The organism is Marinobacterium iners (assembly GCF_017310015.1).
In the GTDB taxonomy this organism is placed as follows: Bacteria; Pseudomonadota; Gammaproteobacteria; order Pseudomonadales; family Balneatricaceae; genus Marinobacterium; species Marinobacterium iners.
In genome coordinates this window covers 173,015-230,508 of the sequence record NZ_CP022297.1, presented here as the reverse complement: position 1 = coordinate 230,508, position 57,494 = coordinate 173,015, and the positions used below count along the sequence as shown (strand labels likewise).

54 protein-coding genes and 1 other RNA gene (2 of these 55 running past the window's edge) are annotated in these 57,494 nt (G+C 58.2%); 32 read left to right on the top strand and 23 right to left on the bottom strand.

The genetic code is table 11. From position 1 onward, the window contains the following. From CFI10_RS01070 to CFI10_RS01040, 7 genes are all read right to left on the bottom strand, one after another. Positions 1–692: the 5' portion of a class I SAM-dependent rRNA methyltransferase gene (locus CFI10_RS01070; protein ID WP_206838196.1), read on the bottom strand. Its footprint begins 505 nt before the window's first position; only the first 692 of its 1,197 coding nucleotides appear in the window; it begins with the start codon at positions 690–692; its stop codon lies off the left edge, out of view. 75 nt (positions 693–767) lie between these two features. After that, positions 768–1,160 carry a glycine cleavage system protein GcvH gene (gene gcvH / locus CFI10_RS01065; protein ID WP_091826348.1) on the bottom strand — a complete coding sequence of 131 codons (393 nt, stop codon included), beginning with the start codon at positions 1,158–1,160 and terminating at the stop codon, positions 768–770. A gap of 29 nt (positions 1,161–1,189) precedes the next feature. Next, positions 1,190–2,293 (bottom strand): glycine cleavage system aminomethyltransferase GcvT, encoded by a 1,104-nt coding sequence (gene gcvT / locus CFI10_RS01060; protein WP_206838193.1) that lies wholly within the window; start codon positions 2,291–2,293, stop codon positions 1,190–1,192. 126 nt (positions 2,294–2,419) lie between these two features. Beyond that, entirely contained in the window at positions 2,420–3,685 is a 1,266-nt protein-coding gene (locus CFI10_RS01055; protein WP_206838176.1) for a UbiH/UbiF/VisC/COQ6 family ubiquinone biosynthesis hydroxylase, read from the bottom strand. A 25-nt stretch (positions 3,686–3,710) separates the two neighbouring features. Next, the gene (gene ubiH, locus CFI10_RS01050; RefSeq protein WP_206838173.1) at positions 3,711–4,955 is read right to left on the bottom strand and encodes a 2-octaprenyl-6-methoxyphenyl hydroxylase; all 1,245 of its coding nucleotides are present in this window, start codon (positions 4,953–4,955) and stop codon (positions 3,711–3,713) included. Positions 4,956–4,972: 17 nt separating this feature from the next. Further along, a complete protein-coding gene (gene pepP / locus CFI10_RS01045; protein WP_091826521.1) occupies positions 4,973–6,289 on the bottom strand; it encodes a Xaa-Pro aminopeptidase in 1,317 nt (438 codons plus the stop codon). A gap of 16 nt (positions 6,290–6,305) precedes the next feature. Then, positions 6,306–6,914, bottom strand: a complete 609-nt coding sequence (locus CFI10_RS01040; RefSeq protein ID WP_091826341.1) for a UPF0149 family protein — start codon at positions 6,912–6,914, stop codon at positions 6,306–6,308. 165 nt (positions 6,915–7,079) lie between these two features. Here CFI10_RS01040 and CFI10_RS01035 point away from each other — a divergent pair, with 165 nt between their 5' ends. The 4 genes from CFI10_RS01035 (at position 7,080) to CFI10_RS01020 (ending at position 8,487) form a co-directional block, all read left to right on the top strand. Next, positions 7,080–7,289 carry a TIGR02449 family protein gene (locus tag CFI10_RS01035; protein ID WP_091826339.1) on the top strand — a complete coding sequence of 70 codons (210 nt, stop codon included), beginning with the start codon at positions 7,080–7,082 and terminating at the stop codon, positions 7,287–7,289. After that, a complete protein-coding gene (locus CFI10_RS01030) occupies positions 7,286–7,612 on the top strand; it encodes a cell division protein ZapA (RefSeq protein ID WP_091826337.1) in 327 nt (108 codons plus the stop codon). The genes CFI10_RS01035 and CFI10_RS01030 overlap by 4 nt, the downstream gene beginning before the upstream one ends. A 93-nt stretch (positions 7,613–7,705) precedes the next feature. Continuing rightward, positions 7,706–7,885: non-coding RNA, 6S RNA (gene ssrS, locus CFI10_RS01025), on the top strand. Positions 7,886–7,893: 8 nt separating this feature from the next. Then, positions 7,894–8,487 (top strand): 5-formyltetrahydrofolate cyclo-ligase, encoded by a 594-nt coding sequence (locus CFI10_RS01020; RefSeq protein WP_091826335.1) that lies wholly within the window; start codon positions 7,894–7,896, stop codon positions 8,485–8,487. On the opposite strand, the gene CFI10_RS19315 is transcribed toward CFI10_RS01020, so the two are convergent. Beyond that, positions 8,477–8,602, bottom strand: coding sequence for a hypothetical protein (locus CFI10_RS19315; RefSeq protein WP_277987738.1), 126 nt, complete (start codon positions 8,600–8,602; stop codon positions 8,477–8,479). The genes CFI10_RS01020 and CFI10_RS19315 overlap by 11 nt on opposite strands. Positions 8,603–8,816: 214 nt before the next feature. After that, a complete protein-coding gene (locus CFI10_RS01015) occupies positions 8,817–9,725 on the bottom strand; it encodes an AEC family transporter (RefSeq protein WP_091826333.1) in 909 nt (302 codons plus the stop codon). A gap of 70 nt (positions 9,726–9,795) precedes the next feature. On the opposite strand from CFI10_RS01015, the gene CFI10_RS01010 reads away from it, so the two are divergent. Further along, positions 9,796–10,311 (top strand): glycine cleavage system transcriptional repressor, encoded by a 516-nt coding sequence (locus CFI10_RS01010; protein ID WP_091826331.1) that lies wholly within the window; start codon positions 9,796–9,798, stop codon positions 10,309–10,311. Between the two features lie 57 nt (positions 10,312–10,368). On the opposite strand, the gene argH is transcribed toward CFI10_RS01010, so the two are convergent. Beyond that, on the bottom strand, positions 10,369–11,766 hold the full coding sequence (gene argH, locus CFI10_RS01005) for an argininosuccinate lyase (RefSeq protein ID WP_091826329.1): 1,398 nt from the start codon (positions 11,764–11,766) through the stop codon (positions 10,369–10,371). 251 nt (positions 11,767–12,017) lie between these two features. Between argH and CFI10_RS01000 the strand changes: the two genes are divergently transcribed. The 10 genes from CFI10_RS01000 to CFI10_RS00955 all read left to right on the top strand — a co-directional run bounded on the left by CFI10_RS01000 (position 12,018) and on the right by CFI10_RS00955 (position 23,232). After that, the gene (locus CFI10_RS01000; RefSeq protein WP_091826328.1) at positions 12,018–13,082 is read left to right on the top strand and encodes a TRAP transporter substrate-binding protein; all 1,065 of its coding nucleotides are present in this window, start codon (positions 12,018–12,020) and stop codon (positions 13,080–13,082) included. 77 nt (positions 13,083–13,159) lie between these two features. After that, a complete protein-coding gene (locus CFI10_RS00995; RefSeq protein WP_206838172.1) occupies positions 13,160–13,798 on the top strand; it encodes a TRAP transporter small permease subunit in 639 nt (212 codons plus the stop codon). Beyond that, the gene (locus CFI10_RS00990) at positions 13,788–15,143 is read left to right on the top strand and encodes a TRAP transporter large permease (protein WP_091826326.1); all 1,356 of its coding nucleotides are present in this window, start codon (positions 13,788–13,790) and stop codon (positions 15,141–15,143) included. The genes CFI10_RS00995 and CFI10_RS00990 overlap by 11 nt, the downstream gene beginning before the upstream one ends. Before the next feature lie 18 nt (positions 15,144–15,161). Further along, positions 15,162–16,328: an iron-containing alcohol dehydrogenase gene (locus CFI10_RS00985; protein WP_206838170.1), complete on the top strand. Its 1,167-nt coding sequence runs from the start codon at positions 15,162–15,164 to the stop codon at positions 16,326–16,328. Between the two features lie 37 nt (positions 16,329–16,365). Further along, a complete protein-coding gene (locus CFI10_RS00980; protein WP_206841815.1) occupies positions 16,366–17,868 on the top strand; it encodes a CoA-acylating methylmalonate-semialdehyde dehydrogenase in 1,503 nt (500 codons plus the stop codon). Between the two features lie 219 nt (positions 17,869–18,087). Next, positions 18,088–18,864 (top strand): IclR family transcriptional regulator, encoded by a 777-nt coding sequence (locus tag CFI10_RS00975; RefSeq protein ID WP_206838168.1) that lies wholly within the window; start codon positions 18,088–18,090, stop codon positions 18,862–18,864. A gap of 106 nt (positions 18,865–18,970) precedes the next feature. Continuing rightward, positions 18,971–19,909, top strand: a complete 939-nt coding sequence (gene hemC / locus CFI10_RS00970; RefSeq protein ID WP_091826322.1) for a hydroxymethylbilane synthase — start codon at positions 18,971–18,973, stop codon at positions 19,907–19,909. Next, positions 19,902–20,684, top strand: coding sequence for a uroporphyrinogen-III synthase (locus tag CFI10_RS00965; RefSeq protein ID WP_206838166.1), 783 nt, complete (start codon positions 19,902–19,904; stop codon positions 20,682–20,684). The genes hemC and CFI10_RS00965 overlap by 8 nt, the downstream gene beginning before the upstream one ends. Positions 20,685–20,701: 17 nt before the next feature. Continuing rightward, on the top strand, positions 20,702–21,982 hold the full coding sequence (locus CFI10_RS00960; RefSeq protein ID WP_206838163.1) for a uroporphyrinogen-III C-methyltransferase: 1,281 nt from the start codon (positions 20,702–20,704) through the stop codon (positions 21,980–21,982). Then, positions 21,979–23,232: a heme biosynthesis HemY N-terminal domain-containing protein gene (locus tag CFI10_RS00955; protein WP_206838148.1), complete on the top strand. Its 1,254-nt coding sequence runs from the start codon at positions 21,979–21,981 to the stop codon at positions 23,230–23,232. Before CFI10_RS00960 ends, CFI10_RS00955 begins: the two co-directional genes overlap by 4 nt. A gap of 64 nt (positions 23,233–23,296) precedes the next feature. On the opposite strand, the gene CFI10_RS00950 is transcribed toward CFI10_RS00955, so the two are convergent. The 4 genes from CFI10_RS00950 to trxA form a co-directional block, all read right to left on the bottom strand. Then, positions 23,297–24,034: an NAD(P)H-flavin reductase gene (locus CFI10_RS00950; RefSeq protein ID WP_242530072.1), complete on the bottom strand. Its 738-nt coding sequence runs from the start codon at positions 24,032–24,034 to the stop codon at positions 23,297–23,299. A gap of 43 nt (positions 24,035–24,077) precedes the next feature. Further along, positions 24,078–25,559, bottom strand: a complete 1,482-nt coding sequence (ubiD, locus tag CFI10_RS00945; RefSeq protein WP_206838143.1) for a 4-hydroxy-3-polyprenylbenzoate decarboxylase — start codon at positions 25,557–25,559, stop codon at positions 24,078–24,080. A gap of 113 nt (positions 25,560–25,672) precedes the next feature. Continuing rightward, positions 25,673–26,932, bottom strand: coding sequence for a transcription termination factor Rho (gene rho / locus CFI10_RS00940; RefSeq protein ID WP_091826312.1), 1,260 nt, complete (start codon positions 26,930–26,932; stop codon positions 25,673–25,675). A gap of 217 nt (positions 26,933–27,149) precedes the next feature. Continuing rightward, complete coding sequence (gene trxA / locus CFI10_RS00935; RefSeq protein ID WP_091826310.1) at positions 27,150–27,476, bottom strand: thioredoxin TrxA; 327 nt, start codon at positions 27,474–27,476, stop codon at positions 27,150–27,152. A gap of 187 nt (positions 27,477–27,663) precedes the next feature. Between trxA and ppx the strand changes: the two genes are divergently transcribed. Both ppx and CFI10_RS00925 read left to right on the top strand, forming a co-directional pair. Beyond that, the gene (gene ppx / locus CFI10_RS00930; protein WP_206838130.1) at positions 27,664–29,184 is read left to right on the top strand and encodes an exopolyphosphatase; all 1,521 of its coding nucleotides are present in this window, start codon (positions 27,664–27,666) and stop codon (positions 29,182–29,184) included. Further along, positions 29,184–30,155: a hypothetical protein gene (locus tag CFI10_RS00925; protein ID WP_206838127.1), complete on the top strand. Its 972-nt coding sequence runs from the start codon at positions 29,184–29,186 to the stop codon at positions 30,153–30,155. Before ppx ends, CFI10_RS00925 begins: the two co-directional genes overlap by 1 nt. A 57-nt stretch (positions 30,156–30,212) precedes the next feature. On the opposite strand, the gene CFI10_RS00920 is transcribed toward CFI10_RS00925, so the two are convergent. After that, positions 30,213–31,760 carry a phosphoenolpyruvate carboxykinase gene (locus CFI10_RS00920; RefSeq protein WP_091826304.1) on the bottom strand — a complete coding sequence of 516 codons (1,548 nt, stop codon included), beginning with the start codon at positions 31,758–31,760 and terminating at the stop codon, positions 30,213–30,215. Between the two features lie 196 nt (positions 31,761–31,956). Then, positions 31,957–32,832, bottom strand: a complete 876-nt coding sequence (gene hslO, locus CFI10_RS00915) for an Hsp33 family molecular chaperone HslO (protein WP_206838124.1) — start codon at positions 32,830–32,832, stop codon at positions 31,957–31,959. Between the two features lie 95 nt (positions 32,833–32,927). Between hslO and CFI10_RS00910 the strand changes: the two genes are divergently transcribed. Further along, positions 32,928–33,722, top strand: coding sequence for a phosphatase PAP2 family protein (locus CFI10_RS00910; protein ID WP_206838121.1), 795 nt, complete (start codon positions 32,928–32,930; stop codon positions 33,720–33,722). Here CFI10_RS00910 and hslR read toward each other — a convergent pair whose 3' ends face one another. Next, on the bottom strand, positions 33,723–34,148 hold the full coding sequence (gene hslR / locus CFI10_RS00905; RefSeq protein ID WP_206838104.1) for a ribosome-associated heat shock protein Hsp15: 426 nt from the start codon (positions 34,146–34,148) through the stop codon (positions 33,723–33,725). Then, a complete protein-coding gene (yrfG, locus tag CFI10_RS00900) occupies positions 34,145–34,801 on the bottom strand; it encodes a GMP/IMP nucleotidase (RefSeq protein ID WP_091826513.1) in 657 nt (218 codons plus the stop codon). The genes hslR and yrfG overlap by 4 nt, the downstream gene beginning before the upstream one ends. 46 nt (positions 34,802–34,847) lie before the next feature. Here yrfG and nudE point away from each other — a divergent pair, with 46 nt between their 5' ends. From nudE to CFI10_RS00885, 3 genes are all read left to right on the top strand, one after another. Beyond that, positions 34,848–35,396 carry an ADP compounds hydrolase NudE gene (nudE, locus tag CFI10_RS00895; RefSeq protein WP_091826297.1) on the top strand — a complete coding sequence of 183 codons (549 nt, stop codon included), beginning with the start codon at positions 34,848–34,850 and terminating at the stop codon, positions 35,394–35,396. A 216-nt stretch (positions 35,397–35,612) separates the two neighbouring features. Beyond that, positions 35,613–36,197, top strand: a complete 585-nt coding sequence (locus CFI10_RS00890; RefSeq protein WP_091826295.1) for a Fe-Mn family superoxide dismutase — start codon at positions 35,613–35,615, stop codon at positions 36,195–36,197. Positions 36,198–36,285: 88 nt separating this feature from the next. Further along, complete coding sequence (locus CFI10_RS00885; RefSeq protein WP_206838101.1) at positions 36,286–38,001, top strand: sensor histidine kinase; 1,716 nt, start codon at positions 36,286–36,288, stop codon at positions 37,999–38,001. Here the strand turns inward: CFI10_RS00885 and CFI10_RS00880 are convergent. Next, entirely contained in the window at positions 37,940–38,557 is a 618-nt protein-coding gene (locus tag CFI10_RS00880) for an arylesterase (protein ID WP_091826292.1), read from the bottom strand. The genes CFI10_RS00885 and CFI10_RS00880 overlap by 62 nt on opposite strands. Here CFI10_RS00880 and CFI10_RS00875 point away from each other — a divergent pair. The 4 genes from CFI10_RS00875 (at position 38,556) to CFI10_RS00865 (ending at position 42,438) form a co-directional block, all read left to right on the top strand. Continuing rightward, complete coding sequence (locus tag CFI10_RS00875) at positions 38,556–39,251, top strand: ABC transporter ATP-binding protein (RefSeq protein ID WP_206838086.1); 696 nt, start codon at positions 38,556–38,558, stop codon at positions 39,249–39,251. The two genes, CFI10_RS00880 and CFI10_RS00875, sit on opposite strands and share 2 nt — an antisense overlap. After that, positions 39,248–41,716, top strand: a complete 2,469-nt coding sequence (locus CFI10_RS00870; RefSeq protein ID WP_206838075.1) for an ABC transporter permease — start codon at positions 39,248–39,250, stop codon at positions 41,714–41,716. Before CFI10_RS00875 ends, CFI10_RS00870 begins: the two co-directional genes overlap by 4 nt. Before the next feature lie 130 nt (positions 41,717–41,846). After that, entirely contained in the window at positions 41,847–41,972 is a 126-nt protein-coding gene (locus CFI10_RS19310; RefSeq protein WP_277987737.1) for a hypothetical protein, read from the top strand. A 16-nt stretch (positions 41,973–41,988) separates the two neighbouring features. Then, complete coding sequence (locus CFI10_RS00865) at positions 41,989–42,438, top strand: heavy metal-responsive transcriptional regulator (RefSeq protein WP_091826286.1); 450 nt, start codon at positions 41,989–41,991, stop codon at positions 42,436–42,438. Between the two features lie 2 nt (positions 42,439–42,440). On the opposite strand, the gene rpiA is transcribed toward CFI10_RS00865, so the two are convergent. Continuing rightward, positions 42,441–43,112 carry a ribose-5-phosphate isomerase RpiA gene (gene rpiA / locus CFI10_RS00860; RefSeq protein ID WP_091826512.1) on the bottom strand — a complete coding sequence of 224 codons (672 nt, stop codon included), beginning with the start codon at positions 43,110–43,112 and terminating at the stop codon, positions 42,441–42,443. A 143-nt stretch (positions 43,113–43,255) separates the two neighbouring features. Between rpiA and ilvA the strand changes: the two genes are divergently transcribed. Then, a complete protein-coding gene (gene ilvA, locus CFI10_RS00855) occupies positions 43,256–44,773 on the top strand; it encodes a threonine ammonia-lyase, biosynthetic (protein ID WP_206838074.1) in 1,518 nt (505 codons plus the stop codon). On the opposite strand, the gene CFI10_RS00850 is transcribed toward ilvA, so the two are convergent. Then, positions 44,759–45,310, bottom strand: coding sequence for a hypothetical protein (locus CFI10_RS00850; protein ID WP_091826282.1), 552 nt, complete (start codon positions 45,308–45,310; stop codon positions 44,759–44,761). The two genes, ilvA and CFI10_RS00850, sit on opposite strands and share 15 nt — an antisense overlap. Before the next feature lie 276 nt (positions 45,311–45,586). On the opposite strand from CFI10_RS00850, the gene CFI10_RS00845 reads away from it, so the two are divergent. The 4 genes from CFI10_RS00845 to CFI10_RS00830 all read left to right on the top strand — a co-directional run bounded on the left by CFI10_RS00845 (position 45,587) and on the right by CFI10_RS00830 (position 51,164). Next, positions 45,587–46,039 (top strand): universal stress protein, encoded by a 453-nt coding sequence (locus CFI10_RS00845; RefSeq protein ID WP_091826281.1) that lies wholly within the window; start codon positions 45,587–45,589, stop codon positions 46,037–46,039. Positions 46,040–46,103: 64 nt separating this feature from the next. Next, complete coding sequence (locus CFI10_RS00840; RefSeq protein WP_206838072.1) at positions 46,104–47,087, top strand: TAXI family TRAP transporter solute-binding subunit; 984 nt, start codon at positions 46,104–46,106, stop codon at positions 47,085–47,087. A gap of 82 nt (positions 47,088–47,169) precedes the next feature. Further along, a complete protein-coding gene (locus tag CFI10_RS00835; protein WP_091826277.1) occupies positions 47,170–49,335 on the top strand; it encodes a TRAP transporter fused permease subunit in 2,166 nt (721 codons plus the stop codon). Between the two features lie 221 nt (positions 49,336–49,556). Then, on the top strand, positions 49,557–51,164 hold the full coding sequence (locus CFI10_RS00830) for a methyl-accepting chemotaxis protein (protein ID WP_206838070.1): 1,608 nt from the start codon (positions 49,557–49,559) through the stop codon (positions 51,162–51,164). A gap of 63 nt (positions 51,165–51,227) precedes the next feature. On the opposite strand, the gene CFI10_RS00825 is transcribed toward CFI10_RS00830, so the two are convergent. Both CFI10_RS00825 and CFI10_RS00820 read right to left on the bottom strand, forming a co-directional pair. After that, positions 51,228–52,595: a sigma-54-dependent transcriptional regulator gene (locus CFI10_RS00825; protein ID WP_206838065.1), complete on the bottom strand. Its 1,368-nt coding sequence runs from the start codon at positions 52,593–52,595 to the stop codon at positions 51,228–51,230. Next, a complete protein-coding gene (locus CFI10_RS00820; protein ID WP_242530071.1) occupies positions 52,592–54,466 on the bottom strand; it encodes a sensor histidine kinase in 1,875 nt (624 codons plus the stop codon). Before CFI10_RS00820 ends, CFI10_RS00825 begins: the two co-directional genes overlap by 4 nt. A 134-nt stretch (positions 54,467–54,600) precedes the next feature. On the opposite strand from CFI10_RS00820, the gene pyk reads away from it, so the two are divergent. Continuing rightward, on the top strand, positions 54,601–56,037 hold the full coding sequence (gene pyk / locus CFI10_RS00815; protein ID WP_091826271.1) for a pyruvate kinase: 1,437 nt from the start codon (positions 54,601–54,603) through the stop codon (positions 56,035–56,037). Between the two features lie 18 nt (positions 56,038–56,055). Further along, positions 56,056–57,494: the 5' portion of a Tex family protein gene (locus CFI10_RS00810; RefSeq protein ID WP_206838060.1), read on the top strand. Its footprint extends 826 nt past the window's final position; only the first 1,439 of its 2,265 coding nucleotides appear in the window; its start codon is at positions 56,056–56,058; its stop codon lies off the right edge, out of view.

Here is a 57,494-nt window from a genome sequence, read left to right as displayed (position 1 = left end):
ACGTAACTGAACAGATCCAGCACCCGCTTGCCCTTGACCAGCGTCTGCATGCGCGCCCGGTTCTCACGGTGGTCATAAAACCAACCCGTCTTCTGTCCAGTCAGAATCGGCGCCAGCAGGTTCACCCCGTTTTCCATCAGCGGGGCCAGCTCCGGCACTTCGCCCTGCACCACTTCGACATAGGTCTCCAAGCCTTCGGTTGCACGCATCTTGCCGTCATTGCGGAACACAATCGCCTGCGGCTGGAACACTTTGTTAAGCGCATCCACGATCTCCTGCTGCAGCTGTTCCATGCCGGCACTGGAAATCTGCACCACAAAGATGTCGTAGAAACGGTCCACCACCAGCCCGGGCAAAAGATCGGCATCGCCAAAGATCAACCGGTAGCAGGGCTGATCAAAGCACATTTCACGCAGTGACTGGGCCACCTTGAAGCGATGTACCAGCAGCGAGCGATCCAGCGGATAACGCAGATCCCGGCTCAGCATTCGGCCACAGATCAGTGTATTGGGGTTTACCGAGGCAATACCCAGCGCTTTGCCACGGGCATCCTGTACCACCACCTGCTCACCGGGCTCGAAAGCCTTCAGCGGTGTGGCCTGGTTGTCCACTTCGTTGCTGTAGATCCAGAGGTGGCCAGCCCTAAGGCGGCGGTCTGCATTGTTCTGAAGCTGGAGGGGTCTGAGATTCATCGTATTCACATGCTCTGAAATGACTGTCCCGGCCTGAGCCGGGACAGTGGAATTATGCAGGCCCAACGGCCGGGTTCAGCTTTCGGACTCGCAGTGCGCTGCGTATCCGTCGGCATCCAGCAGATCATCGAGCTCTGCCGGGTCCGTCAGCTTGAGTTTGAAGAACCAGCCATCACCATAGGGATCAGAGTTGACCAGTTCTGGAGAATCTTCAAGTGCTTCATTGATTTCCACGACCTCACCACTGAGAGGAGCATAGACATCGGAAGCGGCCTTGACGGATTCCACCACACCGGCATCATCCCCGGCTGAAACTTCATCACCCACATCCGGCAATTCGACAAACACCACATCACCCAGCAGGTCCTGAGCGTGCTCGGTAATACCGATGGTCACGACACCTTCACCCTCTTCGCGGATCCACTCGTGGCTGGCGACATATTTCAGTTCATTGGGGATGTTGCTCATCTGGGCTTCCTATCGGTCTTGTTCAGGATTCAGGAAAAAACTTTTTCACCATGGCGTACGAACGGCGGTTTCACCACCTGCACGCGCACGCGCTTGCCACGCACTTCGACTTCGGCGTCACTGCCGATACCTGCCGGCACCCGCGCCAGCGCAATGGAGTGTCCCAGGGTCGGTGAGAAGCTGCCGCTGGTAATTTCACCTTCACCCAGCCCATCGACCACCACTTTCTGGTGGGAGCGCAGCACCCCACGTTCAGTCAGGACCAGACCTACCTGGCGTTCGGCAACCCCGTCAGCCTTCTGTGCTTCCAGCGCTGCTCGACCGACAAAGTCACGTTCTGACGGATTCCAGGCGATGGTCCAGCCCATGCCAGCGGCCAGTGGTGATACACTTTCATCCATATCGGAGCCGTACAGGTTCATGCCCGCTTCCAGTCGCAGGGTATCACGAGCGCCCAGACCACAAGGAGCGACACCCGCGTCCAGCAAGTGCTGCCAGAAGTCCACCGCCTCTTCTTCGGGCAGCATGATTTCCAGGCCGTCCTCACCAGTATAGCCGGTACGCGCAATAAACCAGCCTTCCGATTCCTGGCCCACAAAGGGCTTCAGCTCGGAAATCAGGCGGGCACGAGACTCGCTTACCACCTGCTCCACACGCTGACGCGCTTTCGGGCCCTGTACAGCAATCATGGCCAGGTCGGGCTGCTCGGTCAGCGTAACGTCAAAGCGCACGGCCTGATCAGCCATCCAGAGCAGATCCTTGTCACGGGTACCACAGTTGACCACTACCCGATACCATTCACCGGATGAATCCGGTTCGGTCATCAAATAGACGATCAGATCATCGATCACGCCGCCCTTTTCGTTCAACATGCCGCTGTAAAGCGCCTTGCCCTTCTGCCGCAACAGTGCCACATCGTTGGCCAGCAGGTGGCGCAGGTAACTGCGTGCCTGAGCTCCGGAAACATCCACCACTGTCATGTGGGACACATCGAACATGCCTGCGCTCTGGCGCACCTTGTGATGCTCTTCAACCTGAGAACCATAGTGCAGCGGCATTTCCCAGCCACTGAAATCAACCAGCTTGGCGCCCAGCGCATGATGTTGTTCGTAGAGTGCGGTCTTATGTCCCATCGGCAAACTCATCTGCAGCAGTGTTCGGAATTTGCAGCTTCAACAGCCACGTCGCAACCGGTTAACACAAAAAAAGGGAAGACAATGTATCGGCATTTACGCCGCAGTTCAATCTTTAACCGCCCGTCAAATAGTCGGACGCCGCGCCAGCGCCGGTCGCTCACCCGAAAGCCCCATCGCCTGCAGCACCAGGTGTTGTTTAAGCGGCTCCAGCCGGTCGGTCAGATTCATGCCACAGCTGCGTAACAGACGCACAACCGGCGGCCGGGGTGCAAACAGGCGACGAAACCCTTCCATGGCAGCAGCCATGGTCAGATTGGCGCTACGACGCTGACGCTGGAAGCGGCGCAACACCGCTTCATCGGTCCAGCGCTCACCTCGCGTCTTGGCTGCCAGCAGCACTTCAGCCAACGCGGCGGCATCCATAAAACCGAGATTTACGCCCTGCCCGGCCAAGGGGTGGATGGTATGGGCGGCATCACCCACCAGTGCAAGTCCCGTCTCGGCATAGCGGTGTGCGTGGCGCTGGCGCAGCACAATCGAGCGGCGTTCGTCACAGCCCTCGATGCGCCCCAGACGGTGCCCAAAAGCGCGCCCAAGGGCGGTGCAGAAGTCAGCTTCATCCAACGCCATCAAGCTGGCAGCATGCTCGGGTGAAGTCGACCAGACAATTGACAGGGTACGATCATTCTCTGCCGCCAGCGGCAACAGTGCCAGTGGGCCATCTTCGGTAAAGCGCTGCCAGCAGGTATCCGCGTGTGACTGTTCGGTGTGAACAGTGGTGACAATGGCGTGATGACCATAGTCCCACTCAGTGGCACCAATGCCTGACAACTGTCGCGTCAGGGATTCCGCTCCATCAGCCCCTACCAGCAACCGAGTCTCAATGCGACGACCATTACTCAACACCAGCTCGCGGTGACCATCGGTATCAGGAGCCGACAACTGCCTCAGGGAGACATCGCTGATCAATTCCACATTATCAAACCGATTGAGCTGCTCATGCAGCGCCGCCAATATCACACTGTTCTCAACAATATAGCCCAGGCAGTTTTCATGCAGGGCATCGGCACTGAAATGGATACGGCCACTGCCCTCTCCATCCCAAACCTCCATATCGGTATAGGCTGCGGCACGCCTTGCCTGCACACCGCTCCAGGCGGACAAAGAGGTCAGCAGTTGAACAGATGCCAGATTGAGAGCACTGACGCGGGCGTCATGCCTGCCCGGAGTCATGGCTGCGTCGGCTTCTGCCAACCACTGTTGCAACGATCCGGGACGCTGCTCAAGCAGCTGGATCCTGACACCTGAAGGTGCCAGCGCACAGGCCAGTGCGGCGCCCACCATGCCGGCGCCACTGATCACAATATCGGTCATAGAGGATGAGGTCATGTTCAGCTCCGACAGGAAAGGGGGGTCAGCGTAGCCGTGCGGAGGGCTGGTCAAGCCCCATGGCGGCACGGGCAAACAGGGTTTTGGCAGGAGGACAACTTTCAAGCAGCTGCAGCCCGCTGCCACGCAGAGCCCGCAGCAGTGGATTGTGGCTGGTAAACAGTTTCATGGTTCGATCACTGAACTGAATGGTACGAAACTGATCCTGCCGCCGCTGCTCAACAAACTTCTGCAGCGCAGTCAGGTCACCCAGCGCAAGGTCGGCACGCTTGCGCGCGATGATCAAGTCTGCCAGCGCAACAGCGCCGCGCAGGGCAAGATTGTAGCCCTGTCCGGCGATCGGATGCAGGGCGTGCGCGGCGTTACCCAGCACCACCAACCCGGCACGCACCTGCTCTTCTGCCAGCGACAGCTTCAGCGGGTAGTGATAGCGCTCACCCACCGCGGTAAAACGGCCGGCACGGTAACCGAAGCGCTCCTGCAGGCGCGCCAGAAACGCCGCGTCATCCAGCGCCAGAACCCCGTCCAGCTCGTCATCACCCAGAGTCCAGACCAGACCGCAACGGTTGTGGCCGTTGATCGATTCGCCGGGCAGCAGCGCCAGCGGGCCATCCTGAGTGAAGCGCTCATAGGCTATGTTGCGGTGCGGCCGATCCAGTGACACATTGGCAACCAGTGCATGCTGATCATAGGACTGTACGCTGTAGCCGATTCCCAGCTGTTCGCGCAGGGACGAGCGACCACCGTCAGCCATGACCATCAGGTCAGCCTGCAGTCTCTGCTGCTCGCCGTTGACCTGCAGCTGCAGCCTGTTGCCGCCGGCACGCTGCTCCAGCGCAGTCACCTCGACCGGCGCCATCAGAGTCAGCCACGGACCAACATTGCGCTGTAGCTGGCTATTCAACACCTGACCCAGCCAATGGTTTTCCACCACATAGCCCAGCGCCGGGACGGCCTCATCCTCGGCCTGTAGCCGGGTGGTGCCGAAACGCCCGCGCTCGGACACGTGTATGGTATTGATCGGCGTCAGATGAGCCTGCAGCGCCTGCCAAAGCCCCATACGCTCATACAGGGTGCGCACACCCTGAGCCAGCGCCGTTGAGCGATTGTCGTAACTGGGGGTGAAAATCGGCTCATCCGCACCCGGCAAAGGCTGGGCTTCGACCAGTGCCATCCGCAAATTGAGCGCTTTTGCCGTTGGCAGCAGGGCGCAGGCCAGACTCGCCCCGACCATGCCGCCACCAATTATGACCAGATCATACTGCTGCATGCGCGTTCCTCACTGAGTCAGCGGCGAGCCATCAGCTCTTCGATGGCGGCAACGGTTTTGGGTACGGCCGAAGTGAGCACCTCGCAGCCCGCAGGCGTGACCAGCACATCATCTTCTATACGGATACCGATGCCGCGCCAGCGAGGCTCAACACTGTCATCATCCGGTGCGATATACAGCCCCGGCTCCACGGTCATCACCATACCCGGCTCAAGCGGTCGCCACTCGCTCTTCAATTTGTACTGGCCCACATCATGCACATCCATCCCCAGCCAGTGACCGATGCGATGCATGTAGAAACGACGATAGGCACCTTCCTCAATCAACGCATCACGCTCGCCCACAAGCAGACCCAGCTTAATCAGCCCATCGGTCAGACACTCAACCGACAGATCGTGAATCTTGTTCCAGGGGACACCAGGCTTCATCGCCGCGATGCAGGCTTCCTGGGTATCCAGTACCAGCTGATACAGCGCCTTTTGTTCGTCACTGAAGCGGCCATTGACCGGAAAGGTACGGGTAATATCGCTGGCATAGTTGTCCAGCTCACAACCGGCATCGATCAGCACCAGATCACCATCCTGCATCTGAGCGCTGTTTTCGATGTAGTGCAGAATGCAGGCGTTGGCGCCGGCGCCCACAATCGGTGAGTAGGCTTGAAAGCGGGCGCCCTGCTGCATGCAGTAGCCGGTAATCTCGGCCTCCAGCTGGTATTCATGCATCCCGGGGTTTGCTGCGCGCATGGCGCGGCAATGCGCTTCAGCCGAGATTTCGGCGGCACGACGCATCACCTCCTGCTCGGCTTCAGACTTGAACAGGCGCAGCTCATGCAGCAAATTATCCAACAGCACCAGCTCTTCCGGCGCCTGCGCACCCTGACGGGCTCGGCCGCGAATCTCGTTGAGCCAGCCGCGTACCCGACCATCCAGGGCTTCATCGCTGCCCAGTGCATAGTAGAGCCGGCTGGCACCATCCAACAGGCTCGGCACTGTCTGCTCAAGCTCTGTCAGCGAGAACGCCTGGTCCGCGCCAAAATCACGTACACAGCCCTCGGGGCCGGCGCGGTAGCCGGTCCAGATCTCCATCTGCGGGTCGCGCGGCGGACAGAAAAGCACAAACTCACCCTCGACTCGACCGGGAATCAGGAGCAACAAGGCGTCCGGCTCATTAAAACCGGTCAGGTAATAAAAATCGCTGTCCTGGCGAAAACTGTACTCGGCATCGCGGTTGCGCGTTTTCAGATGGGCTGCACAGACCAGCGCCACACTGCCGGCTGGCAACTTTTCCAGCAATCTTTGGCGGCGACGGGCAAATTCAGATTGAGCAATTTTCATGCTGGCTTTCCTCCGGTCAGTGCAGAACAGGCGCTGTTTCGGCTGCAGCATCGCTCGGCTGCCCATCCGGCTCATTGCATTCACTGAACACCAGTAATGCCGCCATGCGTACGTATTCCTGCACTTCCATCAGGTCATTTTCGTCTTCTTCCGCTTCGGCATCGGCAGCCGTTGTGATCTGAACGATCTGAGCCAGGTCTCGCAGGGTTTCCTGGCCTTCGATCGACAACCCCTGGCTACCCTTGCGTTCCTGCAGGCCGAAACCGCTGAGAAAACCGCTGCACCACAAACCCAACGCATCTGCACGCCCCGCCAGTGGCTGGTCATCATCCGGCAGGACCAGTTCAAAGCTGAAGTCCGGGGCCTGCAGCTGCTGCAGCGTGGCCAGATACAGCTGCATGATGCCAGTACGCGTCAGCTCTCGGCTGAACGGCTCCAGATCCAGCAGCTCGCCGATACGGGCAAACAGGGTGACCGGATCAAACCGGGCACCGGCCGCTACCTGGCCGCACAGCAGTCCGTGCAGCTCAGCGGGGGAAAGGGTCAGCAATCCCTCTTCCACCAGCAGGTCAGCCAAAGTGTCAAAATCCGGCAGCTCGATTACGGGGGCCTGTTCATCTGTCATATTGATCTATCCGGTTCGGGTCATGTTTTTACAGAGGGTATCCGGAGAGGGCCGGCACTGCATTGATCTCTATGCTAGCATTTAGCCCTATACAGGGCCATGCGTGTCAGATTGACCCTGTCGCAACGGCTGTTTATAGTCAGCGCATACTGCATGGGGCCTGGCATGACCGAACATTATTTCAACGCACTGGAACACAAGATTGACCTGCTGCTTGCGCGGGTAGAACAGCTTGAGCTTGAAAACAGCACGCTGCGCGAACAGGACACCCGTCTGCGCGAAGAACGTGCTCAATTGATCCAGCTGAATGACCAGACCCGCAGCAAGGTTGAAGGCATGATACAGCGACTCAAGGCACTGGAGCAGAACTCATGAGCGCAGACGCACGCACTGTCACCGTCAAGTTGCTCGACAAGGAATATACCATCAGCTGCCCGGACGGAGCCGAAGCGGAGTTACTGGCCTCTGCCGACTACCTGAACCAGAAAATGCTCGATATACGTCACTCAGGCAAGATCATCGGCCTTGAGCGGATCGCTGTTATGGCCGCATTGAATATGTCGCACGAGCTGATCAAAAGCCGAGAGGAACAGCGTCAGGCAGTAGAGGTCAACCTGCGCCGATTGGGGCAGAAAATTGACCAGAGCCTGGCACGCAACAACACCTCCAAAGCGAATGAAAACTCTTCATCATCCTGAAAACACTTTATTTTCATAATTTTAAGCATCCTTAGCAGAAGCAGAAAGAATTACAAGAGCTGACATTCAGACAAGCACGCGTATAATGAAATCAGGTTCCTGGAGTGTTCGACAGTCGGTCAAGTCCCTCGAGCCGATAAGCAATACCCCGGCAGCGCTCAACTGGTATTGTGAGCATGTCCGCTTGACGGAAAGCCTGATATATCAGTAAGCGCTTCCACTCTGAACCTTAGGGTTCAGGGCCACGACCGACACCGGCACTCCGGGAAGCCTTTTACATCATGCAGGATCGCAAAACACTCCGCCGCGAAATGCGGGCCCGAAGACGGGCACTTACCCCCCAGCAACAGCGCACAGCCGGTCGCTGCCTTGCTCGAAACCTCGCCCGACAACTCTGGTTTGCCAAGGCTCGCCATGTGGCAATCTATCTGCCCAACGATGGCGAAATCGATACCCGACCACTGATAACCCTTTGCCGCACGCTTGGCAAAACGCTCTATCTACCGGTACTGCACCCGATCCGGCACAACCGACTCTGGTTTACCCCCTACGCCACAACGACCCGGATGCAGCTCAATCGCTACCGTATTCTGGAGCCTGTACTTCAGGGCAAGCCTGTTCGCCCTGCTGTGGCACTGGATCTGGTACTGCTGCCGCTAGTGGCGTTTTCAGCCGATGGTGGCCGTATGGGCATGGGAGGAGGCTATTATGACCGGACGTTTGCCTTCCGCCTGAAGGGCAATGGCATGCGCGGACCAAAACTGGTGGGGCTTGCACACGAGTTGCAACGAGTGAATCAGCTACCGATAGAAAGGTGGGACGTTCCGCTGGACGCGATCGCGACAGACTCGCGGGTTTACGCCATCAACTGTTGAAAACCTGCTGCACCATGGTGGCCAGTTGGAGATCGCTCTGTGAGATGCCAGTCATTACGGCACCTACTATGAACACAATCACGAGTACCAATACCAGATCCGGGCTTTTATTCATGATCGTCAGCAGTTATCCGATGGTTGCAGTTAAAGTTATGCTTTAAGTGTCAGCATAATCATGTGACAAACGCTAGTCTTTCACACGCAGCTTTTTTTTCAACCCCTTTGGCGGCACTTTTCCGGATTTTAACCTCTATTTTTTATATCTTCAGGGATATGTCGCCAAACGTGCCGAAAAATGGATGAAATAAGGTATTTTTTTGGCGACACTTTTAAAGAAGAATCAAAACTACGGGCAGCGTCAGCATTGAAATCATCGTCTGTGCCGTAATGATGCCCGCCATCAACTCGGCATCACCGCCCATCTGCCGGGCCAGAATATAGGCCGAAGTGGCCGTCGGTACGGCCGCAAATATCACTACTACACTGGTTGTCAGCAGGTCCAGCTGCCACAACCCGGCCAGCGCAAACGCCAGCAGCGGCAAAAACAGAAGCTTGATCAGACTGGCCGCGACCAGTGCCCTGCCGCCGCCACGCAAGGCCCGCAAGTCCAATCCGGCTCCCACCGCCAGCAGCCCCATTGGCAACGCCATACGCCCCAACAGCTCCAGCACCGAAGTTACACCCAAAGGCAAAGCAGCGCCCGAAAGGCTCAACGCAATACCCAGCAGACAAGCCAGAATCAACGGATTTCGAGCCAGTGTCATCAGCAGTTGACGCGGCGAAAACGCCTGCTCGGAAGTCAGTGCAAAAGCCAGGACGCTGAACAGGTTCAGCAGCGGAATCATCACGGCCGTTATCACCGCCGCCAGCACGATGCCCTCTGACCCGTGCAGCGCCGCAGTGACAGCAAGCGCAACATAGGTATTGAAGCGTACACTGCCCTGAAAAAAAGAGGTGAAGGCAGGTACCGTCAGACGCAACAGCGGTTTGCAGGCACAACAGAACAGAGCGGCCATAACCAACACAACCACAACCAGTGCCGCCAGCCGAATGGAGTCGTCACCTGCCAGCTGGGCATTGGCCAGACGCTCCACCAGCAAAGCCGGAAACAGCACATAATAGGTCGCCTTTTCTGCCGGCTGCCAGAAACCTTCACCTGGAAATCCACTGCGACGAGCCAGAAAGCCGAGCAGCAGGAGCGCAAAAACAGGCCAGAGGGCGATGATTATCGGCTGCATCTGATATACATTCCCCTACAAGAGACGGCAACACAGGTTGCTCAACCATTACCAACAAAGGCTGCATATAATGCTGACATCATTGGTTCTTACGGTCATCGGACCGGATAAGCCGGGGCTGGTCGGACTGCTGTCCCGCACCATTGCCGAGCATCAGGGTAACTGGCTGGAGTCGGGCATGTCACGCCTGGGTGGCAAGTTCGCCGGCATTCTGATCACTCAAGTGCCCAACGAACAGGCCGAGGCACTGATCAGCGCACTGGAAGCGCTGCAAACACAGGGACTCAGAGTCACGGCGGAGCGCAGCGAAGACGCCCCACCCGTAGCCGAGATGCAGCCGATGACACTGGAGCTGGTGGGGCATGACAAACCGGGTATTGTGCGCGAGATTTCACAGGCACTGGCCGCACGACACATCAATGTAGAACGATTGAGCACCGAGCTGACCTCTGGCTCAATGTCGGCGGAAGAGCTGTTCAAGGCCGAGGCAGAACTGTTGGCCCCGGCAGACCTGGATCCGGATGATCTGCAGCAGGCACTGGAAGCGATCGCCGGTGATCTGATGGTGGACATCACCCTGCGCTGACAGCAAAACCAAGACTGGAGCCACCAAACTGGCGGCTCTTCGACCACCGCGTCATTTTCAGTCGGCACGCGCCGCCAACAGGTCACGACCGCGAATCACCGCTGCCCGCACCTGATCCGGTGCCGTGCCACCAATGTGGTTACGCGCCGCCACCGATCCTTCCAGCGTCAGCACTGCAAACACATCATCGGCGATCACATCGGAGAACTGCTGTAGTTCTTCCAGTGTCATGTCGGACAGGTCCTTGCCGGTCTTGATGCCGTAGGCGACGGACAGCCCGACAATTTCGTGGGCATCACGGAAGGCCACGCCCTTGCGAACCAGATAGTCGGCCAGATCGGTAGCGGTGGAGAAACCACGGCGCGCCGCTTCACGCATCTGATCCTTACGCGACTCGATAGCCGGCACCATGTCACCAAAGGCACGCAGGCAGCCCTTCACCGTGTCCACAGCGTCAAACAGCGGCTCCTTGTCTTCCTGATTGTCCTTGTTGTACGCCAGCGGCTGGGACTTCATCAGCGTCAGCAGTGAGATCAGGTGGCCGTAAACGCGGCCGCTCTTGCCTCGTACCAGCTCAGGCACGTCCGGATTCTTTTTCTGCGGCATGATGGAAGAGCCGGTGCAGAAACGGTCAGGCAGGTTGATAAAGTTGAACTGGGCCGATGTCCAGAGTACCAACTCCTCCGACATCCGGGTCATGTGCATCAGCAGCAGGCTGGCAGCAGCGCAGAACTCGATGCCGAAATCACGATCGGACACTGCATCCAGGGAATTGCCCGCCGGAGCATCAAACTGCAGCAGTTCGGCGGTGTAGTGTCGGTCAATCGGATAAGTTGTACCGGCCAGAGCCGCGGCCCCCAGCGGCATGATGTTGACGCGCTTGCGGCAGTCGGCAAAGCGCTCATAGTCACGGCTCAGCATCTCGAACCAGGCCAGCAGATGATGGCCGAAGGTAACCGGCTGGGCGGTTTGAAGGTGCGTGAAGCCGGGCATGATGGTATCGGCTTCCTGCTCGGCCAGATTCAGCAGTCCTTGCTGCAGGCGGCTGACCTCGGCCAGAATCAGGTCGATCTCGTCGCGCATGTAGAGACGGATGTCAGTGGCGACCTGGTCATTGCGCGAACGACCGGTATGCAGTTTCTTGCCGGTGATGCCGATCTTCTTCGTCAGTGCAGCCTCGATGTTCATATGAACATCTTCCAGCTCCACCGACCACTCGAACTCGCCACGCTCAATCTCGACCCGGATCTCGCCCAGGCCACGGATGATTGCGTCACGTTCTTCCTCGGTCAGCACCCCCACCTTCGCCAGCATACGTGCGTGCGCCACTGAGCCCTGGATATCGTGCCGATAAAGACGCTTGTCGAAATCAACCGAAGCGGTGAAACGGGCGACGAATGCATCGGTTGGCTCACTGAAGCGGCCGCCCCACTGCTGATTGGTCTCTTTGCTCATACACCTCTACCTCGCTGACGCTGAATCGGCCCAAACAAGCGGACCGGTGAATGTCGATGAGTTGATTATACAGCCCTTTCCGACCAACAGCATGGTCAATACCGATTCCGGTTGCTGGCCAGCCAAAACCACCCAACCACAATACTTTAGTATTATTTTGAGACTTTAAATCTCATTTTAATTGACATAACCTCAAGGCAATATCATAAATAACGAGACTTATAGTCTCAAAATAACAAAAAGGAACTGATATGAAACCGTTCACACGCTCCCTGACCAAACACTCACTCGCCCTGCTGACCGGCGCCGTGCTGGCGTCCAGTTTCAGTACCGCCATTCAGGCCGCCGACGACCAGGTGCGCTGGAAAGTTCAGGCGGTGTTCAATACTAACTGGCCGGGTTTAGGCAACCCCATTCGCTTGGTCGAGGAGTCCCTGAAGGAAGCCAGTGGCGGAGAAGCCCAGATCAAGGTATACGAGCCGGGCAAAATCGTGCCGTCCTTTCAAATCACCGAAGCGGTCAAGAACAAACAGATTCCCGCCGGTTTCGCCTGGTTGGCCTACGATCAGGGCAAGATGCCAGCCGCCGCTCTGTTTGCCGCCGTGCCTTTCGGCATGGATCCTATGGGCTACAGCGCCTGGTGGTACGAAGGCGGTGGTCATCAGCTGGCCGAAAAGCTTTACGCCCCGCATAACATCCATCCGATCCTTTGCTCCATCACTGGTGCTGAAACAGCTGGCTGGTTTCGCAAGGAGATCAATACGCCAGAAGATCTCCAGGGCCTGAAGATCCGTTTTGCAGGTATCGGCGGCAAGGTACTGCAGAAACTGGGCGCCTCGGTCACGGTCATCCCTGGCGGTGAAATTTTCCCGGCATTGGAAAAAGGTGCCATCGACGCCACCGAATTCGCCACGCCGGCGATCGACGAGATGCTCGGTTTTGACAAGGTCGCCAAACACAACTACTTCCCGGGCTGGCACCAGCCGTTTACCGCGTCCCATCTGGTGGTCAACACCGATGTCTGGAACGGCCTGAGCAAACAGAACCAGACCCTGATCGAGACCGCCTGTACCGCCGCCACTTTCCGCGGCCTGGCCTACAGCGAATCTCTGCAGGGCGAAAAACTGGCAGGCTTCGGCGCCAAGGGTGTAACACCGCACCGCTTGAGCCCTGCACTGATGGAGGCACTGGAAAACGCCACCAACGAAGTGATGCAGGAAACTTCGAGCACCGACCCGATGTTCAAGGAGGTGTATACCTCGATTCAGGACTTCCGTCAGGGATACGACCAGTGGAAAGAGCTGGGATCGCTGTAAGGCGCTGCTGAATTGCCAGCGAAGGGGCGGGAGCCGCCCGTCCCTTCCTACTGTTCAGGTATCACCGGAGTCCAGACATGAATCAACTGACAACACCTGCCCCGGTCTACGCCGACGAGGCACCAAGCCCTGACAACTTCGACATGGAACAGCTGATCCATCACACCGAGCTGCCCCATACACGTCTGTCACGCAGCTTCGACGCGGTTATAGGCACAATCTCAGCCATCGCTCACTGGAGCTGGCCACTGCTTATGTTGGTCATCATGATCAACGTGGTGCTGCGCTACGCCTTCGGTGAGGGCCATATCGAGCTGGAGGAGCTGCAGTGGCACCTTTACTCCATCGGCTGGCTGGTCGGCCTCTCCTTCTGCTATGTGCTCGATGACCACGTCAGGGTGGACCTGTTGCATGAACGCCTTGGTCTGAAGACCCAGGCTGTTATAGAGCTGCTCGGCATCCTGTTCCTGTTGCTGCCCTTTGCCCTGGTCGTACTCTGGTACACCATCCCCTTTGTGCAGTACTCCTTCGAGATGAGCGAAATTTCCATGGCACCGGGCGGGCTGCCCTACCGCTGGGCGATCAAGGCGGTACTGGTGCTCGGCTTTGCGCTGCTGCTGCTTGCCATGCTGTCACGCCTGAGCCGTGTCTGCGCGCTACTGTTCGGTTTCCCCCGGACAATACGAATCAGCGAGGAGAAAGCCCGTGGAAATTAATGAAATTCTCGCCATCACCATGTTCGCCAGCTTTATTGTGCTGCTGTTCACCGGTTTCCCGGTTGCCTGGGTACTGGGCGGCGTGGCACTGATCTTTGCCATTATCTCCATGATGGCCGACCAGATGTGGGACGCCTGGATCGGCATCGACTGGGAATACGTTTCAATCACCGTACCCCGCATCTGGAACGTAATGACCAACTGGGTGCTGGTCGCCCTGCCGATGTTTGTCTTCATGGGCCTGATGCTGGACCGCTCCGGTATCGCCGAAGACCTGATGACCAACCTGGTGCGCCTGTTCGGTCGCGTCCGCGGCGGGCTGGCGATCACTGTCACCTTCGTCGGGCTGTTATTGGCGGCCTCTACCGGCATTATCGGTGCGTCCGTGGTGTTGCTGGCGCTGCTCGGCATCCCGATGATGATGCGTCAGGGCTACAGCCACGAACTGGCCTGCGGCACTGTCTGCTCCACCGGTACCCTGGGCATTCTGATTCCGCCCAGTATCATGTTGGTGATGATGGGCGACCGGCTGGGCGTGCCGGTGGGTGACCTTTTCCTCGGCGCACTCTTTCCGGGTCTGCTGCTCGCCGCGCTCTATATCGGTTACATCTTTGCCGTGGGACTTCTGCGTCCCCAGGCCGCGCCAGCCCCGGACGACGCAGAGCCGGTGACGCCGCTGCTGGTTGCAAAGGTGTTTGTCACCGTATTGCCTGCTGCCGGTCTGATCCTGGCGGTGCTGGGTTCCATCTTCGCCGGTATCGCCACCCCCACCGAGGCGTCCGGCGTCGGTGCCGCCGGTGCAACCCTGCTGGCAGTAATCAAGAAGCGCGTCAACCTGCAGGTGCTCTATGAAGTCTGCCGCGAGACCACCAAGACCACAGCGTTCATCTTCGCTCTATTGCTCGGTGCGACGGCATTCTCGCTGGTACTTCGCGGCCTGGGTGGTGACGAGCTGATCGAATCGGCGCTGACCGGTCTGCCGTTCAGCCCCACCGGCATCGTGATCTGCATTCTGCTGGTGACCTTCGTACTCGGCTTCTTCCTCGACTGGATCGAGCTGACCCTGATCATCCTGCCGCTGGTGGCCCCGGTGGTGTCCGGCCTCGGTTTCGATCTGGTCTGGTTCACCATCCTGTTCGCTGTCTGCCTGCAGACGTCGTTCCTGACCCCGCCGGTGGGTTTCGCCCTGTTTTACATGAAAGGCGTGGCCCCCGAGGGAATCACCGTCGGCACCATCTACCGTGGCGTACTACCCTTTATCGCACTGCAATTGGTAGGACTGTCGATCGTTTTCTACTGGCAGCAGATCGTGACCTGGCTGCCTTCCATGGCCTATTCAAACTGACCCTTTCGGAGAATAACAATGAGCAACCGAATCATTCTGCCCCGCCTGATGGAAGTAGGTGCCGGCGCCAGTCGCAAGGCTCCTGAAGTACTGGCGGCCTTGGGCTGCAGCAACCCACTGATCATTTCCGATCCGATGATGGTCAAGCTGGGTTATGTGGATAACCTGCAGGCAGCATTGAGCGAAGCCGGCGTTGCCAGCGACCTTTTTGCCGACACCCTGCCCGAACCCACTGAAGCCTCGATTCTGGCTGGTGTGGATAAAGTCAAAGCGGGCAATTACGACGCGATCATCGCCCTCGGTGGCGGCAGCCCGATCGATTCGGCCAAGGCGATCTCGATCCTGGGCAAGTTCGGCGGCCAGATGCGCGACTACAAGTTCCCGCGCGATGTCAGCGAGCAGGGCCTGCCGATCATCGCCATCCCGACCACCGCCGGCACCGGTTCCGAAGCGACCCGTTTCACCATCATTACCGATGCCGACAAGGACGAGAAGATGCTCTGCGTTGGTCTCGGCTTCATGCCGGCTGCCGCGCTGATCGACTATGAACTGACCCTGTCGGTACCGGCTCGCGTCACCGCTGACACCGGCATCGATGCCCTGACCCACGCCATCGAAGCCTATGTCAGCGCCAAGGCCAACCCGTACAGCGACAGCCAGGCACTGGCGGCGATGAAGCTGCTCGGCCCGAACCTGCGTACTGCCTATCACCAACCGGATAACCGGGAAGCACGCGAGGCGATGATGCTCGGTTCAACCCTGGCCGGCATTGCCTTCTCGGCCGCTTCAGTGGCGCTGGTACACGGCATGAGCCGACCCATAGGCGCCTTCTTCCATGTGCCTCACGGTCTGTCCAACGCCATGCTGCTGCCCACCGTCACCGCCTTCTCGCTGGACAGCGCGCCGGAGCGCTACGCCGACTGTGCCCGCGCCATCGGCGCTGCCCTGCAGAGTGACGATACCGATACCGCCAACGCCAAACTGATCGCCGAACTGTGCGCCCTCAACGAGGAGCTGGAAGTGCCGAGCCCCGCCGCCTATGGCATCGATGAAACGCGCTACTTCGAACTGCGCACCACCATGGCCGAGCAGGCACTGGCGTCAGGCTCTCCCGGCAACAACCCTCGCGTGCCCAGCGTGGATGAATTGATCGACCTCTATGCCGCTGTCTGGAATCAGCAGTAACAATAATTTTTATAACAAGACTCAGGAATATACTCAGATGACCAACGTGACTAACTTTATCAACAACACCCGCACCCCGAGCGAGTCCAGCCGTACCGCCCCGGTCTACAACCCGGCCACCGGCGAACAGAGTGGCACCGTCACCCTTTCCACCGCCGACGAGACGCGCAGCGCGATTGCTGCCGCCGAGGCAGCGTTTCCCGCGTGGTCCAAGACCCCATCTGTGGTCCGTGCCCGCGTCATGTTCAAGTTCAAGCAGCTGCTGGACGAAAACCGGGACAGGCTGGCCGAGCTGATCACCCTGGAACACGGCAAAGTGTTCTCCGACGCCCAGGGCGAAATTACCCGCGGCATGGAAGTGGTCGAATTCGCCTGTGGCATTCCCCACCTGCAGAAGGGTGAACACTCGCTCAACGTAGGGCGTGACATCGACTCCGACTCGCTGATGCAGCCACTGGGCGTCTGCGCCGGCATATCACCGTTCAACTTCCCGGCCATGGTGCCCATGTGGATGTTCCCAGTGGCAATCGCCTGCGGCAACACCTTCGTTATGAAGCCGTCCGAGAAAGACCCGAGCGCCACCCTGTTCATCTCCGAACTGCTGGCCGAAGCCGGCCTGCCGGCGGGCGTATTCAACCTGGTCAACGGCGACAAGGAAGCAGTCGACGTGCTACTCACCGATGAGCGCGTGCAGGCAGTCAGCTTCGTCGGCTCCACTCCCATCGCCGAATATATCTATGCCACCGCATCGGCCCACGGCAAGCGCTGTCAGGCACTGGGCGGCGCCAAGAACCACATGGTAGTCATGCCGGACGCCGATCCCGAACAGGTGGTCAACTCACTGATGGGTGCCGCCTACGGCTCCGCCGGTGAACGCTGCATGGCGATCTCGGTAGCGGTCTGTGTCGGTAACGAAGTAGCCGATAACCTGGTCGAGATGATGAAAACCGAGATTGGCCAGATGCGTGTCGGTCCCGGACTGGGTCAGGAGAAGGAGCCGCACATGGGCCCGGTGGTCAGCCGCGAACATCAGCAGAAAATCCTGGCCTACATCGATAGCGGCGTAGAGGAAGGCGCCACCCTGGTTGCCGACGGTCGCAACTTCACAGTAAACGGCCACGAGAACGGCTTCTTTGTCGGCCCAACCCTGTTCGACAACGTCACCACCGAGATGCGCATTTACCAGGAAGAGATCTTCGGCCCGGTGCTGGTGGTCGTGCGCGTCAACAGTTTCGATGAAGCCCTGCAGCTGATCAACGATCACGAATACGGCAACGGTACGGCCCTGTTTACCCGCGACGGCGACACCGCCCGCCAGTTCGAGGAGAACGTCAAGGTCGGCATGGTCGGCATCAATGTGCCGATTCCGGTGCCGATGGCGTTCCATTGTTTCGGCGGCTGGAAGCGCTCCGTATTCGGCCCGCTGAACATGCACGGCTCCGACGGTGTACGTTTCTTCACCCGCATGAAGACCGTGACCCGCCGCTGGCCTACCGGCATTCGCGCTGGCGCCGAGTTCTCAATGCCGACAATGAAGTAACCGTTTGCAGCCAGCCACACCGCCCCTGACGGGAGACTGTGGCTGGCTGGTCGCCGCAGAGGCATGCAACCTGATATGCCTTGCCACGACGACAGATAAAGTGGATTGCCCTGTCCCAACAAGGTACTGCTCTTGCCGCCCATGAGGCGGCTTTTTTTATGCCCACCCGTTAACACGATATACTGAATGCCTATTGCAACCTTGGACCTGACTAACACTATGAGCACCACACGCAGGGAAAAAGGCTCCTCGATTCTCCGGGTTCTGGAAATCATCGAAACAGTAGCCAGCTCCGGCCATCCGATGACCGCCGCAGAACTGTCGAAACAACTGGATATTCCCAAAGCCACCGGCCATCGTCTGATTCAAACGCTGGAAAAAGAAGGTTTTCTGCAGACCAACATGCGCGGTTTCGTCGTCCCCGGCGCACGTTTGCACCAGGTTGCGCTTGGTATCATCTACGCCAGCCGCCACAAGGCCCAGCGCCGCGCCATTCTGGAAGGACTCTCCGGCCAGATTCGAGAAACCATTGGCTTGGCGATTCCCGATGGCACGGAGATGCTCTATTTTGACCGCGTGCAGACCAACTGGCCCCTGCAGATCAATCTGCCGGTGGGCAGCCACACGCCTACTTGGTGCACGGCCAGTGGCAAGCTTTACCTATCCAACCTGCCTGCCAGTCAACGCAAGTTGATGCTTGAAAAGCTGCCCATGCAACAGTTTGCGCGCAACACCCTGACCGATCCCGCAGAACTGCTCGACGAACTGAAGCATGTCGCCGAACAACAATTGGCCGTCGACAATGAAGAGTTCATCGACGGCATGGTAGCGGTGGCCGTTCCAGTCAAGGATACACAAGGTCGCCTGGTTGCCTGCCTGTTCACCCACGCCCCCGTGATTCGCAGCTCACTCGATGACCTGCTGCAATTCGAGCCGCTGCTGCGTCAGGCAGCACATGAACTAGAGCAGGTAATCAGCGTACCAGAGCAGAGCTGAGGCATCAGTCAACCGCTGTGCCACTTTCTGTTACACTGCCGATCATTCAACTCGATCCGGTGGAGCCCGCTCCGGCTCGGCTCCGCCTGCTGACAAGGATTCAATCATGAGCAGAACCATTCGCATCGCCACCCGCCGCAGCCTGTTGGCACTCTGGCAGGCCGAATACGTCAAGGCAGAACTGGAGCTCCACCACCCCGGTATCCATATCGAGTTGCTGAAAATCGAATCCCGCGGTGACAAGATTCTCGATACGCCTCTGGCCAAGATCGGCGGCAAGGGTCTGTTCGTCAAGGAGCTGGAAAACGCCTTACTGGAAGGCCGCGCCGACATCGCCGTACACTCCATGAAGGACGTGCCGATGGAGTTCCCGCAGGGACTGGGACTACCGGTCATCTGTGTACGTGAACAGCCTACCGATGCCTTTGTCAGCAACCAGTACGATAACCTGGATGCTTTGCCGGAAGGCGCCATCGTCGGTACCTCTTCCCTGCGCCGCGAAGTACAGATACGTGAGCGCCGCCCGGACCTGGAAGTGCGTTTTCTGCGCGGCAACGTCCAGACCCGACTGGCCAAGCTGGACGCAGGCGAGTACGACGCCATTATTCTCGCCACCGCAGGCCTGTTGCGACTCAAGTTACAGGATCGCATCCGCCATGAAATGTCACCAGAAGAGAGCCTGCCTGCTGGTGGCCAGGGTGCCGTGGGTATCGAATGCCGCAACGATGACGCCGAACTGATCAAACTGCTGCAACCGCTGCATCACACCGACACCGCTGATCGCGTACTGGCCGAACGTGCCATGAACCGCCGGCTCGAAGGTGGCTGCCAGGTGCCGATCGGCTGCTACGCCACCCTGAGCGAAGACGGGGATGAGATATTCCTGCGCGGACTGGTGGGTCGCCCGGATGGCAGCAAGGTACTGCGCGATGAAATCCGCGGCCCTCGCGAACAGGCCGAGGCAATGGGTATTACTCTGGCCGATCGTTTGCTGGCCGCCGGTGCTGACAAGATTTTGGCCGAGGTGTACAAGGAACGTGGCTGAACCGATACAACCCCTGTGCGGACAGCGGATACTGGTGACCCGCCCTGCACATCAGGCCGAAGGCCAGGTGGCGTATTTGCGCGGACTGGGGGCTGAGCCCGTCTGCCTGCCCCTGCTGGAGATCATGCCCACCGGAGAAGAAGACGGTGCCGACTACCAGCAATGCAAACGCTGTATGCTGGACTTGGATCTCTATGACGGCGTCATTTTTGTCAGCCCCAATGCAGCACGCATCGGGGCCGACTGGATCGATCAGTATTGGCCGCAGTTGCCGGTTGGCGTGCGCTGGATCGGTATAGGCCAGCAAACCTGTGACGCCCTGGAACAGTTCGGCATCCATGCCTGGCATGCCGAGGGTGGCTTCGACTCCGAGACACTGCTGGCGGACCCGTCCATGCAGTCCGTGGCCACGCAACGCTTCCTGATTGTGCGCGCCGATGGAGGACGAGACATGCTGGCCGATACGCTGAGCCAGCGGGGCGCTCGAGTCGACTATGCCCATATCTATCGGCGCGTCTGTCCAGCCCATTCGACCGACATTATCCAAAGTACTATTTATGCACAGCCGATATCGGCTATCCTCATTACCAGTGGTCAAGCCTTGCAGAACCTGCTCACGCTGAGCGGAAGCACCGATGCAGGCCTGGCTGAAATCCGGATCATCGTTCCCAGTGCCCGCCTTGCCGAGCTGGCCCGTTCGCTGGGATTCACCCGAATCCGGGTAGCACAGGGACCGGACGACCGCAGTATGGTCGAAGCACTGCTACCCGCCTGACAATCGGAACCACCGGCATGAAAGAAACCCGCGACAATTCATCTGAACCAACCAATAAGCCCGCTGACGCACACGATGAGTCCAGCAGCAAGACAAAGGACTCCCCTGCTACGGATACCAGCAAATCAGCCGCTGAAACCACCAAAGAAAAACCGGAAGTCAACCAGGACGCTAATGCAGCCTCCAGCGCAGCTGCCGACAAACCTGCCAAACAGCCCCCACGCAAGCCGAAGGCTGAAAGTGAAAAACGCTGTGGCGCAACCTGGCCCGGCAAGCTGGCACTGGTGCTGTCGCTTATAACCCTCGGCGGCGGAGGCTATCTGGCTTGGGAAGGCTGGCAACTGAAACAACGGAACAGCCAGATGCAGGAACGCCTCAGCCAACAGGTCGAAACCGCCCTGGCCAATGGTCGAGCCGAAGTGGCCCAGACAGTCAGCAGTGTAAACCAGCAACTGGGACAGCTGCAGGCCCGCTCGGAAGCCGAAGCGCAGAATATCGCCGAGCTGCAGGATCGACTGACCCGGAGTATCCAGCAAGTCACAGCGAGCCGTGAGCTCAGCCGCAAAGACTGGTTGCTGGCCGAGGTGGAATATCTGTTGCGACTGGCCAATCAGCGCGTATTAATGGAACAGACTCCGAATGGCGCACTGACTCTCCTGAAATCGGCCGACACCATTCTCAGTGAAACTGATGACGTTACCATCTACGATGTACGCAAGGCGTTGGCCGCTGACATCGCAGCGCTGGAAGCAGTGCCCAGACTGGATAGCGAGGGGGTATTCCTGCGACTGGGTGCGCTCAACCGTCAGGTGGACAACCTGCGTGTGGTACCCGTCAGCGAACGACGTGAGCTGCCGCAGATGCTGGAAGAGATCACACCCGAAAGTGTCAAGCAGTCCTGGGGCGACGGTTTCAAGACCAGCTGGAACAAGGCAGTAAACAAGTTTGAGCAGCTGATCGTGATTCAACACCATGACGAGCCCATCAAGCCGCTGATGTCACCTGAGCAAACCTTCTTCCTGCAGCAAAACCTGCATCTGATGCTGGAACAGGCTCAGATGGCCTTGCTGCAGCGCAAGCAACAGGCTTTCGATAGCAGCCTGAGCAAGGCGCAGGAGTGGATTGCCACCCACTTCGACCCAAAAGATGCCACCACTATTGCCCTGCTCACAGGACTGGCTGAACTCTCCGAGGTAAACGTGGCACCAGAGCTGCCGGACATTTCCGGCTCCCTGAGCAGCCTCAAGGATTATCTCGGTCGCATGCAGCAGTTGCGTGAGGGAGGGCAGAACAGATGAAAAAACTGTTTATCATCCTTTTAATACTGCTGGTAGCCGGCGCCTGGGTTGGCCAGCTGATGGTGCAGGATCCAGGCTATGTACTGCTGTCATACCAGCAGACCTCGGTTGAAACCAGCCTCTGGGTGCTGTTGCTGATACTGGTACTCGGTTTTGCACTGTTGCACTGGCTGTTCAACCTGGTCCATAACATCCGTTTGCCGGGTGATCGTCTGCGCAGCTGGCGCAGTGACCGCAACCACCGCCTGGCGCGCAGCAAAACCCTGAAAGGGCTTGTGGCGCTGTCCGAGGGCAGCTGGTGGAAGGCACAGCGCTACCTGACACAGGCGGCACAGCGCTCCGACCTGCCGGTCATCAATTATCTTGCGGCGGCCCGTGCAGCCCACGAGCAGGGCGACAGCAAATCATCCGATGACCTGCTCAATCGCGCCCGCCAGTCAACCCCCGAGGCAGAGGTCGCGATCGGCATCACTCAGGCAGAAATGCAGCTGGAGCGTGGTCAACTGGAACCCTGCCTGGCCACACTGCTCCATCTGCGACGCCAGGCACCCAAACATACCCATGTCATCCGCCTGCTCAAGGAAGCCTATCTGAAGCTGGAGGACTGGAAAGGCCTTACCGAGCTTCTACCGGAGCTAAAGCGACTGCAGGCGATGAAAGATGACGAGCTGGAACAACTTGAGCTGCAATGTCACCTGCATCAACTCGAATACAGCATCTCCAGCCTGCCGGACGGAGCCGATGCACAGGAACGCCTGCGCAGCCTCAGCCGCAGCTGGCAGTCCATTCCACAGCCACTGCTGCGCAACCCGGTACTGGTCAGCCGCTATACTGATCTGATGATCGAGATCGGCGCCGAAGTGGAAGTCGAGAAAATGCTGCGTGACCTGATCAAACGCCAGTGGGACGAGCACTTGGTCAGGTTGTATGGCCGCATTCAGGGTGAAAATGCCGAGAAGCAACTGAATATAGCCCGCGGCTGGCTCAAGCAGCACGCCGACAGCCCTGGTCTGGAGCTGACACTGGGGCGCCTGAGTATGCGTAACGCACACTGGGGCAAGGCGATCAATCACTTTGAGCGCAGCCTTGAGCTGCAGCCCGACGCAGAGACCTTCAAGGAGTTGTACCGCCTGTTGCATCACTTGGGCGAAGACAAGCGTGCGCTCGATATGATGACACGCGATTTGCAACAGCTCGACAACTCACTGCCGGCGCTGCCTCTGCCTGCACCGAACAGCGAGAGCCATTGAGCCTGCCCCAAACGAAAACGCCCGGCAAAGCCGGGCGTTTTCATATCACTGGCAGCAAAATGAACTAGGCCGGTCGCGGCGCCCAGGCAAACACGTCAGAATGAACCTGATTCTCTGCCACCCCTTTTTCCATCAGTCGATCCAGCAAGGCATACACCATCCCAGGTGAGCCACAGGCATATACCGCCAGATCCTCGATACTGTCCAGGTCTTCGGCAATGGCATCCGGCATAAGCCCGGTACGCCCGGTCCAGCCCGGACTGGTTTCGGGTTCGCTCACCACCGGCACAAAATGCACATTGGCATGTTCATGCGCCCATTGCTGTGGAAGCTTCTCCAGATAAAGGTCTGCCTCCATGCGCGCGCCCCAGTAAATATCAATCCGGTTGCGGGCCTGATTAGCCAGCAGGTGTTCGATCATGCTCTTGATCTGAGCAAAGCCAGTGCTGGCAGCCGCAAATACAAATCGGGTTTCAGGCGTTACGTCAGCCATAGTCAGGCTTACAGCACCCTTGGGCAGCTCGATCTGGACGGATGGACTGGTTTGCAGATAACTGAGGATCATGGCATTGAACTCACTGCCCGGCACCTGGCGTATATGCAGTTCAAGGTCTCGCCCTTGATCCGGTGCCGACGCAATGGAAAAGGATGCCTTTTTCCCCTCCGGCAACAGAATATCCAAATACTGGCCGGCTCGATAATGCATCGACTCCGGGTCCACCGCTGTCAGACGCAGCCGAACCCGAAACACATCCTGATTCAGGGCTTCGAACCCTGTCACATCACATACTCTTGTTTCCAAAACATCACTCCTTGCTGCAGGCAACCGTAGCCGCCTGCCGGTATCAGTTGTCTAGAATACCCAGCTGATCCCAGATCTCGTCCACCCGTTGCTTCACGGCTGGGTCCATCTTGATCGGTTCACCCCACTCGCGAGTGGTTTCGCCTTCCCACTTGTTGGTGGCATCCAGCCCCATTTTCGAGCCCAGACCCGAGACCGGTGAGGCAAAATCGAGATAGTCGATCGGCGTATTGTCGATCATCACCGTATCCCGCTGCGGGTCCATACGAGTGGTGATCGCCCAGATCACGTCATTCCAGTCGCGAGCATTGACGTCGTCATCGCAGACGATGACAAATTTGGTGTACATGAACTGGCGCAAAAACGACCAGACACCCAACATGATCCGCTTGGCATGCCCCGGATACTGCTTCTTGATCGTGACCACCGCCATGCGATAGGAGCAGCCTTCCGGCGGCAGATAGAAGTCCACAATTTCGGGAAACTGCTTCTGCAGGATCGGCACAAATACTTCATTCAGCGCGACGCCAAGAATAGCCGGCTCATCTGGTGGCCGTCCGGTGTAGGTGCTGTGATAGATGGCATCCTTGCGCCGTGTGATCCGCTCTACGGTAAACACCGGGAAACGATCCACCTCGTTGTAGTAGCCGGTATGATCGCCGAACGGACCTTCGTCCGCCATCTCCTCGGGATCAATGTACCCCTCAAGAATAATTTCCGCGCTGGCCGGCACCTGTAGATCACTGCCAATGCACTTAACCACTTCGGTTTTGCCACCGCGCAACAGGCCAGCAAAGGCATACTCGGACAGGGTATCCGGCACCGGCGTCACAGCACCCAGAATGGTCGCCGGATCGGCGCCCAGCGCCACTGCAACCGGAAAGCGCTCACCGGGATGAGCCAGCTTCCATTCACGGAAATCCAGGGCGCCGCCACGGTGGGCCAGCCAACGCATGATCAGTTTGTTGCGACCGATCAACTGCTGACGGTAGATGCCCAGGTTTTGTCGCGGCTTGTCCGGCCCGCGGGTGATCACCAGTGGCCAGGTCACCAGCGGACCGGCATCACCGGGCCAGCAGGTCTGGATCGGAATACGGTAAAGGTCAACATCATCGCCCTCGATGACCATCTCCTGACAGGGCGCCTTACGCACCTGTTTCGGCCCCATGTGCAGCACCTGACGATACAACGGCAGCTTGTCCCAGGCATCCTTCATGCCGCGGGGCGGTTCAGGCTCCTTAAGCTGGGCCAGCGTCTTGCCGACCTCTCGCAGGGCCGCTACCGACGTCTCACCCATGCCCAGCGCCACACGTTCAGGAGTACCGAACAGGTTGCCCAGCACTGGCATGTCATAGCCCTTGGGGTTCTCGAACAGCAGCGCGGGGCCACCGGCCTTGAGGGTACGGTCGCAGATTTCGGTCATTTCCAGTACCGGGTCAACCGGCATCCGGATACGCTTGAGTTCGCCACGCGCTTCCAGCATCTTGATGAAGTCGCGCAGGTCCTTGTATTTGGGTGTCGACATGGGATCGCCTGTCCAAAGAATACGACTGGGTACATCCTGTACATAAAAAAGGGGTAAGTGATTAGCTTACCCCGCTTTCGTCGCCTTGGTTCACTACAGCAGGTGAATTCGGCTTACTTGCGCTTCATCGACAGGAAGAACTCATCATTGGTCTTGAAGTCCTTCAGTTTGTCGATCACAAACTCGGTAGCTGCGGAGTCGTCCATCGGATCCAGCAGCTTGCGCAGAATCCACATCCGCTGCAGCTCTTCTTCGCTGGTCAGCAGATCTTCACGGCGGGTACCTGAACGGCGGATATTGATCGCCGGGAATACACGCTTTTCAGCAATCTTGCGGTCCAGGTGGACTTCGGAGTTACCGGTACCCTTGAACTCCTCGAAGATAACCTCGTCCATTTTCGAGCCGGTATCAACCAGTGCGGTGGCGATGATCGTCAGACTGCCGCCTTCTTCGATATTACGGGCTGCACCAAAGAAGCGCTTGGGGCGCTCCAGTGCGTGTGCATCAACACCACCGGTCAGTACCTTGCCCGAAGATGGGATAACGGTGTTGTAGGCACGCGCCAGACGTGTGATGGAGTCGAGCAGGATCACCACATCTTTCTTGTGCTCGGTCAGGCGTTTGGCCTTTTCCAGCACCATTTCAGCAACCTGTACGTGACGTGACGGCGGTTCGTCGAAGGTGGATGCAACCACTTCACCACGAACGGTGCGCTGCATGTCGGTCACTTCCTCGGGGCGCTCGTCGATCAGCAACACGATCATGTAGCATTCAGGATTGTTACGGGTGATGCTGTTGGCAATGTTCTGCAGCATCAGCGTCTTACCGGCCTTGGGCGGTGATACGATCAGGGCGCGCTGGCCCTTGCCCATGGGGCACACCAGATCGATGACACGCGCCGTCAGATCCTCGGTACTGCCATTGCCGATTTCCATCCGCATGCGCTGTTGTGCAAACAGAGGCGTCAGGTTTTCGAACAGGATCTTGTTTTTCGCGTTTTCCGGGCGATCATAGTTGATCTCGTTGACCTTCAGCAGCGCGAAGTAGCGCTCCCCATCTTTCGGCGGGCGAATCTTGCCCGAGATGGTGTCACCGGTGCGCAGATTGAAACGACGGATCTGACTGGGAGATACATAGATATCGTCAGGGCCAGCGAGGTAGGAAGAATCGGCTGAGCGCAGGAAGCCGAAGCCGTCCTGCAGGATCTCCAGCACACCGTCACCGTAGATGTCCTCTCCGCTTTTGGCATGTTTCTTCAGAATAGCGAAGATCACGTCCTGTTTGCGGGAGCGGGCCATGTTGTCGAGGCCCATTTCGATGGCGATATCCAGAAGTTCCGGAACGCTTTTTAGTTTGAGTTCGGTAAGATTCATAGTATTCAGAGAAGCAGCCCAGAGTCGGCTGGTTACGGATGGAAACCGGATGGTTAGTCGGAAGAAATAAGGTTAAGGTCTTACTTGTGACACCCAGACAATGGATCGCCGGGCCGGTATGTGGAACCACTATAAAAGGTAAAACAAGACCTGTCCAGCAGAAGCTGGTGGAAAAACGCGACCGTTTCGCAGCCTGCGTGTTTCCACCGGGCCAGGCTCACAGATTGGCGTCGATGAAAGCCGCCAGCTGAGACTTGGACAGCGCGCCTACCTTTGTCGCTTCCACATTACCGCCCTTGAACAGCATCAGAGTCGGGATGCCACGAATGCCAAACTTGGGCGGCGTTTCATTATTTTCGTCGATGTTCAATTTGCAAACCTTCAGTTTGCCCGCATATTCCTTGGCGATCTCTTCCAGCACCGGGGCGATCATCTTGCAGGGTCCACACCACTCGGCCCAGTAATCTACCAGCACAGCGCCCTCAGCCTTGAGAACATCTTCTTCGAAGGAGGCGTCAGTCACATTGACGATATTTTCACTCATGGATCGATTCTCCAGTGCACGAGGTGCGTTTAAGACATTGTCAGGATGATAACACCTGCTCCCCACGCCTGCCACATCCTGTCCGTCGTACACTGCAGCACGACTGTCATCATAAAAGGGTAGCATCCGGCCCCCGTTAACCGGTATTTTTGCACTCTTGACCGCTGTAAATTGGGGAAAATCGCTGATGTACGCACAGGACACGGCTGCCGTGACGACCGCCGACACCTCTCTGCTGGCTGCCATCGATCTCGGCTCCAACAGTTTTCACATCATCGTTGCCCGCGTTTTTGCCGGCGAACTGAGCACACTGGACGTACTGTCGGAGAAAGTACAACTGGCTGCCGGGCTCGACGCCGAAGGCTGCCTGACAGAAAACGCCATGGCACGTGGGCTTGAGTGTCTGGGCCGCTTCGCCCAGCGGGTCGTGGACCTTCCCCGCCAATCGATTCGGGTAGTCGGCACCAACGCATTGCGCGAAGCTCGCAACAGTGATGACTTCATTGCCCGGGCCGAGGCCCTGCTGGGCACACCGGTTGAGGTCATCGCCGGTCGAGAGGAGGCCCGCCTGATCTATCTTGGTGTCTCGCATACTCTGGCCGATGATAGCGGCCGACGTCTGGTGGTGGATATTGGCGGTGGCAGCACTGAGTTCATTATCGGCTCCCGGTTTGAACCACGCCTGTGTGAAAGTCTGCAGATGGGATGTGTGAGCTATACCGACCTGTTCTTTTCCGGCGGCGAAATCTCGGCTGCCGCCATGCGAGAGGCACGCACAGCCGCCCTGCAGGAGCTGCTGTCAATCCGGCGTGACTATCGCCGCCTCGGCTGGAGCAGCAGTGTAGGAGCATCAGGCACCATCAAGGCCGCCCGTCAGGCCTGTATCTCTCTCGGCCTGAGCAATGACCAGATCAGTGCCAGTGGACTGAAACAGCTCAGCGAGTATCTGGTCAGTGTGGGGCATATTGATCGCATTCAGATTGATGGCATCAAGCCTGAGCGCTGTGCCGTACTGCCCGCCGGCATCGCCATTCTCGGCGCCATTTTCGAATCTCTGGGCGTCGAAAGCATGAGTTTTTCAGAGGGCGCCCTTCGTGAAGGCCTGTTATATGACATGGCAGGCAGACTGCGCCATGAGGATGTACGCGAGCGCACCATCACCGCACTGGCTCGGCGTTACCACGTGGATAGGCGTCAGGCCGCTCGGGTAGAGGCGACAGCACTGGCCGCTCTGGAACAGACAGCAGAGGCCTGGAAGCTGCAGGATATCGAGTACCGAGAATTGCTGAGTTGGGCGGCCAGGACCCACGAGATCGGACTCGCTGTAGCCCACAGCCAGTTTCACAAACACAGCGCCTACCTGCTGCAGCACTCAGACTTGCCCGGCTTCACCCGCCCCGAACAGCAGCAGCTGGCATTTCTGGTGCGGGGCCACCGACGCAAGTTTCCCAAGGATGAGTTTCGCAACCTGCCGCCTGCTCTGAAAGCATCCTGCCGCTACCTCTGTCTGCTGTTACGGCTGGCGGTATTGCTGCACCGCAGCCGCAGCAAGGCACGCCTGCCTGCTTTCAGGCTTAATGTGGACGGACATCGAATCGAGCTGGCACTCCCTCCGGGCTGGTTGGATCAACATCCCTTGACCCGGGCTGACCTGGAGCAGGAAGCCGGCTACCTGCGCAATATTGATTTCAAGCTCAAGATCAGCTGATGTATCGAGCCCTGCTGCATTCGATCAGAGAGATTCTGACTGACAGTTACAGGGTGATTCTGACCCTGTTCAAAGTGATGGTTCCGGCCATTCTCATCGTCAAGCTGCTGACTGAACTGGGGGCTGCTGAACTGCTGGGTCATCTGTTTGCGCCCTTGATGGGCTGGATGGGGCTGCCGCCCGAGGCGGGGTTGATCTGGGCCAGTGCCATGCTGACCAATATCTACACCGGCATTATCATCTTCTTTTCCACCACCGGCACTGAGCACTGGAGCATCGCCCAGGCCACCATTCTTGGTACCCTGCTGCTCAGCGCTCACAACCTTCCGGTTGAGATTCGCGTGGCACAGAAAGCGGGCTGTCGTGTCATTCCACAACTGCTGCTGCGTATCGGTGGCGGCATTGTTCTGTCTGTGCTGCTGCACCAGTTCTATCAGCACAGTGAAACCCTGCAGGCCGTCAATCGCGTCCCTTGGGTACCTCAACCGGAAGACCCAAGCCTGCTCGGGTGGACACTAGGCCAGTTGAAAACACTGGCATGGACTGCGGGAGTCATCGTTCTGCTGCTGACCGCACTGCGCCTGTTGCGTCTGCTCGGCATCGAGCGTCTGCTGGAATGGTTGCTGCGACCATTACTGAAACTAATTGGCATCGCGCCCGGCGCTCTGTCAATCACTCTGATTGGCATGACGCTGGGTCTGGCCTACGGCGGAGGACTGTTGATTCGTGAAGCCGAGCGAGGCGACATCGCACCGGCGGATATCTTTGCCGCCATCAGCCTGCTCGGCCTGTGTCACAGCCTGATCGAAGACACCCTGCTGGTCATGCTGGTCGGGGCCGATCTGTCCGGCATTTTCTGGGCACGGCTGGGGTTCGCCCTGCTGGTCATCGCTCTGCTTAGCCGCACCCTGAAACACCCACATTGGCAAAAACTACTGGTACGCTCTGTCGCGCCGACCACTGAACGCTAGCCCCGGATACAAGAACGCCCCGACATGCGGGGCGTTGCGTTTGGATCAAGTCCAGTTTCAGGCTTTGGGACCTGCCGCCAGAATCTCGGCGGATACACCATCAAACTTGGTGAAGTTGTTGACGAACTGTTTGGCCAGATCGGCTGCCGCTGCGTCATAGGCGGCCGGATCAGCCCAGGTATCACGCGGGTTAAGCAACTTGGTGTCAACGCCCGGAACCGCTGTCGGTACCGCCAGGTTGATGCCGTCCAACTGCACGGTTTCGCAATCCTTCAATGAACCGCTCTGGATGGCACTGATGATGGCCCGCGTAGTCGGAATGCTGAAGCGCTCACCGGTACCGAAGGAGCCACCGGTCCAGCCAGTGTTCACGAGGTAAACACGTGAGCCGTACTCTTCAATACGTTTCATCAGCAGTTCGGCGTACACATGCGCAGCACGCGGGAAAAACGGCGCGCCGAAGCAGGTGGAGAAGGTAGACTTGATGCCACCGCCAGAGCCCATTTCGGTTGAGCCGACCAGTGCGGTGTAACCGGACAGGAAGTGGTATGCAGCCGCTTCCTTGCTCAGCACGGATACCGGCGGCAGTACACCGGTCAGGTCACAGGTCAGGAACACGATTGAGTCCGGTTCGTCACCCATGTTGGTGGCAGAACGCTTGTCGACGTGATCGAGCGGGTAGGCGCAGCGACCGTTTTCGGTCAGGGATACATCGTTGTAGTCCGCCTTGCGACTGCCATCCAGCACCACGTTCTCAACGATGGCACCGAAGCGAATGGCGTCCCAGATGATCGGCTCGTTCTTTTTGCTCAGGTTGATGGTCTTGGCATAGCAGCCACCTTCCAGATTGAAGACAACGCCCTTGCCCCAGCCGTGCTCGTCATCACCGATCAGGTAACGCTCCGGGTCCGCAGACAGAGTGGTCTTGCCGGTGCCGGACAGGCCAAAGAACAGGGTAGTGGAGCCATCTTCGCCAATGTTGGCAGAGCAGTGCATCGGCAGCACGTCTTTTTCCGGCAGCAGGAAGTTCTGCACCGAGAACATCGCTTTCTTCATTTCACCGGCGTATCGCATGCCCGCAATCAGCACCTTGCGCTTGGCGAAGTTCAGGATGACGCAGCCATCGGAGTTGGTACCATCACGTTCAGGCTCACACTGGAAGCCAGCCACGTTCAGGATCTGCCACTCTTCTTTGCTCTTCGGATTGTATTCGTGCGGACGGATGAACAGGTTGAGACCAAAAAGATTCTGCCACGCGGTTTCAGTGGTCATTTTGACCGGCAGGTAATGACTGTGATCAGCCCCTACGTGCACATGAGAGACAAAGTGTTCCTTGTCAGTCAGATATTCTTCAACCCGGGTCCAGAGTGCGTCGAACTTGTCGGCGTTGAAAGGACGGTTGATATTGCCCCACTCGATCACGTCAGACGTGCTCGGCTCTTCGACGATGAAGCGATCCATCGGTGAGCGACCTGTACGCTGACCGGTGGTGACAACCAGTGCGCCGGTGTCCGCGAGGACGCCTTCGTTACGCTGAATCGCACGCTCGACCAGCTCAGCCGGGGTCAGATTCACGTGTACGCTAGTGACGGTTTCTTTGGTCATTACTGGATTCCCTTGGCTGTTCGCCAAACAATTACCTGAAAGCAAAAAAGGGCCACTGCGTTCCGGTTAACGCAGCTCGGGTTGTTATTTTTGGGGCCGTATTATTGCACAAAATCCGCCGGGATGGGACTGCCGGAATCATTCTCATTTAAAATCTTCCCCGATCCTACGGCCACCTTTCCAACTCACTGATTATTCAGTGCATTCTACCATCTTCGTCGAGATAGCCCGGTTCGCTGAACAATGCACGGATATCGGTTTCATCGAAATTATAGGTCTGATTGCAGAACTGACAGCCCACATCAATGATGCCGTTCTGCTCCTTGAGAATCTCCAGCAATTCCTCTTCGGTCATAAATTTCAGTGCCTCGGCGCTACGCTCGCGTGAGCAGTCACAGCGGAATCGAAGCGGCTGAGGCTCATACAGCCGACACACCTCTTCGTGGAACAGACGGAACAGCAGCGCTTCGTTGTCCAGCTGAAGCAGTTCTTCATCCTTGAGCGTAGAGGCCAGCATGCTGACCCGATTCCAGTCCTCATCTCCCCGCCCCTCGGCCGGCATAACCTGCAGCATCAGGCCGGCGGCGCGCTGCCCATCAGCGGCCAACTGAATTGAGGTACCCAGCTGCTCAGATTGTTCGAAATATGCCTGCAGGCACTGCGCCAACGTCTCATTTTCAAGCGGGACAACCCCTTGATAGCGCTGACCCTTTTCCGGTTCGATAGTTAAGGCTATACGACCGTTCTGCAGCAGTTGATCAAAACTCAGATCATCGCCCAGTTCTCCATCATAGCGGGCGATGGCGCGCAGATCCTGATGCCGGTTGCACTCAGCCATCAGCATCTTAACCTGCCCTTCCCCTTCAGCCTGCAACAGCAGGCGGCCTTCAAACTTCAGTGTCGCGCTGAGCATGCCGACGGCCGCCAGCATTTCCCCCAGTACCCGCTGCAGTACCGGCGGATAGTCGTGCCGCGCCAGCACTTCCTGGTAACTGGTTTCAAGTCCGACGACCACGCCGCGGACATCAATCTGTTCGAACAGAATGCGCTGGATCTGATCTGGGTTGCTCATGCAGGATTCCCGGAGATTTCTGCTCGTACCGCGTGAGTCGGCCGAGCGGTGTTGCTAGAATAGTGGTTTCGTAATTCTAGCTGAATGGACCGCTGATGATCACCCCGGAACCTGTCTTTTCCACTCGTTGGCGACCGCTGGCATTCATTTCGACTCAGCTGGTGGCGGCTCTGCTGCTGCTCAGCTTTGCCAGCGATGCTGGTCGTGAAATATGGCGCAGCATCGACCGATCGGTATTCTTTACACTCAACGGCTCACTGTTCCACAACGAGCCTTGGGCTCACTTCTGGGCATGGATGAACACCCGCGAGGTTGATGCCCTGTCAGCGGTTGTGATGCTGCTGTTTTTGATCTTCCCCGGACTGGGGGGGCTCAGACGTCATCAGCTTCAGGCTGCATTTACCGGTTTTCTGCTGTTGATGCTGTTGATGTTGCCGATGCGGGAGTTGTTATCTGAGTACGCACACAGCGCCGGCCTCAGTGGTCCAAGCCCGTCCCTGCAGTTACAGCCAGCCTATCTGTTCGGTGAACATCTGCCAGAGATCCCGGCCAAGGACAGTGCGTCTACCAGTTTTCCCGGTGACCATGCCAGTGTGCTGCTGGTCTGGGTCGGTTTTTTGCTGTTCATTCGGCGGAGCCCGGCAACTTTCTGCGCGGCAGGGCTAGGTATTTTTCTGATGTTGCCACGATTGTTTGGCGGAGCCCACTGGTTCACCGATGCTGCCGTTGGTGGCATGTGCCTGGCGCTGACCACCCTGGCATGGGCCTGGGCCACACCGGTTGCCGGCTGGCTCAACCGGTGGCTGCTGATGGGGCTGTCGCCCCTGTACCGTCTGGCCGGCCGCATTCCGCTGCTGGGAAGGCTGCCGTTTTTCAACCCAGGCCGCTGATCAGTCCCAATTGCCCTTGATCCGCAGCAGTTCACGCCGGCTTTTCTTGTTCGGCCGCTGCTCCGGCGCACTGCCCTGGGTCTTGCGTTCCAGTGCCCGCTGTTCGCGGGCGCGGATGCTGTCTTCGGTTTCTCGATACAGCTTTTGTGCTTCCGAGGCACCGCGACGCTGATCCGACAGCTCCAGTACTTCGACTGTTTTTTCGTCATTCCCCTGCCGCAGGCGGATCAGCGCACCGATCTCCACATGCTTGCTGCACTTGCTGCGCTGGCCATCGTAGTGCACCTTGCCACCTTCGATCATCTCCTTGGCCAGGGCCCGAGTCTTGTAAAAGCGGGCGGCCCAAAGCCACTTGTCCAGCCGCACGCCCTGGTGCGCCTGTTGAGACTTTTCGCGCTCCAGTTCTTCCTTATAGTGATGACTCATAGGGCTGCTATCACCTCGCTGAAATCATTGGTTGCATCGAATTCAGTCACTTGCCGCGCCGGCTGCTGCATGTCCGGTTGGGTGATCGACAGCAGGTGAGCGATACCGTACCGCCGTGCAGATGCCAGCACCGCCAGACTGTCATCGACCAATAGTGTGCGCGCCGGGTTGAAAGGCTCCACCTCCTGCAGTGTCTGCCAGAACGCCTGCTCTTCCTTGGGATAGCCGAAATCGTGCGAGCAGATCACCAGGTCCACCTGCTGATCGATACCGGTCACTTCGATCTTGAGGGCCAGACTGTCCCGGTGGGCATTGGTAGCGATCACGGTACGCCGTCCACTGCGGCGCAGCGCCTGCAGAAAGGCTTCGGCGCCGGGGCGGAAGCCGATTCGATCCATGATCTCCCGTTTCAGCTGGGCAATCGGCAGATCAAGCTGCTCGGTCCAGTAGTCCAGGCAGTACCAGCTGAGTGAGCCCTGCTCCTGCCGAATCCGCTCGTGCAGCCACTGGCGGGCATTCTCAAGCTCCAGTCCTCGCTTTTGCGCATAGCGTTGAGGCACCAGATCAAGCCAGAAGTGGGAATCGAAGTGCAGGTCGAGCAGGGTGCCGTCCATATCCAACAGCACAGTATCTATGGCTTGCCAATCAAGCATAATCAGGGAACACTCTGACAGGTAATAACAGTTTTCGGATATCAGTATGACCGCCAAGCCCGAGATTTTGAAGTTAACCAAAGTGGCCAGCAGCCGGCTGTTTCATATTGAAAGCATGCAGCTTCGTTTCAGCAACGGTGTTGAGAGGCACTATGAGCGGCTCAGAACCGGTGGTCACGGGGCGGTGATGATCGTCGCCATCAACGAACGCGACGAAGTGCTGCTGATTCGTGAATATGCCGCAGGGTTGGAGGAGTATGTCCTGACACTACCCAAGGGATTGATCGACCCCGGTGAGGATGCACTGACAGCCGCCAATCGTGAGCTGCAGGAAGAAGCCGGCTTCGGCGCACGCGAGCTGAGCCATATACGCCAGCTCACGGCGGCACCCAACTATATGGGGCACCGGCTTGAGGTGATTCTGGCACGCGATCTGTACTCCAACAAACTGGAAGGTGATGAGCCCGAGCCACTGGAACTGGTGCCCTGGCCCATGTCACAGCTGCCGGAGCTGTTCGACCAGGCAGAGTTTTCCGAAGGCCGTGCGATCGCCGCCCTCTGCCTGGTACAGCAGCGCCTGTCTCGCGCGGGATAGGCCTTGTTTTTTTCCCCTGCGCCTCAACATACCCATTGAGGTGCAATTGGTACAGCCCGTCTGCACTTCATAATACTGCTACAAACTGTGCCATGATAAGACGCCTTTTCGGTGCTATCATCAGGGCACCCAAGAGGTTTGGCCCCTGTCTGGTCCAACCTCACCAACAACAATCGGTTTTATGCTGAACCTGTCTCAATAAACAAGGTGATTACTATGAGCTTCGAACTGCCTGCACTGCCGTATGCGAAAGATGCACTGGAACCGCACATCTCTGCCGAGACTCTGGAATACCACCACGGCAAGCACCACAACACCTACGTTGTGAAGCTGAACGGTCTGGTACCGGGAACCGAGTTTGAAGGCAAGTCTCTGGAAGAGATCATCAAGACTGCTCCGGCTGGCGGCATCTTCAACAACGCGGCTCAGGTGTGGAACCACACCTTCTACTGGCACTGCCTGTCTCCGAATGGTGGCGGCGCACCGACCGGTGATATCGCCGATGCCATCGCCGTAAAATGGGGCACTTTCGAGAAGTTCCAGGAAGCGTTCAACGACAAGGCTGTGAACAACTTCGGTTCCAGCTGGACCTGGCTGGTGAAGAACGCAGACGGCACTCTGGATATCGTTAACACCAGCAACGCCGGTACACCGATGACCGATGGACAGACCGCTCTGCTGACGGTTGACCTGTGGGAGCACGCCTACTACATCGATTACCGCAACCTGCGCCCTGAATACCTCAAGAACTTCTGGGCACTGGTTAACTGGGACTTCGTTAACGAAAACTACAACGGCTGATCAACCTTGTCGTTTTGAAAAGGCGCCTGCGGGCGCCTTTTCTGTTTATACTGTCTGCGTTTCTCGCTCGGGAAAGGACACCTGACTGATGCTCGGATCTCACAAGCTCACGGCCCTGCTGCTCTGGATACTGCTGACAGTGATGTTGCTCGGCTTGCTGGTTCAGCTTGATCTGAGCGGCCTGAGCCGTCACCAGAGTGCACTGCTTGTCAACCTTGAGCAGCGATTGAATCAGCGACTGAACAAAACCGAGCAGCTGTTGCACCACATGGCTATCCTGACCGCTCGCAGCAGTCACGACCTGAGCGGCCTGTCGCAGACGCTGGAAGAGCTTCTGCCGCTCTCACCCGTCATCCACCGCCTCCACCTGCAGCAGCTGGTCACGGAAGACGAGATTTACGCATTCGAGCGGCAAATGCGACTGAAGTACCCCGACTTTCTTCTGCACGGTCTCAGCGCCATTACACCCGCCAACACTGAAACATCAGGAGCGGTCATCTATCAGCCTGTTATCCTTGCGTTGCCGGCCGGGCAGGGCGACCTGCCACCGCTGGGCACCGACCTGAGCCTGATTCCCGCCCTCAAGACCGCCATCGCCACCGCTCGCAATCAGTCACTGATAGCCTATTCGGATGTATTCAACCAGGCGCGAGGAGAGCCACTGATCGCTGCCTTTCTGGCTGTACCACAGGATCCAACCCTGCTGCTGTCAGTCGCCCTGCGCGGCCGTGACCTGCTCGACACAGAAATGCTGCCACCGGGCAGTCGTGTCAGCCTGACCTTGCCACAGAACGGCCCCCAGACTTTGTGGCAAAGTACCACGCCTGAAGCGGTGCTGTTTTATCTGCCGCGCCAGCAGACTGTAGGCAATAAACACCTGCAGCTAAGCCTGCTACTGGAATACCCGGTACGACTGGCCGACTTCAGCTGGGGGCTGGTACTGATCACGCTCGTCCTCAATACCAGCGGCAGCCTGCTGTTTTACGCCTGGTTGCGTCAACGGCAGGCTGCCACCATCAGTTACCTTGAAACACTTGAGATCCAGCGTCTCAAGCAACACCTTCAGACCCATTCAGAAGAACTGCAGCAGCAATTGCAAGAAAACCAACAGCTCACCCATCGCATTCTGGATATTCAGGAAAGGGAGCGGCGCCACCTTGCCCAAGAGCTGCACGATGAGCTGGGCCAATGCCTTACCGCTATACGTACCGATGCACGCATGCTGCTGCAGGATCATCCTGACAGCGGTGACAGCGTTAACCATCATGCCGAAAGCATCGATGCTATCGCACGACATATTTATGATGTCACCTATGATCTGATGCGCGCACTCCGCCCAACCCTGCTGGATGACCTGGGGCTGGTGGACGCAGTACGCGAGTTAATTCGCAGTCAGCACCTTGAACGACAGGGGGTTCAGCTGGAGTTGACCCTCAAGGGCGCCCTGAACGATATGGAGGAACGGCTCAACATCAATCTCTACCGCATGATTCAGGAGGCGCTGACCAACATCCAGCGGCATGCCAGCTGTACCGAAGTCCAAATCCGGCTACAACGCTCCGATGCCGACGAACCGTCCGACCGACTGGAGCTGGAAGTCCGTGACAACGGCTGCGGATTTGACCCATCCATCATCAGCCGCAAGGGGCGTTTCGGTATGCTCGGCATGCAGGCTCGGGCCAAGGCTCTGGGAGGAGATCTGACCATCAACAGTCAACCGGGTGACGGCACCCAGCTGCGACTTAGAATCCCTCTTTCTCAAGCAGAGGTCCGAGCTGCTTCCACACCGTCTGCAGCAGGATAGGCTGAGCATCACGATTGGGATGCAAGCCATCGCGCTGCATAAGTCGCAGGTCAGTTGCCACGCTTTCAAGCAGGAAGGGTACCAGTGGCAGCCCAAACTCTTCAGCCAGCTGTGGATAGATTTGATAGAACCTTTCTGTATATTGAGGTCCATAGTTAGGGGGCAGGCGTATGCCAATGAGCAGCACCTGCGCATCCGCCGCTTGGCTTAGCTCGATCATCTGGCGCAGATTCTGTTCCAGTATGCTCAGGGGGGTACCGCGAAGGCCGTCATTGGCGCCCAATTCCAGCAGTACCAGATCCGGGCGATAGTCCTGCAGCAGCCGAGGCAGTCGACTCAGCCCGCCGCTGCTGGTTTCTCCACTTATACTGGCATTGATCACCCGCCGGTGGCTATCACGCTGTTTCAGCTCCTGCTCCAGCAGGCTGACCCAGCCATCGCTTTGAGGCATGCCATAGGCGGCCGACAGGCTATCCCCGACCACCAGCAGGGTTTTCGCCTGCAGTGGAGTGACGCAAACAAACAGCAACAGCAGACAAGAGACCAGATAACGCATGCAGCACCTCGACAGTGGTAAACCGATTATTGAGGCTCACGATGTCGCAAAAAGTTTCAATACACAAGCGGGAAAGGTAGAGCTTTTCACCGGACTCAGTCTGAGTGTTGCCCCCGGTGAAAGCCTGGCCATTATCGGCCGTTCCGGAGCAGGCAAGTCCACTTTGCTCAGCCTGTTGGCCGGTCTCGATACCCCGACCTCAGGCCATGTCATGTTTGCCGGTCAACCGCTTGACCAGTTGGACGACCCGGCTCGTGCCGATATCAGGCTGCGCCATTTGAGTTTCATTTTTCAGTCCTTTCATCTGCTGCCGGAGCTGGACGCTCTCGACAATGTTCGCTTGCCGTTGGAGATTCAGGGTGCTGCAGATGCTGAACTACAGGCTCGCCACTGGCTTCAGGAGGTTGGACTGGGTGCCCGCATGGATCATTACCCCTCGCAACTGTCAGGCGGCGAGCAACAGCGCGTGGCGATCGCTCGCGCATTTGCGACCCGCCCCAGTGTACTGTTTGCGGATGAGCCAACCGGTAACCTGGATGACGAGACCGGACACCAGATTATTGAACAGCTATTCAGTCTCAATGCCAGCCAAGGTACAACGCTGATCCTGATCACGCATGATCTGGAGCTGGCGCGGCGCTGCCGTCGACGCCTGCACCTTCATGCCGGCCGTCTGGAAGAGGTGGTAGAATGAGCCTGTTGCCCCGACTAGCCCGGCGTCAGCTGCATACCCAGCTGCGCACCACTGAATGGCGTGCTTTGTTGCTGGCAACCTGGGTTGCCATCGCTCTGACGACTCTGCTGGCGGTCCTCGGCGACCGACTGGAACGAGGCCTGCTGCGTGAGAGTGCCAGCCTGCTGGGGGCCGATCTGGTGCTGAGCAGCAGCCGTCCGATTACGCTCAAGCGGCTGGATCAGATAGACTTGTCTGATGCACGCCACACTCAGGTTATCCAGTTTCCCAGCATGGTGGGACAGGGTGACGAACTGATGCTGGTTTCAGTACGTGTACTGAAGTCACCCTATCCCCTGCGGGGTGAGCTGGTCACTGAACCTGTGCAACAGGGCGAGATTCCCGGCCCCGGCGAGGTCTGGGCCGAACCCCGAGTGATGACTCAGCTGGGGCTTGAGCTCGGCGACCAGCTGGATTTTGGCTACGCAAAACTGACGCTCACACACCGGTTATTGGCCTCACCGGATCGGGGCTCAGGCTTTCGCAGCTTCAGTCCACATATCCTGGTCAATCACGCCGACCTTGAAGCCAGCGGCGTACTGGCCGAGGGCAGCCGTGCCGACTATCGCCTGCTGATCGCCGGCAGCAGCGAGCGGATACGTCAGCTTGATCAAAAGCTGCGGCCCACCCTCGCCGACCATGAACGCCTGCATGCACTGCAGGCTGACCAGCCCATGACCGGCAACGCGCTGGGCAATGCACTGCGTTACCTCAAGCTCACGGCACTGATCGCTCTGCTGCTCTCTGCCATGACCATTGTGCTGGCCCTGCGCCGGTTCGCACTCGGCCAGCACACCCGCAGCGCCCTGCTGCTGAACTTGGGCCTCAAGCCGGGCCAGCTGGTTCAACTCTACCTCTACCAGCTGCTAATGGCCTGGGCCATAACCTCCATTCTCGGCTTTATTACCGGCTACCTGTTACAGGCCGCTGTCTATCAGTGGCTGGCCGACCTTCTGCCACAATCGCTGCCCGCTGCCGGCTGGCTGCGCTGGCTGACTGGCCCGGCGTTGGGGTTGGCACTGCTGGTACTGCTCGGCCTGCCTCCCATTCTGCAACTGGCTCGCATTCCGGTCGCCCACCTCTTGCGCGGCGATCCGCCTCCACGGGATCGCATCGCCATGCTGCTGCAGGGGAGTTCTGCCCTGTTGCTGATCATCACCCTGCTGGCATTCCTGCAGGCACCGGCAGCGGCCATCAGCCTGTTGCTGTTTCTGATGATTGGCGGTGTACTGTTCGGCTGGCTGGCTCAATGGGCGCTGATCGCCAGCGCCAAACCGCTCGCTCGACGCCTGCTGTTGGGACGTCTGTTGTTGATGCGTCTGCGCCAGCAGCGTCAGTGGCACCGGCTGCAGGCCGCCGTGGTCGTTATGTTGCTCACTCTGCTCAGCGTCATCTGGATCAGCCGCTCCGACCTGCTGCAGCAGTGGCAGGCGCAATTCCCCAGCGACACGCCCAACTATTTTGTGATCAACATTCAGCCCTGGGAAAAGGAAGCGCTGGACCAATTTCTGGATGAGCAGTCGCTTGAAACCGAGCTTTACCCGATGATTCGCGGCCGCTTCACTGAGTTGAACGGCGCACCTGTTCAACCCCAGCTCAACGAGAAGCAACAATCACACAACACCCTGCGTCGCGAGCTGAATCTGAGCTGGAGCACTGAACGCCCTGAACACAATCCGCTGCAAGCGGGTGAGTGGTGGTCGGCTGACAGCACCGAGCCGTTGATCTCCATCGAAGGGGAGATGGCACAGGAGCTGGGACTCAAGATCGGTGACCGACTCGGCTTCGACGTTGGCGGAGTGCAGATTGAGGGGCGCATCAGTAATATTCGCGAGGTAGTCTGGACCTCCTTCCGCCCCAACTTCTACATCATTTTCAGTCCGGGTGCGCTTGAGGGAGCGCCCTCAACCTGGATCACCAGCTTCCACCTGCCGCCAGAGCGACAACAGGTGTCGCGGCAGTTGCTGCAGCAGTTCCCCTCGCTGACACTGATCGACATTGATCAGCTGCTGTCTCAACTATCGCAATGGTTGAAGCGGCTGGCCGACAGCTCGGCTCTCATACTGGCGCTGAGCCTCGGCTGCGGCCTGATGCTGCTCGGCGTTACCCTGCTGCAAGCACTGGAGCAACGCCGGTTTGAGTCAGCCCTGTTACAGACACTGGGAGTGACCGCAGAGCAGGCACGCCGCCTTGATCTGCTGGAGTTTCTGTTGATTGGACTGGTGTGTGGCGTATTGGCCAGTATCAGTGCCGAAGCCGTGCTGGCCAGCCTGCACCTGTATCTTCTGCAGATCGACCCGCGCCTGCACCCCCTGCTCTGGCTCAGTTTGCCACCATTCGCTGCCCTGTTATTCGTGCTGATTGGACTGTTGATTCGACGACCACTGCGGCTGGACCAATGCTACCGATTGCTGCGCTCAGGTTAGCCGGGTGCAGCAATAACCTTACAAAAAGAGCGCTTATTACCTTTGGCTATAAAAACCCTAACCCTTGAGCTATAATCGGCGGCCCTATGCTGATCATTAATTAAACAGTTCTATTGGATAAGGGTGAAACATGGCTCATCATGATGAAAACTTTCGTGACAGCTCCGGCTACGGCTGGATTCTGATCAACCTGGTCGCACTGGCCTGGGTAACCATGCCGGTGAGCATCGTGTTGACCAAGGTGGTTCAGTGGTAAACACCGGACTGGCCGCATGAGCTCACTCAAGATTGGTGAGCTGGCGCGCCGTTCAGGCCTCAGCGTCGAAACCCTCAGGTATTACGAGCGCCGAGGCCTGATCCCGCCCCCTGAACGCCTGCCTTCGGGCTATCGCGTTTACCCGCCTGCAATCCTGCAACGGCTGGCCTTTATCCGCCGCTGCAAGGGGCTGGGCTTTACACTCGAAGAAACGCTGGACCTGTTGCAACTGCAACAGCACCCCGAACTGGAATCGGCTGCCGTCAAACAGCGGGTCGAACAACGCATTGTTGATATTCGCAGCAAGGTACGTGACTTGCAGCAGATACTGGCAGCGCTGGAAGGACTGTCCGCCCTGTGTGACGGTGAAGGCTCAGCGGCAGACTGTCCGATACTGGCCTTTCTGGAGCAGGATAGTGACCCGCCCCGGCCTTGCCCGCATGATGCAGACAAGACCAGACGCTGATATCAGCGCTTGAGGGTTTGGACCCCTTCGGGCGTCCCCATCAGAATCAGATCCGCTCCACGTTGCGCAAACAGACCGTTGGTCACCACGCCAACAATATTATTCAGCTGCACCTCCAGCGCTTTTGGATCCAGAATTTCCAGATCGTGCAGATCCAGAATCACATTTCCGTTGTCAGTCACACAGCCTTCGCGGTACACGGGCTGTCCACCCAGCGCCGCCAACTGACGGCCCACATACGAGCGCGCCATGGGGATCACTTCCACCGGCAGCGGGAATGCTCCGAGCAAGTCCACCTGCTTGGACTGGTCCACTATACAAACAAACTCCTTTGCCACGGCTGCAACTATCTTTTCTCGCGTCAGCGCACCGCCACCGCCCTTGATCAAGTTCATGTAGGGGTCAAACTCATCAGCCCCATCAATGTAGAACTCCATCTGGCTGACTGAATTAAGATCCAGCACGTCAATACCGTGCCCGCGTAGGCGCTCTGCTGTAGCTTCAGAACTGGCAACAGCCGCCGCAAAGCGGTCTTTCACCTGCGCCAGTGCGTCGATGAAACAGTTGGCTGTAGAACCAGTACCGACTCCAACTATGCTGTCATCACGCAGTCGGGGTTTAATGTAGTCAACGGCTGCCTGCGCTACCGCCAGTTTCATCTTTTCCTGTGTCATCTTTGTGCCCGTCGCTGATTCAAACTGAGTTCGGATTATAGCAACCCTGGGTTGCCCTTGTAGACGCTGGGCAGTCAAGCCGATACCATTCTCTGATCCTGTGCCCTTTCGGGCCACCTGAACCGATGCTGATACCTGTCCCTATGCCACACCGATATATCAAGAAAATTCTCGAAGCGCGTGTCTATGATGCCGCCATCGAAACACCGCTGGACGAAGCGCGCGGCCTGTCTGAACGCCTTGGCAACCGAGTGCTGCTCAAGCGTGAAGACGAACAGCCAGTCTACTCCTTCAAACTGCGCGGCGCCTATAACAAGATGGTGCAGCTCACCGACGATGAGAAGGCGCGCGGCGTGATTACCGCATCTGCCGGCAACCATGCACAAGGCGTTGCCATGGCAGCCCGACTGCTCGGTGTTAAGGCCACCATCGTGATGCCGCGCACCACACCGGATGTAAAGGTGAACAACGTGCGCCGCCTTGGTGGCAAAGCGGTACTGATCGGGGACGCCTTTGACGATGCTCGCCGCCACTCGGAAAAGCTGATGGCTGAAAAGGGGCTGGTGTATGTCCACCCCTATGACGATCCTGAGGTGATTGCGGGCCAGGGCACCATTGCCATGGAAATCCTGCGTCAGGAAAGTGGTCATATTGATGCGATCTTCGTACCGGTAGGTGGTGGTGGATTGATCGCCGGCGTTGCCGCCTACGTCAAGTATCTGCGTCCGGAAACTCGGGTCATCGGCGTTGAATCGGTCGAATCCGCCTGCCTTGCACTGGCAAAGGAGAAGGGCGAACGTGCAATTCTGGACCAGGTTGGCATTTTTGCCGATGGCGTGGCCGTTGCCCAGATAGGCGAGCACACCTGGGAAATCTGTAAGGACCACGTGGACGAAGTGATCACCGTCTCGATCGATGAGATCTGTGCCGCCATCAAGGATATTTTCGATGACACCCGTTCGGTGTGCGAGCCGGCCGGGGCTCTGGGCGTGGCCGGGTTGAAGAAGTACGTTGCCCGTGAAGGCGTCAGTGGCCAGACACTGATCGCCATCGACTCAGGTGCCAATGTTAACTTTGACCGGCTGCGGCATATCGCCGAACGCTCGGAGCTGGGCGAAAAGCGTGAGGTGATCATCGCCGCCAAAATCCCGGAACGCCCCGGCAGCTTCAAGAAGTTCTGCACCGTACTGGGCAAGCGTAACATCACTGAATTCAACTACCGCTACAGCGATGATGATCAGGCGATCGTCTTTGCCGGTGTTCAGGTACGGCCGAACAATGACGGGCGTGAAGAGCTGCTGACAGAACTGCGCGAGCATCTGGATGAGGTGGTCGATCTCACCGACGACGAGACCGCCAAGCTGCATGTACGTTACATGGTCGGCGGTCACGCCCCGCAAAGCGTGGACAATGAAGCGGTGTTCCGCTTCGAATTCCCGGAACGCCCCGGCGCCTTGATGAAATTCCTAAGCAAGCTGGGCGGACGCTGGAACATATCCATGTTCCATTATCGCAACCACGGTGCCGCCTATGGACGCGTACTGGTTGGCATGCAGGTCCCGCAGACCGAGCGCAGCCAAGTGACCCGTTTCCTCGAAGAGATCGGCTACACCTGGTACGACGAGACCGACAACCCTGCCTATCAGCTATTTCTGGGCTGAGCCCGCTCGCACCACCGGACTCGGCCCCACCGGCCGATCCGGTGTCTCCGGCGAGACATCATAGACATCACGTGTCAGCGCCTGCAGGGTGAACAGCGCCAGCGACGCCAGCCCCCAGCTCAGACCCAGCACCACACCCGCATCCACAATTCCGCGCCAGGGCTGCTCCAGCAGTCGCACCAGCAGTATCAACAGCACAATGCCGCTGCTGAGGCAGATGGTGATGATCTGCCGACGCCGCTGGGCATGAAAGAATCCCATGCAGAACAAAGGTGCCAACAGCAGTCGCAGCGGCGTGACATGGCCTTTCAGGTAGCGGATTCGCGCAGCCGTGCGGGGTGAAAAGTTCTGCTGAAAGCCACGGTAGCCCTCTGCAAATCCCATGAAGCCCAGGCACAGTACCAGCGCCACCCAGTGATACCAGTCAAAACTGTCCAGCGGCATATCCAGCGCCATGCTGCCAAGGCGCCAGACGGCGCTGCCCAGCAGCAGGCAGATGCCGGTAAAGCCCCAGAATGCTGCGATTACTCCGAGCATCTTGTCTCTCTGTCGGATTCAAAAGGAGGGGCATTATAGCCTGAACCACCCGGTGGCAGAAAACAGCAACAAACGGGCGGCTTTCCACCCATTTCATCCATGACTACGGGTGATTCTCCGCCCATCTTGCGGTTTACCAGATCGCCTGCTCATCTCCCACCCCCCCGAAAAAGGCTGTTTGCCACAGATTGGCACGGAGCCTGCTTTACAGCTGTTACACGGCGCCCGGGCTTGCATCAGCCACTGCCGGATACAACAACAAGTAAAGGTACATCCATGGCGACCTACAACACATTGCTGTTCGCGACCGACTTCTCGGAAGGCGCAGAAAAGGCCGTAGAACATGCCCGCACCCTCGCCACACTGACCGGTGCACGACTCCATCTGCTGCATGTGATCACGGAGCTGTCCGACCAGCGCCGCAAGCGCATTCCCGCTGACGTGATCGATACGTTTATTCATGAGGTCACAGAGGTGGCCAACACGGATATGGAAGCCTTCTGCCAGCGGCATTTTGCCGATGCCGAATCTCAGGGCATTCAGCTGACCCATGAGGTGATGTTCGGCAGTGGCTACACCGACATCATCGAGGCCTCCAAACAGCTGGGTGCCGACATGATCATTCTGGGTACCCACGGCAAGACCGGTATCGAAAAAATACTGGTCGGCTCTACAGCCGAGCGTGTGGTACGCCACTCCCCCATTCCCGTTTTGACCGTCAGGTCCTGAGCCTTATCAGGTCACTGGAGCACAACCGCAAGACAACAAGCAACACAACAGGAGAAATACAATAATGAATATTCTGTCCAAGAAATCACTGGTCGCCGGCTGTATCGGCGCTGTCATGGCGACCACCGCAGCATTAGCCGAAGATCGCAGCGATTGGCCCAGCAGCATTACGGTGGGTACCGCAAGCCAGGGTGGCACTTACTACATCTATGGCGCCGGCTGGGCCAATATGGTCGGTGAAGCCCTGGGTATCTCGGCCGGTGCAGAAGTGACCGGTGGTCCGGTTCAGAACGCCACTCTGGTACAGATGGGCGAGCATGCCTTTGGCATGGTCACCACCGGGCCGCTGGTAGCAGCACTGCAGGGCAAGAGCGCTCTGGCACCGGGCATGTCCCATGAAGATGTCCGCGCTGTATTCCCGATGTATCAGACCACTCTGCAGATCATTGCCCTCAAGAGCTCAAGCATCGACTCCGTGGATGACCTGGATGGCAAGACCGTGGGTGTTGGCCCTGCCGGCGGTACCGCTGACATGTACCATCCGCAGCTGTTCAAGAAACTGGGGCTGAACGTCAGCACCCGTAATGGTGGTGCGGCCGATCAGGCCGGTCAGCTGCAGGATGGCCTGATTGACGCCTTTGCCTTTGCAGCCGGCGTGCCGATCTCGGCCTTCAACCAGCTGGAAGCCCAGGCTGATGTGAACATCTTCTCCTACTCGCCGAAGAACATCGAAAAGATCGCAGCTGATTACCCTGAGCTGAGTGCCGGTACCATCCCTGCTTCTGTTTACTCTTCACTGGATGAAGATGTATCTGCGCTGTCACTGTGGAACTTTGCCATCACCCATAAGGACATGCCGGAATCGCTGGTATACGGCGTAACCAAGACCGTGATGGAAAACAACGACCGCATGCTGCAGATCCATGGTGCGGCCAAGGAAACCCTGCCGGAGAACTACAAGTACAACACCATCGTGCCCTGGCACGCCGGTGCAGTCCGCTGGTTCGAAGAGAACGGCTATGAAATCCCGGCAAACATGAAGGATTGATTCGCTCAATAGGGACGTTTGCCCGCGCTGCCGGACCACTGGCCGGCAGCGCTCAACATGGCTTAATGCAGGTCCATATAACATGACAGACAAAACTCCGGCATCCGCCGATGCCGCAGCAGACAAAATCGGCGCAGAAGGCGTAGCCGATGTTCCGCTTGGTCATAACGAGCGGGATCTGAGTGGCGCAGTTGGCAAGATCATTTTCTTCACCTGTGTGTGCTACACACTGCTGCACCTCTACGCATTGAACGTATCCCCCATCGAAACCTGGGCATTCCGCATCATCCATGTCGCAGGCGGCCTGGTGGTGGGGTTTGCACTTATCGCAGCTTTTACCCTCGACCGACAGACACAACCAGCGCCGCTGTCGCCACTGCAGTGGGCCGCCCGCGTGCCAACCAGTCTGGCTATCGTTTTGGCCGCCGCAGGCATCGCCTATGCGTGGTTCAGTCGTATGGTGCTGGGTGAACTGCCGCCCAACTGGCTGTTGCCTCAGGTTGCCTGGGCACTGGCACTCGGAACCGGGGCCGCTGTCATCAGCAGCTGGATCTGGCGTACCGGCCATAACCGGCATATTTTCTGGGCTGACCGGGTTTTGATGCTGTCGGCCATTGTTGTTGCAGCCTACCTGTTGTTTGTTCTGGGTCGCTGGCGCATGGCTGCAGGCACACCGATGGCGGGCCAAACCGAGTTTCTGGTAGCACTGGCCGGTGTCGTTCTGATCATGGAACTGACACGACGTGTCGCCGGTCTGGCCCTGATTATCATCACGGCGGTATTTCTGGCGTACGCCTTTGCCGGCCCCTGGCTGCCGGGTATTCTGGAGCACCGTGGCTACTCCATGCAGCGTTTCTTCACCTACATCTACACCGATAACGGCATTCTCGGCCCAACCACCGCGGTATCATCCACCTACATCATTCTGTTCATCACCTTCGCCGCCTTTTTGCAGGCATCGCGTGTAGGTGATTACTTCGTCAACTTTGCCTTTGCCGCGGCCGGTCGCGCCCGTGGCGGCCCGGCCAAGGTGGCAGTATTCGCATCCGGCTTGATGGGCATGATTAACGGTACCTCGGCAGGCAACGTGGTGGCCACCGGCAGTCTTACCATCCCACTGATGAAAAAGGTCGGTTACCACCCACGCAGTGCCGGTGGTATCGAAGCCGCCGCCTCCACCGGTGGCCAGATCGTCCCCCCCATCATGGGAGCAGGCGCCTTTATCATGGCGGAAGTGACCGGCATTCCCTACACCGATATCGCCATTGCCGCTTTGATCCCGGCTGCACTGTATTTCCTGTCGATCTATTTCATGGTTGACCTGGAAGCACGTCGCGAAGGGATGTCAGGCCTGTCGAAAGACCAGCTGCCAGTGTTCAGCCAGATGATCAAGCAGGTCTACCTGTTCCTGCCGATCATCATTCTGGTCTCCACGCTGTTCATGGGCTACTCGGTTATTCGGGCCGGTACACTGGCTATGGTGAGTGCCGCCGTTGTCTCCTGGCTGACCCCCTACCGCATGGGCATCCGCGCGCTGCTTGAAGCCCTGTCGCTGGGTGCGCGCATGGCGATTCCGCTGATCGCTGTTTGTGCCTGTGCCGGCATCATTGTCGGGGTCATCAGTCTGACTGGAGTGGGCGCTCGCTTCGCCTCCATGCTTTTGGGCATTGCGGATGCGAGCCACATGCTGGCGCTATTCTTCGCCATGTGCATCAGTATCCTGCTGGGCATGGGCATGCCAACCACGGCCGCCTACGCCGTCGCGGCATCCGTGGTGGCTCCGGGTCTGCAGCAGATCGGCATTCCGCCGCTGGTTGCACACTTCTTCGTGTTCTACTACGCGGTACTGTCAGCCATCACACCGCCTGTTGCACTGGCCGGATACGCGGCTGCCGCGATTTCCGGAACAGACCCGCTGAAGACTGCCGTGACCTCGTTCAAGTTCGGTCTGGCTGCGTTCATCGTGCCATTCATGTTCTTCTACAGCCCCGCATTGCTGATGCAGGGCGGCTGGGGTGAGGTCCTGCGCGTGTTCATTACCGCTTCGGCCGGCATCTATCTGCTGGCCGCCTCGATTCAGGGTTGGTTCCTGAACGGCAGTGTCAACCGTGTCCAGCGATGCATGCTGCTGGTAGCCGCTCTGGCGATGATTGCCGGTGGCCTGCTCACCGATGCTATCGGTATCGGCCTGAGTGCACTGGTACTGTTCTGGCAGCTGGCAACACGTCGCACTGCTCTGGCCAGCTAGCCCCTGGATCCGTGGTAATAGTCAAGGGCGCCCCCTGCCGGGGCGCCCTTTTTCATTTCAGGGCACAGGGCTCACAAGTAGCTGTGTTAACGGGCCTGAAGTTGATCCGGGTCTGTAGCGGTTCAGCGTTTTTTCGCTTAGGATCTGGTAATGTGAATACACAATTAGTGTCTGCCCCCTGTCACATAACAACCTCCAACCTAAGATCGGGACGGGATACAGTGAAAAAAGGTCTGTCGATACAAAACAAGGTTAACCTCTCGCTGATTGCTGTATTTCTGATTATTCTCATCAGCTCTTTGACCACCATATATCGCAGCGAAACCTTACTGGTTGACAACGTTGTTACCCGTTCGACTCTTGACTCGGCCGATTCATACTTCGACAGCATCAACATGCTGATGCTCAGTGGCGCCATGGCCAACCGTGGCACACTACAGCAAAAAATTCTTTCCAACCCAGCCATCACTGAAGCCCGCATTATTCGTGGTCAACAGATCACAGACGTGTACGGCCCCGGTACTCCAGATTCGATGCCGGTTGATGAGTATGATCAACGAGCCATGCGCGGCGAGCAGGTGATTGAAGAACTTAACGATGAGCAGGGGCACCGCCTTACCGTCGTCACGCCAATGCGTGCCCTGTCTGATTACAAGGGCACCAACTGCCTGCTGTGCCATCAAGTGGAAGAAGGTGAAGTGGTCGGCGCCGTTCGTGTGACCTATTCCTATGAAGCGCTGGACAAGCAGATCAACAGCAATCTGATCAGTGTTGCCCTGATCGAGCTGGCACTGTTCGTTGCCGGCATCATCCTGATCAGCCTGCTTCTGCGTCGTATCGTGGTCACGCCGGTGAACCGCCTGGCCGAGACCATTCATGCCATTGAGCGCGACAACGACCTGAACCAGCGCACTCCGGTCAGCTCCAGCGACGAAATTGGCGAAATGTCGGCTGCTTTCAACTCGATGCTGGAAAACATCCACGACAGCATGCAGCATGTTCGTCAAACCGTGGCACAACTGGCCGACTCAGGCAGCCGTATCAGCAAAGTCGCTACCGAATCGGCCTCGGCTGTACATCATCAGCAAATGCAAACCAGCTCAGTCGCTTCGGCCATGGAGCAGATGGAAGCCGCCACGCGCAGTGTTGCGGCCAGTGCTGAAAACACGGTGTCCGCATCCAATATGGCGCTGCAGGAAAGCAGTGACGGCGCGCGCGTTACTCAGCAGGCCATTACCGCCATTACTCGTTTGCAGCAGGATATAGACCGCGCAACCCAAGTGATCCAGAAACTGGACAGTCAAAGTCAGAATGTGGGGACGGTGTTGGAGGTGATTCAGAAAATCGCCGAGCAAACCAACCTGCTGGCCCTGAATGCGGCGATCGAAGCGGCTCGAGCCGGTGAACAGGGTCGTGGCTTTGCCGTGGTCGCGGACGAGGTACGGACACTGGCCAGCCGGACTCACAACTCTACCGAAGAGATCAATCACATCATTGCCGAACTGCAAAATGATGCCAAGGAGGCCGTGACCGTGATGCAACAGGCACTGGCAGCGGCAGGCGACGGAGTCGAGCAGGTACAGAAGACCAACTCTGCGCTGACCAATATCACGGAAGAAGTCCGCGTGATCAACGACCTTAACCATCAGGTCGCCAGTGCCGTCCGCGAGCAGAGTGAAATGGCCAGCAGTGTGGAACGCAGCATCAGCGAGATCAGCAACAGTGCAGAAGACACCGCCGAGCGTTCCGAACATCTGAACCGTGTTTCAGATGAGCTGGAACAGCTGTCAAAAGAGCTGGAGCAAATGCTCAGCCGCTTCAAGCTCTAAACCCCGCTGGTTGCCAGCCAAATCCATCAAGTTTGGCTGGCAACCGACTCTGGTGTCGATCGATTACTGCTTGTAATCACGCTTGTCGAGGCCGTACTTTTTCATCTTGTCGTACAGTGTCTTGCGTGGCAGCCCCAGGCTTTCCTGGGTGTCCTTGATCGATCCTCCGTGTCGCCCAAGTTCGGTATGGATCAACATTTTCTCAAACCGCTCCACCTGCTGCGGCAGGCTCATCTCCCCGACCGAGTCAGGGTCGCTGATCGGACGATTATCGAAATCGAAAGTACAGCCCTCTCCCAGCAGAACATAGCGTTCGGCCAGATTACGCAACTCCCTGACGTTACCGGGCCAATCATGCAGCATCAGGCTATGCATGCGCTCGGCTGACAACGATGGCATTTCACGCCCGTACTGGGAAGATGCCACCAGAGCAAAGTGCTGGAACAGCAGCGGAATATCCTCTCGCCGCTCCCGCAAGGGCGGAATATCCAGTTTGACCACGTTAAGACGGTAGTACAGATCCTCACGGAAGCGGCCTGCCGCCACCTCCTGCCTGAGGTCCACCTTGGTGGCAGCGATGACACGCAAGTCCAGCGGAATCAGCGTATTCGAACCCAGTCGTTCGATGGCACGCTCTTCCAGTACACGCAGCAGCTTGATCTGCAGCGCCATCGGCATGCTTTCAATCTCATCCAGAAACAGCGTACCGCCGCTGGCGTGCTCAAACTTGCCGATGCGACGCGTTTTGGCATCGGTAAACGCCCCTGCCTCGTGGCCGAACAACTCACTTTCAATCAGGTTTTCCGGCACGGCACCACAGTTGATGGCAACGAAATTGTGCTCACGCCGCGGTCCGTGTTCATGCAGATAGCGCGCCAGCAGGTCCTTGCCACAACCGGTTTCGGCATGAATCAGGATGTCTGCCGGCATCCCGGCAACAGAGCGGCTGGTACGACGCAAGGCGCGCAGGATGGGGGTGTTGCCAATGATACGCGGGCCCGGCACGTTCTGCGCTTCAAGTTCATCCCGCAACTGGCGGATCTCCAGTGTCAGATTGCGCTTGTCCAGTGCACGGCGCACAACATCCAGCAATAGCTCAGCTGCAAAGGGTTTTTCAATAAAATCGTAGGCCCCTTCGCGAATCGCGCTGACGGCCATGGAGATATCACCATGCCCTGTAATCAAAATGACCGGCAGGTCTGCGTCAACCTGATGGATGCGGCGCATCAGCTCCAGTCCATCGATTCCCGGCAGGTTGATATCCGTGATAACCACCCCTGGCCAGCCCTCGCTGACGCGCTCGAGTGCTGGCTCAGCGCGTTCCAGCGTCGTCACTTCATATCCGGCCAGCTCCAGCGTCTGTCCAGCCGCCACACGGATATGGTGTTCATCATCGATCAAAATAACCGGCAGAAGATCAGGCTTGTTCATTGTGAATCTCCATCCATGCCAGCCTCGGCGGGCTGGGCCAGCAGCAGTTCAAGGGTGAACATGGCACCACCTTCGGGATGATTGGCCGCAGTCAGGTGCCCACCCAGGTTTTCAATAATCCTGTGGGAGATCGATAGCCCCAGACCCAGGCCCTGACCACTTTGTTTGGTGGTGTAGAAAGGCTCAAATACCTGCTGTGGATCTTCCGCCTCAATGCCAGGACCGGTATCGTGCAGCGAAAGCCTTATCCGCTCACCCTGCTGTTCCAGACCAACCTCGATTCGTTTGTGCACACACGACTCCATTGCCTGCATGGCGTTGGCCAACAGGTTAACCAGCACCTGCTCCAGTCTGAGCGTATCGCCCAGCACATGGATCCGAGACAGCCCTGCCGGCCAAACGATTTCAACACCCTGCTGGCCCAGGCGCCCATACATGATCGACATGGCTCCATCCTTAACGGCCTGCAATGACACCGGCATCGGACGGCCACTGCTTTTGCGAGCGAACTCTTTCAACGGGTGGATGATCCTCGCCATTCGGTCGGTCAGCCCGGCTATCTCTTTCAGGTTATCCCCAACCCGATCAAACCGTTCCAGGCGCAGGAAGGCCTGAGCATTATCGGCATAATTGCGGATCGCCGTCAGTGGCTGGTTCAGCTCATGATTAATCCCGGCCGCCAGTTGGCCCAACACTGCCAGCTTGGCGGTCTGTACCAGTTCGTTCTGGGTACTCTGGTGCTGTTCCATCTCTTCCAGCAAGCGGGCGTTGGTCCGTGTCAAATCGGCCGTTCGCTCTTCAACACGAGTTTCCAGTACATCCCGTGCCGCCTGCAGGGCCTGCAGTTCACGAACTTCAAATTCACGTCGCTGCCGCACAATACGCCAGCGAGCCTGAATAAACAGCACCAGCAATAACAACGCTATACAGACAAAACCCGCCAACACAACGGCCTGCAGCACGGCCCGATCCACGGGAGTGGTGCGCGCAAAGACCGCCACGTTCAGGCCAGTATCAGGCACCGGCTTGGTCAGCAGCAGGAAATCCTCACTGCGCTGGGCAACCGGATGGGATGCCTGATCACCTGTCCTTCGCAGGGTCACCCGTTCAGCCCGCCCTCCCTCCAGCGTCTGGTGGCGAACCAGCTCCAGCGGCTCCAGTGGCTGTCCCAGATAACGCTGGCTCTGTTGAATGCGCTGCAGATCCTGTGAAGACAAACCGCCCAGTGCATGGAACTTCCACTCCGGCCGAGTCGTGATGACAATAACGCCATCTTCATCGGTCACGGCAATATCGATGATCGGATCGCTCCAGTCCTGTTCAACCTCATTCAGGTCGATCTTGACCACGATCGCACCCGCAATCCGCTCACCGATCCTGACCGGCCAGGAAAAATAATAGCCACGCTGGCGAGAGGTCGTTCCCAGCGCGAAATAGTGTCCGGCCTTGCCTGCCATGGCATCACGAAAATAGGGCCGGAAGCCGAAATTCAGCCCGACAAAGCTGTTCTCCCGGTTCCAGTTGCTCGCGGCCTGGGTGACGCCCTGCGCATCCATCAGGTAGCTGTCTGATGCCCCCAGGATACGCGTTACCTGTTCCAGATAGAGGTTCGTATGCTGAATAACATCGGGATTTTCCGGTTGGGCTAGTGCTTCCATGAAATTGGAGTGGGTTGCCAGCAGCCGTGGCAGATCCTTGTACCGATCCAGCTTCTGCTGCACACTCAGGGCATAGCGGTTCAGATCCGATTCGGCCCGACTTTGCAGTGCTTCCAGTGCTTGTCGCTGACTCAGCTGGGCCGTTTGCAGCAACACCAGTACCAGCACCAATAACCCCAGCAACAACGACAGGGGCCGGTGGCTGCTGCGCACGGCGGAATTCACCTGCCGCCCCTAGAAGGGTAGTCAGCCACCGGTTGATTACCCGCCAGCGCTTGAAAAAACAGATGCAGAATCATACTTTAGTCGCAGCTCCCGTCCCATCCTCGACCATGAGACCCAAACAGATGCTTAAGCGTACCAAAATTGTTGCCACTCTGGGCCCTGCTACTGACAAAGCCGGCGTAATTGATGACTTGATCCGTGCCGGCGTAAACACGGTACGTCTTAACTTCTCACACGGCAGCGCAGCCGATCACCGCCGCCGGGTGGATGCCGTGCGTGCGGCCAGCCGCCGCACCGGTGAGTCCGTGGCCCTGCTGGGTGACCTGCAGGGCCCAAAGATTCGCATTTCCCGCTTCAAGGAAGGGCCTATCCAGCTGGCGATCGGTGATCGCTTTACACTGGATGCCGCCATGGATGAAACCGCTGGCGACCAAAACGCTGTCAGCGTGGACTACAAGGCACTGCCGCAGGATTGCAGCGCAGGTGACATTCTGTTGCTGGACGATGGTCGCGTACAGTTAAAGGTATTGGAGATCAATGGCAGTCGCATTGAAACCGAAGTAACGGTCGGCGGCCCTCTGTCCAACAACAAGGGGATCAACCGTCAGGGCGGCGGCCTGAGTGCCGCTGCACTGACCGACAAGGACCGGCACGACATCAAGGTGGCCGCCGAGCTGGAAATGGATTATGTCGCCGTTTCCTTCCCGCGTACCGCCGAGGATCTTAACGTCGCGCGTGAACTGCTGGAAGCCGCCGGCAGCCGCGCCGAAATTATCGCCAAGGTGGAGCGCGCCGAAACCGTAGCCACACCCGAAGCGCTGGATGAGATCATCAACGCCTGCGACGGTGTCATGGTGGCGCGGGGCGATCTGGGTGTAGAGATCGGTGATGCAGAACTGATCGGTGTGCAGAAACATATCATCAAGCGTGCACGCCAGCTCAACCGCGTGGTGATCACCGCCACCCAGATGATGGAGACCATGATTCTCAACCCGATGCCGACCCGTGCCGAGGTGTTCGATGTGGCCAACGCCATTCTCGACGGTACCGATGCGGTGATGCTCTCGGCGGAAACCGCCGCCGGCAACTACCCGGTAGAAGTGGTGCAGGCGATGACCCGTATCTGCCAGGGTGCCGAAAAGCATCAGCTGTCGCGTCCGGCCCCTGTAGCACCTGATCACCTGTGTACCCGCACCGACGAGGCGATTGCCCGTGCTGCCATGTACACCGCCAACGGCGTGGAGAACATCAAGGCAATCATCTGTCTGACCGAATCCGGTTCGACCCCATTGTGGATGTCGCGCATTCGCTCCGGCATCCCAATTTTTGCCCTCACCCGCAATGACCGTACCCTGCGTCGCATGGCACTTTACCGTGGCGTAATGCCGATGTTTTTCGATGCCACCGCCGTCAGTGAAGAGCGCCTGAATGACGAAATTCTGGCCGGCCTTCAGGCTCGAGAACTGCTCGGCAGCGGCGACCGCATCATCTTGACCCGCGGCGCCCGTCTCGGCGAGCATGGCGGCACCAACTCGCTGCAGATTCTGCAGCTCCCCTGAGTCTGAACACGAGCGCCCATGACAATCGAACAACAACTGGCTACCGAGCTGAGCATCCGCCCGACTCAGGTAGCAGCTACGCTGGCCCTGCTGAACGAAGGCGCCACTATTCCCTTCATCGCCCGTTACCGAAAGGAGCAGACCGGCGCCCTGGATGATACCCAGCTGCGCCAACTGCATGAGCGGCTGGGGCAGCTGCGAGAGCTGGAAAGCCGGCGCGAAGCGATTCTTGGTCGTCTGCGTGAACAGCAGCAGCTGACACCGGAGCTGGAGCAGGCCCTGCTGACGGCCGACAGTCGCGCCCGCCTTGAAGATCTCTACTTGCCCTACCGCCCCAAACGGCGCAACAAGGCACAGGAAGCACGTGAGGCAGGACTGGAGCCGCTGGCGCTGGAAGCCCTGCAGCAAGGGCAATTGCCCGTAGGCAAGCTGGAGCAGTTTCTCAACTCTGAAGCCGGTTTTATTGATGCTGACACAGTGGCCGAGGGCGTGCGCCAAATCTTGCTGGAGACCCTGAGCGAGGATGCCGAGCTGATCGGCGTCCTGCGCCAACGACTGTGGCAGCAGGGCGAGTTGCAGGTTCGTGCAGCCCGTGGCAAGGCGGATCCGGACAGCAAGTTCCGTGACTACTTCGACTACGCCGAGCCGATCGCGCACGTACCTTCGCACAGGGCACTGGCCGCGTTGCGCGGGGTAGCCGAAGGCGTACTCAAGGCCAGCCTGCAGCTGCCGGAAAATCTTGCCGGCTGGCCGGAAGAGCAGATGGCCAAACGCCACCATCTACGTCCGGCCCAGCTCGACAGCTGGATGCTGCAAACACTGCAGCAGACATGGCAGAAAAAAATGCGCCCCTCGCTGGAGACCGAGCTGATCAAACGTCTGCGTGAACAGGCTGACCTGGCCGCCATTGAGGTCTTTGCCCGCAACCTGCAGGATCTGTTGCTGGCTGCTCCGGCCGGGGCCCGCGCCACCCTTGGGCTGGACCCGGGCCTGCGTACCGGTGTCAAGGTGGCGGTTATCGACGCTACCGGCAAGCTGGTCGACTACACAACCATCTATCCACATGTACCACAACAGCAATGGGACAAGTCCCTCCACACACTGACCACACTGGCAAAAAGGCACCAGATCGAGCTGATCGCTGTGGGTAACGGCACCGCCTCGCGCGAGACCGAGCAGCTGGCACAGGCAGTGTGCAAGGCATTGCCGCAGCAGAACATTCAGGCCGTACTGGTCAACGAGGCGGGAGCCTCCATCTACTCGGCATCCGAACAGGGGGCGGCTGAATTCCCCGATCTGGATGTCACCATCCGTGGTGCTGTATCCATCGCGCGCCGGCTGCAGGACCCTCTGGCAGAGCTGGTCAAGATCGATCCCAAGTCGATCGGCGTCGGCCAGTATCAGCACGATGTCGATCAGAGCCGCCTAAGTGATGCGTTAACCGGCGTGATTGAACA

Excerpts from the sequence above, each read along its gene's own strand:
- gcvH (WP_091826348.1), bottom strand. The coding sequence starts at position 1,160 with ATGAGCAACATCCCCAATGAACTGAAATATGTCGCCAGCCACGAGTGG.
- gcvT (WP_206838193.1), bottom strand. The coding sequence starts at position 2,293 with ATGGGACATAAGACCGCACTCTACGAACAACATCATGCGCTGGGCGCC.
- CFI10_RS01055 (WP_206838176.1), bottom strand. The coding sequence starts at position 3,685 with ATGACCTCATCCTCTATGACCGATATTGTGATCAGTGGCGCCGGCATG.
- ubiH (WP_206838173.1), bottom strand. The coding sequence starts at position 4,955 with ATGCAGCAGTATGATCTGGTCATAATTGGTGGCGGCATGGTCGGGGCG.
- pepP (WP_091826521.1), bottom strand. The coding sequence starts at position 6,289 with ATGAAAATTGCTCAATCTGAATTTGCCCGTCGCCGCCAAAGATTGCTG.
- CFI10_RS01040 (WP_091826341.1), bottom strand. The coding sequence starts at position 6,914 with ATGACAGATGAACAGGCCCCCGTAATCGAGCTGCCGGATTTTGACACT.
- CFI10_RS01035 (WP_091826339.1), top strand. The coding sequence starts at position 7,080 with ATGACCGAACATTATTTCAACGCACTGGAACACAAGATTGACCTGCTG.
- CFI10_RS01030 (WP_091826337.1), top strand. The coding sequence starts at position 7,286 with ATGAGCGCAGACGCACGCACTGTCACCGTCAAGTTGCTCGACAAGGAA.
- CFI10_RS01020 (WP_091826335.1), top strand. The coding sequence starts at position 7,894 with ATGCAGGATCGCAAAACACTCCGCCGCGAAATGCGGGCCCGAAGACGG.
- CFI10_RS19315 (WP_277987738.1), bottom strand. The coding sequence starts at position 8,602 with ATGAATAAAAGCCCGGATCTGGTATTGGTACTCGTGATTGTGTTCATA.
- CFI10_RS01015 (WP_091826333.1), bottom strand. The coding sequence starts at position 9,725 with ATGCAGCCGATAATCATCGCCCTCTGGCCTGTTTTTGCGCTCCTGCTG.
- CFI10_RS01010 (WP_091826331.1), top strand. The coding sequence starts at position 9,796 with ATGCTGACATCATTGGTTCTTACGGTCATCGGACCGGATAAGCCGGGG.
- argH (WP_091826329.1), bottom strand. The coding sequence starts at position 11,766 with ATGAGCAAAGAGACCAATCAGCAGTGGGGCGGCCGCTTCAGTGAGCCA.
- CFI10_RS01000 (WP_091826328.1), top strand. The coding sequence starts at position 12,018 with ATGAAACCGTTCACACGCTCCCTGACCAAACACTCACTCGCCCTGCTG.
- CFI10_RS00995 (WP_206838172.1), top strand. The coding sequence starts at position 13,160 with ATGAATCAACTGACAACACCTGCCCCGGTCTACGCCGACGAGGCACCA.
- CFI10_RS00985 (WP_206838170.1), top strand. The coding sequence starts at position 15,162 with ATGAGCAACCGAATCATTCTGCCCCGCCTGATGGAAGTAGGTGCCGGC.
- CFI10_RS00980 (WP_206841815.1), top strand. The coding sequence starts at position 16,366 with ATGACCAACGTGACTAACTTTATCAACAACACCCGCACCCCGAGCGAG.
- CFI10_RS00975 (WP_206838168.1), top strand. The coding sequence starts at position 18,088 with ATGAGCACCACACGCAGGGAAAAAGGCTCCTCGATTCTCCGGGTTCTG.
- hemC (WP_091826322.1), top strand. The coding sequence starts at position 18,971 with ATGAGCAGAACCATTCGCATCGCCACCCGCCGCAGCCTGTTGGCACTC.
- CFI10_RS00960 (WP_206838163.1), top strand. The coding sequence starts at position 20,702 with ATGAAAGAAACCCGCGACAATTCATCTGAACCAACCAATAAGCCCGCT.
- CFI10_RS00955 (WP_206838148.1), top strand. The coding sequence starts at position 21,979 with ATGAAAAAACTGTTTATCATCCTTTTAATACTGCTGGTAGCCGGCGCC.
- ubiD (WP_206838143.1), bottom strand. The coding sequence starts at position 25,559 with ATGTCGACACCCAAATACAAGGACCTGCGCGACTTCATCAAGATGCTG.
- rho (WP_091826312.1), bottom strand. The coding sequence starts at position 26,932 with ATGAATCTTACCGAACTCAAACTAAAAAGCGTTCCGGAACTTCTGGAT.
- trxA (WP_091826310.1), bottom strand. The coding sequence starts at position 27,476 with ATGAGTGAAAATATCGTCAATGTGACTGACGCCTCCTTCGAAGAAGAT.
- ppx (WP_206838130.1), top strand. The coding sequence starts at position 27,664 with ATGTACGCACAGGACACGGCTGCCGTGACGACCGCCGACACCTCTCTG.
- CFI10_RS00925 (WP_206838127.1), top strand. The coding sequence starts at position 29,184 with ATGTATCGAGCCCTGCTGCATTCGATCAGAGAGATTCTGACTGACAGT.
- CFI10_RS00920 (WP_091826304.1), bottom strand. The coding sequence starts at position 31,760 with ATGACCAAAGAAACCGTCACTAGCGTACACGTGAATCTGACCCCGGCT.
- hslO (WP_206838124.1), bottom strand. The coding sequence starts at position 32,832 with ATGAGCAACCCAGATCAGATCCAGCGCATTCTGTTCGAACAGATTGAT.
- CFI10_RS00910 (WP_206838121.1), top strand. The coding sequence starts at position 32,928 with ATGATCACCCCGGAACCTGTCTTTTCCACTCGTTGGCGACCGCTGGCA.
- hslR (WP_206838104.1), bottom strand. The coding sequence starts at position 34,148 with ATGAGTCATCACTATAAGGAAGAACTGGAGCGCGAAAAGTCTCAACAG.
- yrfG (WP_091826513.1), bottom strand. The coding sequence starts at position 34,801 with ATGCTTGATTGGCAAGCCATAGATACTGTGCTGTTGGATATGGACGGC.
- nudE (WP_091826297.1), top strand. The coding sequence starts at position 34,848 with ATGACCGCCAAGCCCGAGATTTTGAAGTTAACCAAAGTGGCCAGCAGC.
- CFI10_RS00890 (WP_091826295.1), top strand. The coding sequence starts at position 35,613 with ATGAGCTTCGAACTGCCTGCACTGCCGTATGCGAAAGATGCACTGGAA.
- CFI10_RS00885 (WP_206838101.1), top strand. The coding sequence starts at position 36,286 with ATGCTCGGATCTCACAAGCTCACGGCCCTGCTGCTCTGGATACTGCTG.
- CFI10_RS00875 (WP_206838086.1), top strand. The coding sequence starts at position 38,556 with ATGCAGCACCTCGACAGTGGTAAACCGATTATTGAGGCTCACGATGTC.
- CFI10_RS00880 (WP_091826292.1), bottom strand. The coding sequence starts at position 38,557 with ATGCGTTATCTGGTCTCTTGTCTGCTGTTGCTGTTTGTTTGCGTCACT.
- CFI10_RS00870 (WP_206838075.1), top strand. The coding sequence starts at position 39,248 with ATGAGCCTGTTGCCCCGACTAGCCCGGCGTCAGCTGCATACCCAGCTG.
- CFI10_RS19310 (WP_277987737.1), top strand. The coding sequence starts at position 41,847 with ATGGCTCATCATGATGAAAACTTTCGTGACAGCTCCGGCTACGGCTGG.
- CFI10_RS00865 (WP_091826286.1), top strand. The coding sequence starts at position 41,989 with ATGAGCTCACTCAAGATTGGTGAGCTGGCGCGCCGTTCAGGCCTCAGC.
- rpiA (WP_091826512.1), bottom strand. The coding sequence starts at position 43,112 with ATGACACAGGAAAAGATGAAACTGGCGGTAGCGCAGGCAGCCGTTGAC.
- ilvA (WP_206838074.1), top strand. The coding sequence starts at position 43,256 with ATGCCACACCGATATATCAAGAAAATTCTCGAAGCGCGTGTCTATGAT.
- CFI10_RS00850 (WP_091826282.1), bottom strand. The coding sequence starts at position 45,310 with ATGCTCGGAGTAATCGCAGCATTCTGGGGCTTTACCGGCATCTGCCTG.
- CFI10_RS00845 (WP_091826281.1), top strand. The coding sequence starts at position 45,587 with ATGGCGACCTACAACACATTGCTGTTCGCGACCGACTTCTCGGAAGGC.
- CFI10_RS00840 (WP_206838072.1), top strand. The coding sequence starts at position 46,104 with ATGAATATTCTGTCCAAGAAATCACTGGTCGCCGGCTGTATCGGCGCT.
- CFI10_RS00835 (WP_091826277.1), top strand. The coding sequence starts at position 47,170 with ATGACAGACAAAACTCCGGCATCCGCCGATGCCGCAGCAGACAAAATC.
- CFI10_RS00825 (WP_206838065.1), bottom strand. The coding sequence starts at position 52,595 with ATGAACAAGCCTGATCTTCTGCCGGTTATTTTGATCGATGATGAACAC.
- pyk (WP_091826271.1), top strand. The coding sequence starts at position 54,601 with ATGCTTAAGCGTACCAAAATTGTTGCCACTCTGGGCCCTGCTACTGAC.